General features: G+C 40.6%; 51 protein-coding genes (1 of these 51 only partly in view). 31 read left to right on the plus strand and 20 right to left on the minus strand.

Translation table 11 applies throughout. From position 1 onward, the window contains the following. On the minus strand, window positions 1–1,107 hold the beginning of the coding sequence (gltB, locus tag AACW90_RS18765) for a glutamate synthase large subunit (RefSeq protein ID WP_390237523.1). 3,441 nt of this gene lie to the left of the window's left edge; 1,107 of the gene's 4,548 nt are visible here — the first part of the coding sequence; its start codon is at window positions 1,105–1,107; the stop codon falls past the left edge of the window. Window positions 1,108–1,730: 623 nt separating this feature from the next. Between gltB and mnmL the strand changes: the two genes are divergently transcribed. The 3 genes from mnmL to arcB all read left to right on the plus strand — a co-directional run bounded on the left by mnmL (window position 1,731) and on the right by arcB (window position 6,899). After that, window positions 1,731–2,687: a tRNA modification radical SAM protein MnmL/YtqA gene (gene mnmL, locus AACW90_RS18770; RefSeq protein WP_390237525.1), complete on the plus strand. Its 957-nt coding sequence runs from the start codon at window positions 1,731–1,733 to the stop codon at window positions 2,685–2,687. A gap of 40 nt (window positions 2,688–2,727) precedes the next feature. Further along, window positions 2,728–4,467, plus strand: a complete 1,740-nt coding sequence (locus AACW90_RS18775; RefSeq protein ID WP_390237529.1) for a sensor domain-containing diguanylate cyclase — start codon at window positions 2,728–2,730, stop codon at window positions 4,465–4,467. 80 nt (window positions 4,468–4,547) lie between these two features. After that, window positions 4,548–6,899 (plus strand): aerobic respiration two-component sensor histidine kinase ArcB, encoded by a 2,352-nt coding sequence (arcB, locus tag AACW90_RS18780; RefSeq protein WP_390237532.1) that lies wholly within the window; start codon window positions 4,548–4,550, stop codon window positions 6,897–6,899. Window positions 6,900–6,978: 79 nt separating this feature from the next. Here the strand turns inward: arcB and arcA are convergent, their stop codons facing one another. Continuing rightward, the gene (gene arcA / locus AACW90_RS18785; RefSeq protein ID WP_195702206.1) at window positions 6,979–7,695 is read right to left on the minus strand and encodes a two-component system response regulator ArcA; all 717 of its coding nucleotides are present in this window, start codon (window positions 7,693–7,695) and stop codon (window positions 6,979–6,981) included. A gap of 831 nt (window positions 7,696–8,526) precedes the next feature. Between arcA and AACW90_RS18790 the strand changes: the two genes are divergently transcribed. Continuing rightward, on the plus strand, window positions 8,527–9,009 hold the full coding sequence (locus tag AACW90_RS18790) for a putative 4-hydroxy-4-methyl-2-oxoglutarate aldolase (protein ID WP_390237537.1): 483 nt from the start codon (window positions 8,527–8,529) through the stop codon (window positions 9,007–9,009). On the opposite strand, the gene AACW90_RS18795 is transcribed toward AACW90_RS18790, so the two are convergent. Beyond that, window positions 9,006–9,479 carry a ribonuclease regulator gene (locus AACW90_RS18795; RefSeq protein WP_390237539.1) on the minus strand — a complete coding sequence of 158 codons (474 nt, stop codon included), beginning with the start codon at window positions 9,477–9,479 and terminating at the stop codon, window positions 9,006–9,008. The genes AACW90_RS18790 and AACW90_RS18795 overlap by 4 nt on opposite strands. 486 nt (window positions 9,480–9,965) lie before the next feature. Between AACW90_RS18795 and thrA the strand changes: the two genes are divergently transcribed. The 3 genes from thrA to thrC are packed head-to-tail and all read left to right on the plus strand — an operon-like array spanning window position 9,966 to window position 14,680. Next, window positions 9,966–12,425, plus strand: a complete 2,460-nt coding sequence (gene thrA / locus AACW90_RS18800; protein WP_390237542.1) for a bifunctional aspartate kinase/homoserine dehydrogenase I — start codon at window positions 9,966–9,968, stop codon at window positions 12,423–12,425. Between the two features lie 18 nt (window positions 12,426–12,443). Next, the gene (thrB, locus tag AACW90_RS18805) at window positions 12,444–13,400 is read left to right on the plus strand and encodes a homoserine kinase (protein WP_390237693.1); all 957 of its coding nucleotides are present in this window, start codon (window positions 12,444–12,446) and stop codon (window positions 13,398–13,400) included. After that, complete coding sequence (gene thrC / locus AACW90_RS18810; protein ID WP_390237545.1) at window positions 13,397–14,680, plus strand: threonine synthase; 1,284 nt, start codon at window positions 13,397–13,399, stop codon at window positions 14,678–14,680. The genes thrB and thrC overlap by 4 nt, the downstream gene beginning before the upstream one ends. Before the next feature lie 146 nt (window positions 14,681–14,826). Here thrC and AACW90_RS18815 read toward each other — a convergent pair whose 3' ends face one another. The 5 genes from AACW90_RS18815 to AACW90_RS18835 form a co-directional block, all read right to left on the minus strand. Next, entirely contained in the window at window positions 14,827–15,222 is a 396-nt protein-coding gene (locus tag AACW90_RS18815) for a hypothetical protein (protein WP_390237548.1), read from the minus strand. Between the two features lie 222 nt (window positions 15,223–15,444). Further along, the gene (locus AACW90_RS18820; RefSeq protein ID WP_390237551.1) at window positions 15,445–15,837 is read right to left on the minus strand and encodes a hypothetical protein; all 393 of its coding nucleotides are present in this window, start codon (window positions 15,835–15,837) and stop codon (window positions 15,445–15,447) included. Window positions 15,838–16,082: 245 nt separating this feature from the next. Continuing rightward, a complete protein-coding gene (locus AACW90_RS18825) occupies window positions 16,083–16,655 on the minus strand; it encodes a hypothetical protein (RefSeq protein WP_390237553.1) in 573 nt (190 codons plus the stop codon). Window positions 16,656–16,809: 154 nt separating this feature from the next. Further along, a complete protein-coding gene (locus tag AACW90_RS18830; protein WP_390237555.1) occupies window positions 16,810–17,595 on the minus strand; it encodes a TcdA/TcdB catalytic glycosyltransferase domain-containing protein in 786 nt (261 codons plus the stop codon). Between the two features lie 5 nt (window positions 17,596–17,600). Continuing rightward, window positions 17,601–18,176: a TcdA/TcdB catalytic glycosyltransferase domain-containing protein gene (locus AACW90_RS18835; RefSeq protein WP_390237557.1), complete on the minus strand. Its 576-nt coding sequence runs from the start codon at window positions 18,174–18,176 to the stop codon at window positions 17,601–17,603. A 550-nt stretch (window positions 18,177–18,726) separates the two neighbouring features. Here AACW90_RS18835 and AACW90_RS18840 point away from each other — a divergent pair. Then, window positions 18,727–19,965, plus strand: a complete 1,239-nt coding sequence (locus AACW90_RS18840; RefSeq protein ID WP_390237560.1) for an HlyD family secretion protein — start codon at window positions 18,727–18,729, stop codon at window positions 19,963–19,965. Beyond that, the gene (locus AACW90_RS18845; RefSeq protein WP_390237564.1) at window positions 19,962–22,085 is read left to right on the plus strand and encodes a peptidase domain-containing ABC transporter; all 2,124 of its coding nucleotides are present in this window, start codon (window positions 19,962–19,964) and stop codon (window positions 22,083–22,085) included. The genes AACW90_RS18840 and AACW90_RS18845 overlap by 4 nt, the downstream gene beginning before the upstream one ends. A 51-nt stretch (window positions 22,086–22,136) precedes the next feature. Here the strand turns inward: AACW90_RS18845 and AACW90_RS18850 are convergent, their stop codons facing one another. The 5 genes from AACW90_RS18850 to grcA form a co-directional block, all read right to left on the minus strand. After that, window positions 22,137–22,427, minus strand: coding sequence for a hypothetical protein (locus tag AACW90_RS18850; protein WP_390237567.1), 291 nt, complete (start codon window positions 22,425–22,427; stop codon window positions 22,137–22,139). A 117-nt stretch (window positions 22,428–22,544) separates the two neighbouring features. Continuing rightward, window positions 22,545–23,738, minus strand: coding sequence for an MFS transporter (locus tag AACW90_RS18855; RefSeq protein WP_390237570.1), 1,194 nt, complete (start codon window positions 23,736–23,738; stop codon window positions 22,545–22,547). Between the two features lie 163 nt (window positions 23,739–23,901). Continuing rightward, on the minus strand, window positions 23,902–24,489 hold the full coding sequence (locus AACW90_RS18860; RefSeq protein WP_347997314.1) for a disulfide bond formation protein B: 588 nt from the start codon (window positions 24,487–24,489) through the stop codon (window positions 23,902–23,904). Between the two features lie 395 nt (window positions 24,490–24,884). Beyond that, entirely contained in the window at window positions 24,885–26,342 is a 1,458-nt protein-coding gene (locus AACW90_RS18865; protein WP_390237574.1) for a winged helix-turn-helix domain-containing protein, read from the minus strand. Window positions 26,343–26,768: 426 nt separating this feature from the next. After that, complete coding sequence (gene grcA / locus AACW90_RS18870; protein ID WP_390237576.1) at window positions 26,769–27,146, minus strand: autonomous glycyl radical cofactor GrcA; 378 nt, start codon at window positions 27,144–27,146, stop codon at window positions 26,769–26,771. A gap of 342 nt (window positions 27,147–27,488) precedes the next feature. Between grcA and nfo the strand changes: the two genes are divergently transcribed. From nfo to AACW90_RS18885, 3 genes are all read left to right on the plus strand, one after another. Beyond that, a complete protein-coding gene (gene nfo, locus AACW90_RS18875) occupies window positions 27,489–28,346 on the plus strand; it encodes a deoxyribonuclease IV (RefSeq protein ID WP_390237580.1) in 858 nt (285 codons plus the stop codon). 347 nt (window positions 28,347–28,693) lie between these two features. Continuing rightward, on the plus strand, window positions 28,694–29,371 hold the full coding sequence (gene ung / locus AACW90_RS18880; protein WP_390237583.1) for a uracil-DNA glycosylase: 678 nt from the start codon (window positions 28,694–28,696) through the stop codon (window positions 29,369–29,371). Window positions 29,372–29,510: 139 nt separating this feature from the next. Beyond that, window positions 29,511–30,056 (plus strand): hemerythrin domain-containing protein, encoded by a 546-nt coding sequence (locus AACW90_RS18885; RefSeq protein WP_390237586.1) that lies wholly within the window; start codon window positions 29,511–29,513, stop codon window positions 30,054–30,056. An 87-nt stretch (window positions 30,057–30,143) separates the two neighbouring features. On the opposite strand, the gene AACW90_RS18890 is transcribed toward AACW90_RS18885, so the two are convergent. Then, on the minus strand, window positions 30,144–30,332 hold the full coding sequence (locus tag AACW90_RS18890; protein WP_195702219.1) for a DUF3545 family protein: 189 nt from the start codon (window positions 30,330–30,332) through the stop codon (window positions 30,144–30,146). 278 nt (window positions 30,333–30,610) lie between these two features. Here AACW90_RS18890 and AACW90_RS18895 point away from each other — a divergent pair, with 278 nt between their 5' ends. Both AACW90_RS18895 and yaaA read left to right on the plus strand, forming a co-directional pair. Continuing rightward, entirely contained in the window at window positions 30,611–32,029 is a 1,419-nt protein-coding gene (locus tag AACW90_RS18895) for an alanine/glycine:cation symporter family protein (RefSeq protein WP_390237589.1), read from the plus strand. Between the two features lie 116 nt (window positions 32,030–32,145). After that, window positions 32,146–32,922: a peroxide stress protein YaaA gene (gene yaaA, locus AACW90_RS18900; protein ID WP_390237591.1), complete on the plus strand. Its 777-nt coding sequence runs from the start codon at window positions 32,146–32,148 to the stop codon at window positions 32,920–32,922. Between the two features lie 91 nt (window positions 32,923–33,013). Here the strand turns inward: yaaA and srmB are convergent, their stop codons facing one another. Beyond that, a complete protein-coding gene (gene srmB / locus AACW90_RS18905) occupies window positions 33,014–34,246 on the minus strand; it encodes an ATP-dependent RNA helicase SrmB (RefSeq protein WP_390237593.1) in 1,233 nt (410 codons plus the stop codon). A gap of 80 nt (window positions 34,247–34,326) precedes the next feature. Continuing rightward, window positions 34,327–35,046 (minus strand): tRNA1(Val) (adenine(37)-N6)-methyltransferase, encoded by a 720-nt coding sequence (locus AACW90_RS18910; protein WP_390237596.1) that lies wholly within the window; start codon window positions 35,044–35,046, stop codon window positions 34,327–34,329. A 291-nt stretch (window positions 35,047–35,337) separates the two neighbouring features. Here AACW90_RS18910 and brnQ point away from each other — a divergent pair, with 291 nt between their 5' ends. Beyond that, window positions 35,338–36,651 carry a branched-chain amino acid transport system II carrier protein gene (gene brnQ / locus AACW90_RS18915; protein ID WP_390237599.1) on the plus strand — a complete coding sequence of 438 codons (1,314 nt, stop codon included), beginning with the start codon at window positions 35,338–35,340 and terminating at the stop codon, window positions 36,649–36,651. Window positions 36,652–36,759: 108 nt separating this feature from the next. Here brnQ and fldB read toward each other — a convergent pair whose 3' ends face one another. After that, entirely contained in the window at window positions 36,760–37,278 is a 519-nt protein-coding gene (gene fldB / locus AACW90_RS18920; RefSeq protein ID WP_390237602.1) for a flavodoxin FldB, read from the minus strand. Window positions 37,279–37,428: 150 nt separating this feature from the next. On the opposite strand from fldB, the gene xerD reads away from it, so the two are divergent. The 7 genes from xerD (at window position 37,429) to AACW90_RS18955 (ending at window position 45,595) form a co-directional block, all read left to right on the plus strand. After that, on the plus strand, window positions 37,429–38,322 hold the full coding sequence (xerD, locus tag AACW90_RS18925; protein ID WP_390237604.1) for a site-specific tyrosine recombinase XerD: 894 nt from the start codon (window positions 37,429–37,431) through the stop codon (window positions 38,320–38,322). Between the two features lie 29 nt (window positions 38,323–38,351). Then, window positions 38,352–39,179 (plus strand): thioredoxin fold domain-containing protein, encoded by an 828-nt coding sequence (locus tag AACW90_RS18930; protein ID WP_390237607.1) that lies wholly within the window; start codon window positions 38,352–38,354, stop codon window positions 39,177–39,179. Between the two features lie 167 nt (window positions 39,180–39,346). After that, window positions 39,347–41,083, plus strand: a complete 1,737-nt coding sequence (gene recJ / locus AACW90_RS18935) for a single-stranded-DNA-specific exonuclease RecJ (RefSeq protein WP_390237611.1) — start codon at window positions 39,347–39,349, stop codon at window positions 41,081–41,083. Between the two features lie 150 nt (window positions 41,084–41,233). After that, a protein-coding gene (prfB, locus tag AACW90_RS18940) for a peptide chain release factor 2 (protein ID WP_347997301.1) occupies window positions 41,234–42,332 on the plus strand; the annotation gives its coding sequence in 2 pieces (ribosomal slippage) (window positions 41,234–41,308 and window positions 41,310–42,332; 1,098 coding nt in all). Between the two features lie 23 nt (window positions 42,333–42,355). Further along, on the plus strand, window positions 42,356–43,870 hold the full coding sequence (lysS, locus tag AACW90_RS18945) for a lysine--tRNA ligase (RefSeq protein WP_390237615.1): 1,515 nt from the start codon (window positions 42,356–42,358) through the stop codon (window positions 43,868–43,870). 92 nt (window positions 43,871–43,962) lie between these two features. Next, window positions 43,963–44,337: a YacL family protein gene (locus tag AACW90_RS18950; RefSeq protein ID WP_390237617.1), complete on the plus strand. Its 375-nt coding sequence runs from the start codon at window positions 43,963–43,965 to the stop codon at window positions 44,335–44,337. 43 nt (window positions 44,338–44,380) lie between these two features. Further along, a complete protein-coding gene (locus tag AACW90_RS18955) occupies window positions 44,381–45,595 on the plus strand; it encodes an MFS transporter (RefSeq protein ID WP_390237619.1) in 1,215 nt (404 codons plus the stop codon). Between the two features lie 53 nt (window positions 45,596–45,648). On the opposite strand, the gene AACW90_RS18960 is transcribed toward AACW90_RS18955, so the two are convergent. After that, complete coding sequence (locus AACW90_RS18960) at window positions 45,649–46,512, minus strand: AraC family transcriptional regulator (RefSeq protein ID WP_390237621.1); 864 nt, start codon at window positions 46,510–46,512, stop codon at window positions 45,649–45,651. 385 nt (window positions 46,513–46,897) lie between these two features. On the opposite strand from AACW90_RS18960, the gene glnK reads away from it, so the two are divergent. From glnK to AACW90_RS19000, 8 genes are all read left to right on the plus strand, one after another. After that, window positions 46,898–47,236, plus strand: coding sequence for a P-II family nitrogen regulator (glnK, locus tag AACW90_RS18965; protein ID WP_195702233.1), 339 nt, complete (start codon window positions 46,898–46,900; stop codon window positions 47,234–47,236). 18 nt (window positions 47,237–47,254) lie between these two features. Next, a complete protein-coding gene (locus AACW90_RS18970) occupies window positions 47,255–48,484 on the plus strand; it encodes an ammonium transporter (RefSeq protein WP_390237625.1) in 1,230 nt (409 codons plus the stop codon). Between the two features lie 167 nt (window positions 48,485–48,651). Then, complete coding sequence (locus AACW90_RS18975) at window positions 48,652–49,665, plus strand: Fe(3+) ABC transporter substrate-binding protein (protein ID WP_390237627.1); 1,014 nt, start codon at window positions 48,652–48,654, stop codon at window positions 49,663–49,665. 62 nt (window positions 49,666–49,727) lie between these two features. Next, window positions 49,728–51,353, plus strand: a complete 1,626-nt coding sequence (locus AACW90_RS18980) for an ABC transporter permease (protein WP_390237630.1) — start codon at window positions 49,728–49,730, stop codon at window positions 51,351–51,353. Continuing rightward, a complete protein-coding gene (locus tag AACW90_RS18985; protein WP_390237634.1) occupies window positions 51,353–52,384 on the plus strand; it encodes an ABC transporter ATP-binding protein in 1,032 nt (343 codons plus the stop codon). Before AACW90_RS18980 ends, AACW90_RS18985 begins: the two co-directional genes overlap by 1 nt. 158 nt (window positions 52,385–52,542) lie before the next feature. Next, on the plus strand, window positions 52,543–52,857 hold the full coding sequence (locus AACW90_RS18990) for a YbjQ family protein (RefSeq protein WP_390237637.1): 315 nt from the start codon (window positions 52,543–52,545) through the stop codon (window positions 52,855–52,857). An 8-nt stretch (window positions 52,858–52,865) separates the two neighbouring features. Continuing rightward, a complete protein-coding gene (locus AACW90_RS18995; RefSeq protein WP_390237640.1) occupies window positions 52,866–53,342 on the plus strand; it encodes a YbjQ family protein in 477 nt (158 codons plus the stop codon). A 9-nt stretch (window positions 53,343–53,351) separates the two neighbouring features. Further along, the gene (locus AACW90_RS19000) at window positions 53,352–54,164 is read left to right on the plus strand and encodes a M48 family metallopeptidase (protein ID WP_390237643.1); all 813 of its coding nucleotides are present in this window, start codon (window positions 53,352–53,354) and stop codon (window positions 54,162–54,164) included. Between the two features lie 134 nt (window positions 54,165–54,298). Here AACW90_RS19000 and AACW90_RS19005 read toward each other — a convergent pair whose 3' ends face one another. Continuing rightward, window positions 54,299–56,047 carry a glycoside hydrolase family 9 protein gene (locus AACW90_RS19005; RefSeq protein WP_390237646.1) on the minus strand — a complete coding sequence of 583 codons (1,749 nt, stop codon included), beginning with the start codon at window positions 56,045–56,047 and terminating at the stop codon, window positions 54,299–54,301. A 237-nt stretch (window positions 56,048–56,284) separates the two neighbouring features. On the opposite strand from AACW90_RS19005, the gene AACW90_RS19010 reads away from it, so the two are divergent. Then, window positions 56,285–56,557, plus strand: coding sequence for a D-fructose-6-phosphate amidotransferase (locus tag AACW90_RS19010; RefSeq protein WP_390237649.1), 273 nt, complete (start codon window positions 56,285–56,287; stop codon window positions 56,555–56,557). 50 nt (window positions 56,558–56,607) lie between these two features. Here the strand turns inward: AACW90_RS19010 and rsmC are convergent, their stop codons facing one another. Next, window positions 56,608–57,666 carry a 16S rRNA (guanine(1207)-N(2))-methyltransferase RsmC gene (rsmC, locus tag AACW90_RS19015; protein ID WP_390237652.1) on the minus strand — a complete coding sequence of 353 codons (1,059 nt, stop codon included), beginning with the start codon at window positions 57,664–57,666 and terminating at the stop codon, window positions 56,608–56,610. Window positions 57,667–57,671: the final 5 nt, after the last annotated feature.

Genomic DNA, 57,671 nt, shown 5'->3' on the forward strand with positions numbered 1-57,671 from the left:
TAGTGTCGCTCCTACTTGAACACCATCAGTGAAACAGACAGAAGCTGGGCCATCCCATGGTTCCATCAAGTTCGCGTGGTACTGATAAAATGCGCGGCGGGTCTTGTCCATGTTTTTGTTTTCTTGCCACGCTTCAGGAATCATCATCATGAGTGCATGTGGCAATGAGCGACCAGAAAGAACCAGCAGTTCTAGCGCCATATCAAAGTTAGATGAGTCCGACATCCCTTCCTGACAAATAGGAAGCAACATATCGATTTCAGCTTGAGTGAACAGGTCTGACTCAAGAATCGCTTCACGGGCCTTCATCCAGTTTAAGTTACCGCGTACGGTGTTAATTTCACCATTGTGTGCGATATAACGGAAAGGCTGCGCTAGACGCCATCTAGGGAATGTATTGGTAGAGAAACGAGAGTGAACTAAGGCTAAAGCGGTAACCATGGCTGGGTTGCCAAGATCTAAGAAGTATTGAGGTACTTGCTCAGTAGTTAACTGGCCTTTATAAACAAGCGTCTTATAAGACATTGAGTTGATATAAAACTCGTCTTTAATATTAGAGACACTTTCTAGGCAAACACGAACGGTGTAGTTACGTAATACATACAGTTTACGTTCAAGTTCTTCAGGTGTTGTTCCTGGGCTACCAGAAATAAAGACATGCTCGAATTGTGGCTCAGTAGATAGTGGATCATCACCAAGCATAGAGTTGTCTACAGGCAGAACTCGATAGCCTACGATCTCTAGATCTAATCGACGTGCGTTACGCTCTAAAATATCGCGACACTGCTGACGTTTGTACTTATCTTTAGGAAAAAGTAATACGCCCACACCATACTTTTCAAAAGACGGTAGCTTAATACCAAGTTTTACCGACTCTTCAAGTAAAAATTCATGAGGTTTTTGTAGCAAGATTCCAGCACCGTCTCCGCTGCATGGATCACAACCTTGACCGCCACGGTGTTCCATTCTCGCTAGCATATCTAGCGCCTGGGTTACAACGTCGTGCGATTTACGGTTTTTTAAGTGAGCAACAAAACCAATACCACAAGCGTCATGCTCCAATTCAGGAGTATAAAGACCTTGTTTTTTCTGCTCTCTATCTACCATAAGATACATCCTTCCAATTAAATTTCAGGCGTAACATGCCTAAGGCATTTCCACCCTGTCATTTTATTATTTGTATAATTCATAGCATCACCAAGTGTGATGAGCTTGAGTCCATTCCGTTCTTCACAGGAAATTTATTTGTGAAAAAAACATCTCCGTTAGTGTTATCCGTTATTATTAGGCCACTTTGTGGTGGTTTATGTTGGTGGGTTGGATATACACAGATTATTCTGCATTAAAATGCGGGCCCTTTCCCTAGGGTTCTAAATGCAGACATCCATCCATCCTACAATTTTGTGTAGCTTAATTCCATCAAAAAGTTGAGCTTGATTCTGTTTTTTTAATAAACACATGAATAATAAACAGTAAAAATGACCTAAAGATGTCGATTTCAAGCGAAGATAGTGCATTTTTATTGAAATCTGCATCGCTTTATTGATATGGGATAGTGAATCACTTTGTACCACTGCCTATAATTTCGCGGCGTTATTTTTCAATGATGTAATTTTCTTTCATATGCACTCAGTCCTTTTTTGTTGTTCATATGGAGATAACACATTAAAACAAGTTTCTAGGCCGTTAGTACATATAGGTCAATAGCAAGAAATAGGTAGTTCGAATCGATGCAATTACATGAATTAGTTAATACCCTTGGTCAAGACCTTCAACATAGATATGGAGAGAAAGTCCATAAACTAACGTTACATGGCGGTTTTAGCTGTCCTAATAGAGATGGAACGCTAGGACGAGGTGGCTGTACTTATTGTAATGTGGCTTCTTTTTCTGATGAGAAAACTCAGAAACAGAGCATCTTAGAACAGCTAGCAGAGCGAGCGGGTGAGGTAAAGAGAGCCAAAAGGTACCTCGCTTACTTTCAAGCTTATACAAGCACCTATGCGGAAGTTCAGACCCTCAAAAACATGTATGAAGAAGCGTTAAAACTCGCGGATATGGTTGGTTTGTGTGTGGGGACTCGGCCAGATTGCGTTCCTGATGTGGTATTAGATTTGCTGTCTGATTATGTTCAGCAAGGCTACGAGATTTGGCTCGAGTTGGGTTTACAAACAGCAAATAACGATACCTTGAAACGTATAAATAGAGGGCACGATTTCGAATGCTATGCAGATATCACTAAAAAAGCTCGGGCATTGGGTATAAAAGTGTGTACGCATCTCATCATCGGTTTACCAAAAGAGACCAAAATCGACTATCTAGACACGATGGAGAAGGTTTTGGAAGTGGGTACCGATGGTATAAAACTTCACCCACTGCATATCGTCGAGGGGAGTACAATGGCCAAAGCGTGGAAAGCAGGTCGGTTAGAAGCCCCAGAAATGGATGAATACGTTGCTGTTGCCAGTGAACTCATTCGAATGACGCCTCCAGAAGTGGTGTACCACAGAGTCTCTGCCGCCGCCCGCCGTCCGACCTTACTTGCTCCACTTTGGTGTGAAAATAGATGGTTAGGGATGACAGAAATCGGACGTGCATTGGATAAAGATGGTGCGCAAGGCTCTTCGATAAATGTTCCATTCGTGTACTCAACACCGATAGTTAAAGAACAGAGCAGAACAAACTGATATATTCGTAACAATTATTTATAAATGAACACGATACGAAATGGACAACCTGTTTTATCAGATAGCAAAATGGAATTACTTTGCAGGAATAGAAATGCTGGTAGCCGTAATAGCATTCTCTATCATCGTTATGCAGAGGCGAAAGTATCAAAATCAAATGAGCTCCTTTTATAAGAATACGCCAATTGCAATAATGGTGATTGATAGGGAGTCCGGTGTCATTTTGTTATCTAATCGAAGTGCCATGCAACAACTAGGCATAAGAAAAATTGGTGAAAAATACCTATATCCATCAGGGTTAGAACAGGCCTCTTTTTTAAAAACATTTAAACCGGTCAGTGGCAAGAGCTTTCAAAGCCTTGAACAGACGTGGACCACTTCAGATAGACCTCCAATCAATATTGATTTTTCTGGACGAAAAATTCGCTTCAATAACCGCTCGTCTTGGTTGCTGTATGCAACTTTGCATCAAAACTCTGGCTTAGAAAATGAACAAGTGAAAACGTCCTTAAGGATTGCTAGAACCTCTCTCGATACACTCTCTGAGCTAATTTATATTAAGAATAAAGACGGTCATATTGTCGATACCAACCACGCCTTTGATAAGTTTTGGAAAGGAAGAGTTGACGAATCCGATGTCGATATCGAGGGAATCCTTCAAGGAAGAAGTACACAAAGGCGTTGGACGACAGATCCAGAAGGTCGAGGTTGCTTGCTGGAAACTTCTCAATCGACACTATTATCGAGCGATGGTGAGGTTCTTGGTTCCCTAGGTATAAGCCATGATGTAACGGATTGGTTTAAAATGCAGCAGGATCTACGTGATGAAATGGAAAAGCGTAAGGGAACAGAGATTGCTCTGGCACAAAGAGATACGATTTTAGAATCCTTGTTAGAATCTTCACCCGACGGTATTGCATTGTTCAATGAAAACAAAGTGTATGAAGCATGTAACCAAGCCTTTGCTGATATGCTGGGCATTTCTGACTACACGACGTTAGTGGGAAAACGCATTGAAGATGTTTTGCCTCAGAATATGGACAAAGATGCCTCTCGCACCGATGAGCAAGTACTCAAAGATGGTAAACCATTGAGATATCGTGAGCAGACATTTGATGATAACGGCCACCCAAGATGGTTTGACGTTGTAAAATCGCCTTATAAAGATCCCAACTCTGGGGCGAATGGTGTATTGCTTATGACTCGAGATGTGACCGATAGTTGCCTAGTGGAAATACAGCTAGAAGAAATGAATCATGAATTAGAAAGGCTAAGCTTTTTGGATGGCTTAACGCAGATAGCGAATAGAAGAAGCTTTGACGAACAACTTGATACAATTTTGAATATCCATAAAAGACAAAAAATGTCACTCACAGTGATGTTGTGCGATATCGATTTCTTTAAAGACTTTAATGATAACTATGGGCATCAAAAAGGTGATGAAACGTTAAGGCTAGTAGCGCAATCATTTCAACAGGTCCTGACACGTTCATCGGATTGTGTAGCAAGGTATGGTGGCGAAGAATTTGGCTTCGTTATTCCCAATACCAATTACAACGGTGCGCAAGTATTGGCAAGAAAGATTCATGATGTAATTAAGGATCTAAACATTAAGCATGAGTTCTCGTCAGTGAGCGATCGAATTACATTGAGTATTGGTGTTGTATCAGTAACACCGACTAGCAACGATGAGCCCAAGAGATTAGTGGGCTATGCAGATCAAGCCCTTTATTCAGCGAAAAAACAGGGTCGAAACCAGACCCGATATCATCAAGATTAGTGGTAAAAAGTGATAGATAGTACTTACAAGTTGCTTTCTAATGGATAGAATAGCGTATCTTCTTTTTCTCGGAGTAATAAATGAAACCAATCAAAAGCTTAGCTCAGTATTATGTTGATCTTCTCGTTAAGCTGGGCATTCTTCGGTTTTCGATTCTTCTCGCCCTTGCGCTCGTTGCTCTTGCGGTTTTCGTTCAGGTTGGTATCACATTAGGCCTGCAAGGGAATGTTGATGATATTGATATTATTCGCTCTGTTTTCTTTGGTCTTCTTATTACCCCATGGGCTGTGTACTTTTTGTCTGTTGTGGTTGATCAGTTAGAAGAATCTCGACAGAGACTCTCTAAGTTGGTTTCTAAGTTAAAAGAAATGCGCTCACGAGACAAAGAACTGAACAATCAACTACAACTGAATATAATTAAGCTCAATCAAGAGATAGAAGAGAGACAAAAAGCGGAAGAAGCTCGACAAGATGCTATCAATGATCTTGAGAATGAAGTTTATCAGAGAGAGAAAACGCAATTAGAGCTTGCTGAACGGACAACATTACTTCGGTCCTTTATCGATACATCACCAGACCTTATTTATTACCGAAATGCAGATGGCATTTTTTCTGGATGTAACCGTGCGGTTGAAGAACTCACGGGCCGTTCAGAACAAGAGTTAGTTGGTTTGACTCCTTGGGATGTTTACAGCAAAGAAATTGCGCAGGAAGTCGTCACCACGGATGAGTTGGTTTTTCGTAATAATGAAGAGATCACTTATGAACAGTGGCTGGAATATCCAGATGGAAAAAAAGTATATTTTGAGCTTCGTAAGGTACCATTTTATAACAAAGAAGGCCGTCACCTAGGATTGGTTGGCTTTGGACGAGACATCACGGAGCGTAAGAAGTATCAAGATGCTTTAGAAAAGGCGAGTAGAGATAAAACCACCTTTGTCTCTACCGTGAGTCATGAATTAAGAACCCCTCTTAATGGCATTGTTGGCTTAAGTCGAATGCTGCTAGATACTTCACTTTCGGAAGAACAGCGCCAACATATGCAGACCATCAATGTCAGTGCTATTACCTTGGGCAATATTTTTAACGATATTATCGATATGGACAAATTTGATCGTCGAAAACTAGAATTATTGCCAAAGGCGATCAACCTAGAAGATTTTGTTTCAGAGATGGAGAGTATTTCGGCGTTGATGGCCGAACAAAAAGGTTTGCGATTCGATCTAGAGCGACTGACCAACTTTCCTAGTTTTATCGAAGCCGATGCGACCCGTCTACGTCAGGTGCTTTGGAATTTAATTGGAAACGCCACCAAGTTTACCAAAGAGGGTGGTGTGGTAATGAGTGTCGGCGTTGATGTTGAAGATGGCATGGCTGATATTGTATTTGAAGTAGAAGATACGGGCATTGGTATACCTGAAAAAGAACTCGATAAAATCTTTGCGATGTATTATCAAGTGAAATCGGGTAAGGATAATTTACATGCAGTAGGAACTGGGATTGGGCTCGCTGTCTCCAAGCAATTAGTCAAAATGATGGGCGGAGATATCCTTGTCAGTAGTGAAGAAGGGTTTGGAAGCACCTTTACCCTAAATATCCGCGTACCGGTTGTTAAAGCGGTCACTGAAGTGAAGAACAAGCCGAAGCAACAAAGAGCGATTCGTATTTTCATGATAGAAGATATTCAACTGAATATTACGGTTGCTAAATCTTTGTTGGAAAGTTTGGGTCACTCTGTTGATATCGCAATGGATGGGGAGGACGCCATCGCACAGTTCTCCCCGGACAAATATGATTTAGTTTTGCTGGATATTCAGTTGCCAGATATGACGGGTTTTGATGTCGCACAATATTATCGTGAACAATTTACAGAGTTGCCTCCGTTAGTCGCATTGACCGCGAATGTAATGAAAGACAAAAAAGACTATATCGAAAAAGGAATGGATGATGCACTTAGTAAACCCCTCTCTGTAAAAGCGATTCAAAGGGTCATTGAAAAATGGTGTATTGCAGATGAACCTAAAAAAAGTGGGGAGCAACTAAAAGAACAAGAAAAAATATCAAGTCCAGATGTTTCTTCGACGCTTTTAGATATTGAAATGCTCGAATCCTATGTGGATATCGTTGGTACGCAGCCAGTGTTAGACAGTATAAAAATGTTTGAAGAGATGTTGCCGGGCTACTTAGAGATCTTAGACTCTAATATGGTGGCGCAAGATCAAGACGGAATTGTATCGGAAGCACATAAAATAAAGGGTGCAGCAGGATCTATAGGATTAATGCATATTCAAAAGGTTGCACAAAAAGCTCAGTCACCAGAAATGCCAGCATGGTGGGAGAATATTGCAGACTGGGTTGATGAGATTAAAAATGAATACCAAAATGACATTAAGATCTTGAGAACATGGTTAGCGGGACAAGATAAGCAATAGCCGTTGAATCGGATTACCGTAATTAAGCTTAAGGTGATAGGCGACTAATTTATAGTGCCTATCGCCGAAAGCGAATTTTTTACTCTTCTAAGTCACCACAAAAACGATACCCTTCACCGTGGATCGTAGCGATGATTTCTGGTGTATCTGTGATTGATTCAAAATGTTTACGGATACGACGAATAGTGACATCAACCGTACGGTCATGTGGCTTAAGCTCGCGTCCAGTCATTTTCTTGAGAAGATCCGCTCGAGTCTGGATTTTCCCTGGATTCTCACAAAAATGAAGCAGTGCTCTAAACTCTGAACGAGGTAGCTTATAGCCGTCACCCAATGGGCTGACTAAAGAACGGCTATTTATATCTAATATCCAGCCATTAAATTCATACTTTTCAACACTTCTTTTCTCTTCAGAGACGGTATTATCGTTCATTGAGCGAGTCAAGAGGTTGCGAGCTCTAATAGTAAGTTCACGTGGGTTGAATGGTTTGGTGATGTAGTCATCGGCACCTATTTCTAAGCCCAAGATCTTATCAACTTCATTATCACGACCAGTTAAAAACATAAGAGCAACATTTGCTTGCTCTCTAAGTTCACGAGCTAAAAGTAGTCCATTCTTGCCAGGGAGGTTGATATCCATGATAACCAAATTAACTTGGTTATCAGCAAGTACATGATGCATTTCTTCACCATCACTTGCTTCGAATACGGTATATCCCTCAGCTTCAAAAATACTTTTTAGCGTGTTACGAGTAACTTGCTCATCTTCAACAATGAGTATTTGCGGGGTTTGCATTGGCGACACCTAAATTGTAAAGATTTTGTGTATATTTTAAATAATTCTAAGCAAAAAGTAACATATGGGTAAAATCTTTGCGACAACTTGCAACAAAAACCGTTAAAAAACACTTTAACTAGGTACGCCAGTCCCTGGAAATAACCTATTTTTAGAGGTAAACACATAATCGAGTATGCTTATTTACATTTTTGCTATATTTGCGATGGATTTTATTATCTTAAACGTATCGCAACAATAACAGTTTGTTAATTCTTTTCACTTTGTTGATTTACATCAATAGATATAACATAACATTTGCTCTATTTATTGAGTTTTATGTCAAGGAAGCAAGCGTGGGTAAAAATTCAAAATTGTAGAGTATTTATAAGGATGTTTATTTCTTTATTAACAGCGAGTTAAATCTGCCTCAGTTTTCCATCAATACCGCATGAAATCCGAACATTTGTGTAGGGTCAAAAGATGAAATTGATAGGGTAAATGAGGCTATCAAGAGAGATTTGGGTGATTTTAGTTATTGCAAAATGTTGGATGGTGATTTAAAAAGAGCATGGTTTGAAGAAATTTGTGCTGTAAAAATGCCTCAGAATTAATGATAGAGCTCGAAATGCTGTTCACCATAATGCCATATAGTTCGTGGAAAATGATCAGCTCTATTTCATATCCTGCTTAGAAAATAACGTCTCGAGATGATACGTGGCTCCTCTCAGAAGATCGTCTTACAAAAATATCAATAGCAGATATTCATTAGCAATGAATAAGTAGAACAGAATTTAAAATCAATCACAGTTGATCTGTGTTTCGAGAGACTGTGTAAATCAAGGAGGAAAAATGAACGATATACTTCCAGATATATGTGATAAGTACGAGGATCAAGTAACATTGCTTGACCTGCCACTACAAAACTTTGGTCAGCGCTATGCTTTCTTTGGTCAAGTTGTCACCGTACGCTGCTTCCATGACAACTCTAAAGTGAGAGAAGTTTTGGAACAAGATGGAAAAGGTAAAGTTCTTTTTGTCGATGGGAATGGTTCCCTTAAGAAAGCACTATTAGGTGACCAACTTGCTATTTTAGCTATTGAGAATGGTTGGGAGGGGGTCATTGTTAATGGAGCAATACGAGATGTTGCTGTTATGTCGGAACTTGACATCGGTATTAAAGCCTTAGCAGCATGTCCATTTAAAACGGAAAAGAAAGGCGCTGGTGAGGTAAATGTATGCCTAACCATGAACCGTCAGATGGTTCACCCTGGCGATTATGTTTACGCAGATTGGAATGGCACATTGTTGTCAAATAATTTGCTCGAATTCTAAAAGCGGAAACCTAAACCCACTTCAACACCTTGCTGCCACTGTTCATAATCGAAAGTGGCATGCAAGTCTACATTATCTGATATTTTCATTAGGCTGGTGACTTCGGCGGACACTGTACTTTCTTCAGTCCCATCTTCAAGAAACTCTTTTGTAGTATGAATTGTACTTTTAAGCGATAGTCTTTCGTTAAAGGTATAACTGACCCCACTTAGAAAACCATTCTCACTATGCAGCTCGGAAGAGTTGTCTAAACGTGCCCCTATATAAAGATCGACAGAGTCAAACAAAGAATAAGCATAACCACTATCTATCTTCCAAGAGTCGAATTCATTATTGGATTCTGTTTGACTAGACAAAAACAGTTTATGAGGAGAACCTTCACTTTGAGTTGGAAGGTTTGGTAATGTAACCGCAAAGGCGTGTGCCGAAAAAACAGAAAGGCCGACACATATGAATAGTGTTGTCTTCATTTTCGCCTCCCTGCTAATTGCTATTATTATTATGATTGATCGATTTTTGTTCTGACTTTGATTATCAGTAACTTTAATTAAAACACAAAATCAGAAAAGCGGATCCTTCCATTTTGTTCTTTATATAGCTGTTTTGGTTATTTAGATATTGGTATGCCGTGCTATTTATTTGAAAAACAATCAGTTAATAAGTGAGTCTCAAAAATGGTCTTTTGTCGAAAATAAGAGGCAGAGCGAAAAAAAATTGAACTTTAAATTGACTCTATGAGTGAAAATCGGTAAATGTATGGGTAAGAAGACACAAAACACGAATGTAAATACATAATTATGCAGACAGTACGCCACACAATAATGACCATAACCATTATTACCGACATTACCAACGTTGGGGCAGGCTGCTAAACGAAAGAAATTTCAAAAAAAGGCCTGTATCCAAGAAGATACAGGCCTTTTTTTATACAAGTTTTAAACATACTGGAGGTAGGGATGCGAGTTCTCAAGTTTGGTGGATCATCGTTAGCAGATGCTGACCGTTTTTTAAGAGCGGCAGACATTATTGCAAACAATGCTCAACAAGAAGAGGTAGCGGTGGTTTTATCCGCACCAGGGAAAACAACAAATAAATTGGTTGCTGTTATTGAAGGCGCACTTCGAAACGGTGATGCGGATCTGCAAATTGCAGAGTTAGAGAACTCTTTTGCTCAACTATTTACAGAGATAAAAGCGATATTGCCAAATGTAGACAGTGCAGCATTTGATGAGCAAGTTAATGTATCTATGCTACAACTACGCCAGTTCGTCCATGGTATTGCGTTGCTAGGTATGTGCCCAAATAACGCGAACGCTCGAATCATCAGTAAAGGAGAGAGGATCTCGATTAAACTGATGCAGGCCGTATTGGAAGCGAAAGGTCAAGCCGCAAGTCTTATCGATCCTGTCAAATTTTTGTTTGCTAAAGGTGATCACCTAGAAGCGATGGTTGATGTTGAAGTTTCAACGTTAAACTTCAAAAAAGAGCCATTACCAGTTGGTCACGTGAATATCATGCCTGGTTTTACCGCGGGTAATAAAAAAGGTGAACTTGTCACCCTTGGCCGTAATGGTTCGGATTACTCCGCTGCGGTTCTTGCTGCTTGTTTGAGAGCGGATTGCTGTGAAATCTGGACAGATGTTGACGGCGTTTACAATTGCGATCCACGCCTAGTTGACGATGCGAGGTTGCTTAAATCGCTTAGTTACCAAGAAGCGATGGAATTGTCTTACTTTGGTGCTTCAGTACTTCACCCTAAAACCATTGCCCCTATCGCTCAGTTCCATATTCCCTGCTTAATCAAGAACAGCTTTAACCCTCAAGGTGCCGGTACGTTAATTGGCCAAGACACTGGCGAAGATAACCTTGCAATTAAAGGTATTACAACACTAAACAAACTGACCATGGTAAATGTATCAGGCCCAGGAATGAAGGGCATGGTAGGAATGGCTAGTCGTGTATTCGGTGCGATGTCCTCATCAGGTGTTTCGATTGTATTGATTACTCAATCTTCATCGGAATACAGCATTAGTTTCTGTATTGAAGCGCTCGATAAGCAACGAGCTGAACAAGCCTTGCATGATGCCTTTGAACTTGAACTAAAAGATAGTCTATTAGAACCAGTCGAATTTATTGACGATGTAGCGATTGTTACCTTAGTTGGTGATGGTATGCGCACATCGAAAGGTGTGGCATCACAATTCTTCTCATCACTTGCAGAAGTGAACGTTAATATCGTTGCTATTGCTCAGGGCTCGTCTGAGAGAGCTATCTCTGCAGTGATTCCTGAAAACAAAGTGTCTGAATCTATCAAAGCTTGTCACGAGAACTTCTTCAACTCTAAGCATTTCCTCGATCTATTTATCGTTGGTGTGGGTGGTGTGGGTGCTGAACTGGTCGATCAGGTACAACGTCAACAAGCAAAATTGGCGCAAAAGGGTATTGTTATTCGCGTTTGTGGTCTTGCAAATAGCAAAGGTGTCTTACTTGATGCGAAAGGATTACCTTTAGGTGATTGGCGTGACCGTATGGAGCATGTTTCTGAAGAGTTCTCATTAGCTGCGCTTATCTCTACGGTACAACGAAATCATATTATTAATCCCGTGTTGGTGGACTGTACCTCTAGCGAAGGAATAGCAGAGCAGTATGCTGATTTTCTAGCGGCTGGATTTCACGTTGTTACTCCGAACAAAAAAGCCAATACGGCAAGCATGGCGTATTATCATCAGTTGCGTCAGGTTGCTCGCAGCTCTCGTCGTAAGCTATTGTATGAAACAACGGTAGGTGCAGGTCTTCCTGTTATTGAAAACCTTCAAAACTTGATCTCTGCGGGTGATGAGTTAGACAAGTTCAACGGTATTCTGTCCGGTTCTCTGTCTTTTATCTTTGGTAAATTGGATGAAGGTTTGACGCTTAGCCAAGCAACCAACATTGCAAAAGAGAATGGATTTACTGAGCCTGATCCTCGAGACGATCTATCGGGTATGGATGTCGCTAGAAAACTGCTTATTCTTGCTCGTGAAGCAGGAATGGAATTAGAACTGGACGATGTTGTTGTTGAACAGGCATTGCCACCGGGTTTTGATGACACAGGTTCTGTGGATGACTTTATGGCTCGTTTACCAGAAGCGGATGCTTATTTCGCTGGTTTAGTCGAGAAAGCGGCACAAGAAGGCAAAGTACTTCGTTATGTCGGTGAAATCGATGAAGGCAAATGTCGAGTACGAATTGTCGCTGTTGATGGAAATGACCCGATGAATAAGGTGAAAGACGGGGAGAATGCTCTGGCATTTTATAGCCGTTATTATCAACCTATTCCACTCGTACTACGTGGTTACGGTGCTGGCGCTGAAGTCACTGCAGCGGGCGTATTTGCAGATGTAATGCGTACATTAGGCTGGAAACTAGGAGTATAACTGATGAATTCAAGTGATATGGCTGTTGTCGTTTATGCGCCTGCCTCTATCGGTAATGTAAGCGTCGGTTTTGATGTTTTAGGGGCTGCAGTATCTCCAATTGATGGTACGCTTCTTGGTGACCGCGTGTTGGTGAAAGCGGGTAATTCTCCGTTTGAGTTAAAAACATCAGGTAGTTTTGTTGCAAAATTACCTGCCAATCCTAAAGAGAACATTGTTTATGATTGTTGGGTGGTTTTTGCTCGTGAATTAGATAAGAAAGAGATTGAACTTAAGCCTCTAGAGATGACGCTTGAGAAGAATATGCCTATTGGTTCGGGGTTAGGTTCAAGTGCTTGCTCTATCACTGCTGCTCTTGACGCACTTAATCGTTTCCACGGTCAGCCGTTGAATGAAACAGAACTACTTGCTCTAATGGGGGAGATGGAAGGCAAAATCTCTGGTGGTATCCATTACGATAACGTCGCGCCGTGCTACCTAGGTGGTTTGCAATTGATGCTAGAAGAGCTCGGCACTATCAGTCAAGAAGTGCCCTGTTTTGATGAATGGTATTGGGTTATGGCCTATCCAGGTATTACCGTGTCTACAGCAGACGCGCGAGAGATATTACCATCGCAATACCGCCGTCAAGATGTCATTGCTCACGGTCGTCATTTAGCTGGGTTTATTCATGCTTGTCATTCTGGGCAACCTGAACTCGCGGCGAAGATGATCAAAGACGTGATCGCAGAACCATATCGTGAGAAACTATTACCGGGTTTTTCTGATGCGCGTAAATATGCAATGTCTGCAGGTGCACTCGCGACTGGAATTTCGGGGTCAGGCCCGACACTATTTAGTATTTGCAAAGAAAAAGATGTCGCTGAGCGAGTTGCTCGCTGGTTAGAACAAAATTATATCCAAAATGAAGAAGGATTCGTTCACGTTTGTCGTTTAGATAAACAGGGTTCGAGCGTGACAGGAAGTGAGCTATGAAGCTGTATAACATCAAAGAAAATGACGAACAAGTATCCTTTGGGCAAGCTGTACGCCAAGGGTTAGGCCGCAATCAAGGTCTATTCTTCCCATCTGAACTGCCAAAGTTTGATGATGTGGATGCACTGCTAGCAGAAGACTTTATCTCCCGCAGTGGTAAGATTTTATCCGCACTTATTGGTGACGAACTGAGTGAAGAACAGGTGCTTGAACTCGTTGGAAATGCTTTTCAATTTCCGGCACCAATCAGAAGTGTTAAAGACGGCGTTTACGCGCTTGAGCTATTCCACGGACCAACCTTGGCGTTTAAAGACTTCGGTGGCCGCTTTATGGCTCAGTCACTCGTTGCCGTAACGGATGGTGGTAAAATTACTATCCTGACCGCAACATCTGGCGATACTGGCGCTGCTGTAGCCCATGCCTTTTATGGCATGGAAGATATCAACGTTGTGATTCTTTATCCGAAAGGAAAGATCAGCCGCCTACAAGAGCAGCTTTTCTGTACTTTAGGTAAAAATATTCACACGGTTTCAATCAACAGTGATTTCGATGCGTGTCAGTCCTTGGTTAAACAAGCATTTGATAATCAAGCCCTGCGTGAAGAGATTGGCCTAAATTCGGCTAACTCAATCAACATTAGCCGCTTAATGGCCCAGATCTGTTACTACTTTGAAGCGGCCGCTCAGATGACGAAAGCTGAACGAGAAAACCTCGTTATCTCTGTTCCTAGCGGTAACTTCGGTAACCTAACCGCTGGATTGCTAGCGAAAGCATTGGGTTTACCTGTTAAACGCTTTATTGCAACAACAAACGTGAATGATACGGTGCCTCGTTACCTAGAAACAGGTAAATGGGATCCTAAACCAACGATTGCCACCACGTCTAATGCAATGGATGTCAGCCAGCCCAATAACTGGCCTCGTATTGAAGAGCTATGCCGCATTAAAGGCTGGGGCTTGGATACACTAGGTAAAGGTGTGGTAACGGACGAGCAGAGCGCAGAATCCGTAAAAGAGTTGAACGATCTTGGTTACCTATGTGAACCACATGGTGCTATCGCTTACCGAAGCTTAAATGAACAGCTTCAAGAAGGTGAAACAGGCCTATTCTTGTGTACCGCTCACCCTGCTAAGTTCAAAGAAGTGGTGGACGATATTCTAGGAACCGATATTGACGTCCCCGCACCGCTTGCCAAGCATGCTGTGATGGAAAACCTATCGGAAGAGTTGGATGCTGATTTTGAAGCGCTGAAAGTGGTGTTGAGAAAGGTTCAGAAGTGATTCCTATAAAAACGTGTAGTTAGGCATCAACTGTCTACAACCGTTGATACTCAGTGTTAAGACTTACTTAAAGCGGGTGATTCAATAGAGTCACCCGCTTTTTTATGCCTATACCAAACTAAGTAAGTTTGTAATCAGCATGAATATTACAGTTTTTCTTTGTGTGTTTTAAGCCGATGGACTAATTGTAATTGAATGGATTTTATCACCAAAAATTTCTGTGAAGATTGATTGTGAGTTAGACTATCGCCATTTTCTTCCGCGGCGCTAACCATCGCTCGCAGCTTGTATTGACTGAAAAATAATAAACTAATAGCAAAAATGACAACAAAAGTAATGGAGTCAACCTGAGGAATAAATGCCAAAGTGGCAGATGAAAGCAGTAAAAATAAAGAGAATATATTAACGATATTGTGTTTTAGCCCTAGTTTTCTTGCGTCTCTTTGTACAATTTTATCTAAAAGGTAATTATTTTTTCTCGTTATTAAGGTGTTATCAGTAAGTTGAGAGTCTGTCGCTTGGTCGGGTTTTCGGAATATCATTGATTTACTATAGTGACGTTGCTCATAAATCCACTCCTAATGGTGTGTGGGTTAGGCATACTAGTAATAAATTGTGTACAAAGAGGATTCGTTTCTACTAGGGCATCGTCTTCATAAAGAATTCCGCGAACTTTTTGTCTACGCCATCTTAATGTATTTGCCGTATCGGTTTATCTACTCTCCTTCCAATATTCAAAACAATCTTTGTTGAGTGATTATTGACTAATTTAGATTTAACAGGTGAGTTAACTCTTCTCGTATGGACTTGATGACATCGAACTCTTGCGCTGTGCGGCAACTAGCAAGGCAAACCCAATAATCTCCCGCTTCATCTGTACCTCTAAACAACGCTCGTAGTTCGTAATTCCGCCATGAAAACAGACTAAAAAACAGCGCAACAATAAATGCGATGAAGCCAAACTGAGGCACAAACGCCCATGTGACTGCGGATAACACTAAGGCCAAGCAGATGACATTGATTAGGTTACCTCTTAAACCCAATTTTCGTGCCTCTACCTGAATAATTCTATGCAAAGTGTAGTTCTTTTTTCTGATGTTCAAGTCGGTGTCATTGATTTCAAAATCACCCGTTTTATAAGCTTTATGAAATATCATTTTTGGCACTCCTTTTATGTTTCAATAAAACGTGAAAAACAACAATTTTTCTACGAGAAAAGTATGTATTACAAAACGAATTCCTGAGTTTTATCTGAACCGATTTAAATTGAAATACATAGAATATATACTTATTTTTACTGGAATGTAAATTCAGGTTATGTCCGTAAAATTTGAAATTGAATTATATTTACGGACATAAAGACAATTACTTACCTATGTAATAATGAATACCATTGAAATTATTACTGTTTAATCCAAAGGGGCTCCCAGTTTTTTTGTTCACAAAATAGGCCTATAATATAACAACTAGGTTCAACGATTAACCTTATTAATTTTCCGCGTAGTGATCCTTTATCAATAACTTTCATTTGATATGCAAGTTCAATAGCTCGATATTTGGCTATAGGGAACATGATCTTTTCTAATAAGCTATTTTTACGCATCAATTCAACGTATGGAATTGCCCAGAAATGATATCCTCGAACAGTAATTGAAGATAAATGTTCCTGAGTATATTTTAGGTCTGCTTTCCATAATGCTCTGTCCATCATACCTTTTTTATAGAAATGGGTACAGATGACCCTACTACCACCTGAGCCACCTGAACCACCTGAACCACAACCACCTTTATAGTTATTGTTACCAGAGTACGGATTATTATCCTTATTTTTATGTTCGTCAGAAGCACCTGCACCACAACCTCGGTCACCACTGATTGCTGTTTGAATGCTATTAGATGTATTTCCACCGCCAATAACATGTTTAAGTTCATCTTCAGATAGCATTCTTACTTGCTTGCAAATTATTTTTTTCATACATATACCTTATTTAATGTTGAAGAATAAAAGGGCCATTAAAATGAAAATAAAGCCCACAAATAGCAAAGTATAAATGACACTAAGTACGTTATTATGACTGGTCGTGAAATTAAATATTCTTAATCCACATACAATGCATAATTTTAATTTCTCACATCCATGAAGATTTAATATGTTCTGGGGTGTAATTAGTATGTTCGGAAAAAGTTATAGACACACAATTCAGTCTTAATACGTATGATAAAGCACGTGCACTGGTATAGCGATCTATATTAAGTAATGCATATGTAACACTAAGTAATACTTCAAGTATGACAGAGGGGCCTGTTAAGAAAAGAGTTACATTATCTTTGTCATCAAACGTATCATATCTATAATTCGATAATCTATGTAGACTATGATATGACGATTCTTTATTTTTAATGCCTAAGTCATATTTGTTTTTTTGAACGAACCTATAACGATGTTTAATTTCTCTCAGTATTATTCTAACTAATCTGGAACCTTTGGCGGAAATTAAAACATTATTATTGTATTCATATGACCTCTCTAGACCAGCTATCGATATCAAATCTTTGATTACATATGTATTTTTCATTGAAAAATCAACACTTTGTATTTCTTTAGATTTGTTTTTTATATCTTGTAATGTTTTATTAGATGCAATGCTTAAATAATTTTCAAGTTGTGATAGGTCAATATTTCTTTCTTTCCCTAAACCATGGTGATCTCTCCAGTTTCTAAGAAAATATTCAGAACGAATGACGTTAATAATGTTTGGGTTGATTTCTTCACTTATCGGCCCATAAATGCATTGCATAGGAGGTAAAGTATCAACATCAATGTAAATACCACCTTTATTGTATAAAATAGAAAGCCTGAGTATATCTGATGCTGCTGCTGGGTTTCCTCTAAGGAGAAGCTCTTGAATGTACATTTTTTTTAAATAGTCATCAAAAAAATATTTTCACAATTAGAAATGTCAAATATACAATAGTGTTTTTTTAGAAATTTTATTTTTAACCTATAAAGGCGAAGTGTGTCTGTTAGCTTTTGTGATAAATTTTCAGATAAAGATTCAGATATCGATATTAAAGACTCGTCGAAACTTAACCCTGATTTCATTTTGTAACTCAATTTTTTATTGAAATAGTTTTGACATTCAATGATAAAATCAATGTCACTATCTTTTTTTATATTGTATATTTTTTTAAAAGTATCTGTTAAATGTTCGAATAACAAAAAATTCATGTCTATATATATTGATATTTCAAATCTAGATGCATATTTTTTCCATACATCAATATATTCTAGTGATTTGGATTTTAGACATCCAATCCAAATAAAAAAAATATTGTTGATTCTTATGTTTTTGTTGCATTCATATCCATTATCTTTTGAATTGTAATTATTGATAATGTAAGTTATATCCTTCTCTCTGCCCAAATCTAGTAGGTCGTCAAAAAGGAATGCGAATCTAGTTAGTGTTTCATTTTGTGTTAAAATATGTTCTTTCATATTTTCATGTCTCTGTTAAAAATTATTTGTAATATTTCAACTAACAAGTGACACTTTAAATTAAAACCTGAATTAATTATATATAATATTTTGCCAATTTAAGTTTAATGTAGATGAAAGCTACTAATTTACTGTAAACAGTATGTGTGACCTTATTTTTTTTGACTCTACCTCGAGTTTTGATGATATTAATTTAGTGATTATTATGTGGTTAGGTTACATTTTATGTTCAAGGTTGATAGGGGATTATTAATTAGAATTCAATCGTTCGTTGGTTTATAAAAGGTTGTACTTTGAATTTATGAGTCAACAATTAACGCGTCGGTTTTCACGTAAGTAGCACTGAAAGTGTGGGTGAAGAGTTCAATTTTCATATGTATAACTCAAAAATAGTCCACTTTAAGAATGAAGGTTCGACACTGGTTATTATTAAATCCTGAATCTTAAGTTGCGTGTATTAGTTGGTTTTAAACCAAAATGCAACAGATCTATCTAGTATGAAAAAGGGTGTGTGGAAATAATAGATACAATGCAAATAAAGGATGTAAATGTGTTCAGAAAAGAAGTAATAGAAGCTAAGAAACAACGATTACTGGGTGACGTTATAATCATTCAACCTGTCTCTATTTATCTAACGTGCTTTGCTATATTTGTTCTGTTTTTATTGCTCTCTTTATACTTAACCCAAGCTTACTATTCTAGAAAGGAGACGGTGAAAGGTTATCTGATTCCTGATAAAGGTGTTGTGAAGGTTTACTCGAATCGTACAGGAGTTATAGAGCACTTATACGTTAAAGAGGGTGATGAAGTTATTCAGGGAAATAACTTAGCAAAAATCAAAAATAGCCAAAGCTTATCTTCTGGGGTTGAATTATCCGTTGCGCTGGCCAAAGAACTAACGGTCCAAATTAATGCTCTTAATCGAGAGTATGACGCAACCACATTGATGTATGAAAAAGAGTTAGCTAGCACTAAAAGCCAACTTGCCCAACTGTATCAAAGCTTAAAGGTGATTAAGAACGCTCAAAAGACAAGATCTAAAAAGCTGGCACTTAAAAAACAACAGATAACCAATAACAAGCGTTTGTTTGATAAAGGGTTTCTTTCATCTAATCAGTTTGACTTATTGCAAGGCGAATATTTAGATGAACTCGAATCGAACGATCGATTAGAAAAAGAGTTGGTTACTATTCAAATTCAGATCTCGAAACTAGAGTCCGAACGCCTTGTTTTTCCAGAGCAAAAAATAGTAAAACAATCGGCCATTACACGGCATATCTCAGAACTCACAGCGCAGCTTACTGAAATGCAAAACCAGTATGAATTTGTCGAAAAAGCCCCCGAAAGTGGCATTGTAACCACTATCCAGCCTACATTAGGTATGCGTGTGGATACCAACACACCATTGCTTAGTATTATCCCCATTGATTCACCATTAGAAATAGAATTGCTATTACCGACACGCTCTGCTGGGTTTGTTCAGATAGGAGATACTGTCAATATTCGCTTCGATGCATTTCCCTACCAAAAATTTGGTTTAGTGGTTGGTAAAATATCAAGCATAGATAAATCCCTTATTCTTCCTAGCGAGAAAGCACTTCCAATATTGGTCAATCAAGCGATGTATCGCGTGCGAGCATCGCTTACTCAGCAGTCTATCCGAGCCTATGGGAAAGTATTTCCGCTTAAGGTCGGCATGATTGCCGATGCCGATATTGTTTTAGAAAGACGTAGCTTATTAGAGTGGTTGCTTGATCCTATTTACGCAGTGAAAGGTAAGTTGGGATGAGCGAGCATAGCCCGAAACCATCAATACAAGAGGCGTTAACGAATGCATCTGAATTGCTTGCCTATTCTGGTAAGAGAAAAGTACCTTTAGTTTTACAATCGGAAGTCGCGGAATGTGGCTTAGCTTGTATTGCAATGATTGCCTCATATTTTGGTCGGCGGATCAATTTATCTCCGTTAAGGCAACACTTGAATCTCGACACACAAGGTATGAACTTCAATCAGCTTATGGATGTTGCAAGTGATTTGAATTTTTCGTGCAGAGCAGTTCAATGCTCGTTACATGAGGTTGGTCAGCTTAAGCTTCCCTGTATTTTACATTGGAATATGGACCACTTTGTTGTTCTTACCGGGGTAACGAAAAAAGCTATTTTTATCAATGATCCTGCGTTTGGTAAACGAAAAATAAATCTAAAACAACTCAGTACATCCTACACTGGTGTGGCTTTAGAGCTTTGCCCTACCGCTGAGTTTAAAAAACAAGATCTTCGAGTAGTGATGAAAATCCAACAACTTTGGCATAAGGTCTCTGGCCTAAAGCGCTCTTTGTTAGCGCTATTTTCTCTTTCTATTATCTTGCAGGGCATAGCACTACTTTCGCCTTATTACATGCAATGGGTAATCGACAATGTTCTATTAAGTAAAGATAAGCCACTATTGATTGTATTGGCTTTTGGTTTCGCACTGTTGATGGTCTTAAAAATTGGGGTTGGGGTGTTTAGAAGCTGGTTGGTGTTGCGTTTCAGTAGTGCTTTGAATATTCAAATGGGTGCGAATTTGTTTCATCATCTATTAAGATTGCCGATGTCTTTTTTTGAGAAAAGACACATAGGGGATATTGTATCCCGATTTGGCTCATTAGGATCTATCAGAGAAATGCTGACAACAGGCTTAGTGGAAGCTTTGATTGATGGATTAATGGCCGTTGTCGTTCTTGTTGTAATGTATCTTTATCACCCTGTTTTAGCTACGCTGGTTCTCGGTGCGGTTTTTTCCTCATTTATTATTCAGTTGCTTTTTTATTATCCCAACAGACGAATTACCGAAGAATCGATTGTTGCTGAAGCAAAAGAAGATTCTACTTTTTTGGAATCGATAAGGGCGATTCAGACCATCAAGCTTTTTTCCCATGAAAGCAGCCGTCAAAACAGATGGTTAAATCGTTTTGCCGAGGTGATCAATACCAATATTAGACTTGGAAAGTTAAGCATTGCTGAAGATACCATCAATAGTTTGTTGTTTGGTTTGGAGTCTATTTTAGTTGTTTACCTTGGCGCATTAGCAGTGATGGAAGGAAGCCTTACGGTTGGTATGTTGTTGGCCTTTATCGCCTATAAAGGTCAGTTTATTGGTAGCGTAACCAGTTTTGTTGATAACTTGTTTGCTTTTAAGTTGCTTAGCTTACATTTAGAGCGTATTTCGGATATCGCATTGCAAGAGAAAGAGCAGCAAGTGAGTAATAGTGCGGTACTTTCTCGTGTAGTCAGAGGGCATCTTAGACTAGAGAAAATCTATTTTCGTTATGCAGATAATGCAAAATGGATCCTTGAGGATATTTCTTTTGAGGTTGCGGCAGGGGAGTCGGTCGCGATCACGGGTGTTTCTGGTTGTGGTAAAACAACCTTGTTTAAAATAATTTTAGGATTGCTGAAACCAACTTCCGGAATGGTATTTCTCGATGGGATTAATGTAAACAAATTATCAATAAACGATTATAGGCGTTGTTTTGGTGCCGTAATGCAAAATGACAGTCTTCTTTCCGGTACATTAGCGGAAAATATCACACTTTTTGACTCAAACTACGATGAAAGTAAACTAGAGCGATGTTGTGAGATAGCGTGTATCAAGCAGGATATTGAGGCACTACCGATGCAGTTCTATTCGTTGGTTGGTGACATGGACAGCCGCTTTTCTGGGGGGCAATTACAACGGCTATTTCTTGCTAGAGCTTTGTATAAAGAACCCCGAATATTGTGCTTAGACGAGTCGACTAGCCATTTGGATCATGGGAATGAGCAGGAAATAAATAGAAATATTAATGAATTAGAAATAACACGAATTTTAATTTCGCACAGCAAAGAAACGATTAGTTCGGTCGATAGGGTTATCTCTTTAACTTAGCGTTAAGTTTGTTAGGAACACCCATCGCTTACTATTTACCAGCTGTAAAAATCAGTTCTTCTTATCTTTCCCAAACAAGGCTTTATACCCTTCTATCGCGAGTTGGGCTACGACGTACATGGGAGATGATTTACTATACTCTTCAACTACTCCAGCAAAGCCAAAACGGTAGTCTTTTACTGCCTCTTCTGCATTGTCGGCTAGGATTGGTTCGCCATCTACTTCAAATTCAGCATTGAGTAACAGCTCTTTTTCGACTAAAAATGTTTCAGAATTCATATCTAAGTAAGTGAATGTTGAATTCTGGCGGTTAGGCACAATAAAAAATTGATACTTAGGCATAGAAACTCTCTTTTTAGTATTAATAATCAACTATCTATATATGCCACATAATCTACATCAGTCGACAAATGAAGGGTAAAGTTGGAAACCATACCCACTATTTTGTTTTCAATACACTTAACACATTACCTTTTTATCTCTTGCGGCTAGGGCGGCAAAGCAGGTACAAATTAATGCTACAGCAGCGATAAGCAGTAAAGGAATGGTCCATGAATCGCTTTGAGCATGGATCCGGCCAACAATCGTTGGGCCAGTTGCTGCTAGAGCATAGCCAATGCCTTGGGACATACCAGAGAGCGCTGCGGCTTGGCTGGCATTTTCGGTTCGCAAGCCAATAAATGACAAAGCAATGATAAACGTAGAGCAATTTGTAAGGCCAAACAATCCAACCCAAAATATGGCCAAATCGGGAAGGTAAAGTAAGCCAATTAAAGCGATAAAGACACTAAAAGCACAACCAGTAATAAGCCATCGCTGGTTGTTCTTTCTGCCCAACATTGGCAGTAGCAGTAACCCAGGGACCATCGTCGAGAACTGCAAGAAGCCGTAGATATAGCCGGCATCAATCTCACTGTAACCAAGGTCGCTTAATATTTTTGGCAGCCACCCTGCTAAAGAGTAAAAAGTGAATGAGTTTAACCCTAAGGCCAGTGTAACTTGCCATGCGACACTGCTTTTTAGCAAACTGCGTATTGAGGTCGAATTCTCGACAGTATGTTGGTTTTTTACTTCCGACGTTTTTTTTCTGATTTTTGGACACCAGATGGTGAGAGCGAGGATAGGAAATAATACGTTCATAAAGAGAGCTAACTGCCATCCAGTTGACCCAAAAAAAGTAAGCTCAGACAGAGGTACCATTAGGCTAGAGCTTAGTGTTGAGCCAATTCCCATCGTGAATATATAAATAGAGGTGACGACCGCGATGCGTGTCGGATAGTTGATTTTTACGACCACAGGCAAAAGTACATTCCCTATGGCAATACCAATACCGATGAGAATGGTGCCCAAGTACAATGTTGAAATGAATCCCCATGACCGTAAACCAATACCAAATGAGATGAGCAATAGCGCTAGCAACAAGCTCGGTTCTAAGCCCAGTTTGCGAGACAAATGGGTAACCATAGGGGAAAACAGAGCGAAAGTGAGCAAAGGTAATGCGGTTAGGAAGCCAGCAGCGGATGAGGCTAGGTCAAGATCATGCATTATCTGTGCAAGCACCGGGGCCAGACTTGTAAATGGACCTCTTAGATTGAGCGCTAAGAATAGTATGCTTAGCATAATTAGAATGCTTACTCGGGTAGGCGCTCTCATGTGTTGATTCGCTTCTGAGATAGATAGGGTGCTATAGCCTACAGAGCATTGGGTTGGGAAACAATTGTAGACAGTAATATATCGTTAAATTAGAGCATAAAAAAGAGATAAAAAAAGGCGCTAATGTAGCGCCTTTTCGCTAAGGCATTATTATATGGTAATATTACCAGTTCCAGCCGTTCTCAATCCAACTCCAGTATACCGCGGGATAAGGTGCTTTTAGAGGTGGAGGGCCGACTAAGGCAAATGAGAGTACCAAGTTCCCTATGATAAGGAACAATACCGCCCAAAATGTGAACTTTTGTAGATTATTTAAAACTCGGCCATTCGCTGGTATGGTTTTGCAAAAATCAAAGACTTTTGGCATCACGCACATGAGAAGACCAACCATGGCGACAACACCAGTTTGTAAGAAGTAGCCCCAAAGATACATGTGAACCCCCATGAAACGACCTTCTGTGCCTTCGAATTCAAACCAATGGAAGGTTGAATGGCGCATACTCATGTAGATATCTATGGCAGCAATAATCAGAATGAAACCAACAAACTGTGATCGTGGACCATACCTCAATACAAAGCAGGCAGCCATCATAACCAACAAGATTAACTGCCGAGTAATTAGACAACTGGCACACGGCATATCCCCTAGCCACAGTTGTTCGTAGAACGTTGCAACGAAGACACCAAAGCCTAATATAAGGGTTGCAATGGCAATGATGTTGTAGAAATTCTTTTCATTGATATTAATCATCTTAGCGCTCTCCTTATAGTGGCCCATATAAATATGGGTGTTTCCAAATGTATGCGACGATATAAAGTACTAGTGTCAATAATGAAATAACAAACCAGCGGATAGATCGGCCCTCTTTTTCTGGCGAGCGTATTAGCCACCAGACAACCATGGTCATAAATACGTAAACCAACGTGTTCATATAAATTCCTCGATGCTTATGTTGCTTTAATAATGAATATGAATGATTCGATGACGAGATTGTGGGGTATGAGGAAAGTGTTAGAGCTGATGCAAGACAATCAGAGAGTAAAGCAAACAAAAATCAAATAATTGATATAACGATGAACGGCTATTCGGTTAGTTCAGTAGTAAAGGGGGGAGCCTCTACTACCTAGATCGGTGAGCCATGAAGTTTAATGTTCAGATTTAGTTTTATCAAAAAGGTTTGGTTTTTGTAAATACTCATTAAGACCAAATAGTTGACCTGTATCACTCTTGTTTAATGCAGAAAATCGCTGATAGTTATATTCCGCCCCTCTCGGGTTATTGGATTGTTGATCTGCAATACTTAAAAGGTAATAACTCAGTGGGCTAGGGGAGTTTTCAGATGCATAAAATAGGTAAGGATAGGCTTGTTCACTTCGATCGTTTAGAAGCAGAGCTAACCCTAATGTCGTATTGGCGATGTTACAACGAGGGTTCTTTTCAAACGCCTGATTTGCCTGAGTCAAAGCGCGATGTTTGTCTTCTAGTTGGCCTTGATTTAAATATCGCATAGACGATATATACGAACCGAGAGAGTCGAGTAAATAGTAATCTCTGCCTTGTTCTCGTAGCTCAACAAGCTCTTTCTCAATGCCATCCAATTCTTGAAAACCTTTTCCTTGATAGAACAAAGAAATACCTTTGGCGATGATCCGCCAGTCGTCATAATTTTGAATGGACGTAATTCTATGGCTGGCAACGTTATAGCTAGATTCAACCGGCACGACACGCGTTTTAACATCTAAAATAAGATCACCAATAGGTGAGAAAAAATTGTCGATGGTAAAACGTTGTTCGAGTTGCAAACTAGATTCTGGATTTCTATGATTTTCCAACGACATCTTTATTACATAACCAGAATCTGTCTGTTTAATCCAACTTTTCAGTTCAATGCCTTCAGATTTAATCTGTTCAATGGCTTCTGGTGTTAATTGAGAATAACGATATCCGACGATATTTTTCGATGAGTTCAAGCCAAAGAAAATGTATTCATACACACTTCGTGCGACAGTGAAATCCTGGTTTTTATCCAAGACAATATCATGAAATACAACAGGAATAATTTGATTACCCATGACTGAAGGTTGATTGACATCGGGCTGAAGATCTTGCCAATATAGAGCCAAACTAGCAAGTGTAATGGCTAGGAAAAGCATCAATACTGCCGCCATTTTATGACGATAAGGTGTTTTTTCTTTCTTCTTGTTGGTTTCCAGTTCAGGGTTAGTCGCCTCATTATCAGAGAGGTTAACTTGTTCCGGTTTAGATATTGATGGTAAGACAATAACGTCTATATCAAACAGGTACCCTTGCTTAGGAATGGTTTTAATAATGGAATAAGGTCTGCTTTTGTCTTGCAATTGCGATCTTAATATACTGATAACTTGCCTGACCAAATTATCGGACACTTGGCTACGCTCCCAGACTTGAGAGGCAATATCTTTGGTATTTAGAACTTCACCTTGATGTTGAATAAAAAAGGTGAGCATACGTGACTGTAGAGGTTCGAGATGACAAATTTCTCCACCGACAACCAGAAGATGTTGTTCTGGAGTGAAAATAATTTCCGGAGAGAGGCCTAATTGATAGTGTAATGCGGATGACATAGAGCTCCGTGTTTGGTATTAGGCTAATAACTTAGTGGGAGCCTATCGATTTTATCTTGCGGTGACAAGGCAGAAGGCTGACCAACCTAGCAAGAATCAAAAAATCTGCAATTTATAACCCTAATACAGGTTGAACCAAATTACGTAGGCGCGAAGAGTATCAACTTTTGTCAACAGTCAGTCTATTCATCCATTGAATGTCACCAACCGTTGCCTACGGCAATATTGTCAAATAGATAAACTGGTCATTTTACGATGAGGTGATAAATGAGGGAGCGTTCGGTTGAAAGGTTACTTTCTTAAATTCTCAATTAAGGGGAAAAGCGTGAGATACAATGTAAGTAAGGATAATTAGTTAATTCAAAAAAAACCACAGGATATATTTGATTATCCTGCGGCTTCGTTATCGGTCTATAACGACGATGTTTACATAGTTTCTGTAAAAGTACGCGCAACAACGTCTGCTTGCTGCTCTGGCGTCAGCGAGTTAAAGCGTACTGCGTAACCAGATACACGAATCGTTAGCTGAGGGTATTTTTCAGGATTCTTGATAGCATCTTCTAGCGTTTCACGCTTAAGAACATTAACGTTAAGGTGTTGGCCACCTTCAACAAGTGGTGCTGTCTCTACTGCAACTTCACGGCTCTCGAATTGACCCAAAGCAGAGGCTGGAACAACTTGATCAGCTTCAAAGCCAGAAACAGCTGCTATGCAACGAGCTTCGTTTTTTTCTGAGTCTAGTAGCCAGATAGAGTTTAGTAGCTCATCGTTTGCTGCTTTAGTGATTTGAATACCTTGGATCATAAACTTCTCCTAGTTCACTTACGTGATTAAATTAATTAGCATATTTCGATAACTTGTTGCAGCCATAATAATATTGATTTAGGTCAAAATACAACTAAAAACCTTGTTTTTTTTGTGCTAATTTTATTGATGTAGGTCAAGAACCCTTTAGTTTCAGTGTTTTCCCGTAAAATGCTGTTCTATATGATAATTTTGTCACTTACGTATTGTAGTAAATTGACTACATTTCTATATCATACCGCTAACTGTATTGCTTAACTAAATTAACAATCTGAGTGTTTGTATTGTTCCCCTTATTACTATAACGTCGTTAAAAACTAACAAATGAAAGAAAGAGTTCTAATGGCGAGTAAAAAATTTATTGGTGCGCATGTATCTGCTGCGGGTGGAGTAGAGAATGCACCAATTAGAGCGAAAGAGATTGGTGCAAATGCGTTTGCCCTGTTTACTAAAAATCAAAGGCAATGGGTAGCTAAACCCCTAACAGAAGAGAGTATTAATCAGTTCAAAAAGAACTGTCTTGAATTAGGTTTTGGACCGGAAAAAATACTTCCTCACGATTCCTATCTGATTAATCTTGGCGCACCAGATCCAGAGAAGTTAGAAAAGTCGCGCGCCGCATTTATCGATGAGATGGAAAGGTGCCAGCAACTTGGTTTACATTTGCTTAATTTTCATCCTGGTAGCCATTTGAAACAAATCTCAGAACAGGCGTGCTTAGCGGCAATTGCAGAGTCGATTAACCTTGCCCACCAAGCGGTGCCAGATGTTGTGGCTGTTATTGAGAATACAGCAGGACAGGGAACGAACCTAGGTTGGCGATTTGAACATCTTGCTGAAATAATTGCGCAAGTAGAGGATAAAGAACGGGTAGGGGTTTGCCTTGATACCTGTCACACTTTTACTGCTGGGTATGATCTGCGTACGAAAGAAGCATGTGAAAAAACGTTTGCTGAGTTTGATAATGTTGTTGGTATGCACTATTTAAGAGCGATGCATCTAAATGATTCAAAAGTAGATTTTGATAGTCATGTCGATCGCCATCATTCTTTAGGTAAAGGAAAAATTGGCTGGGATTGTTTTGAATATATAGCTCAAGATAGCCGGTTTGATTCTATACCTTTGATTTTAGAAACAATTGAACCTGAAATATGGGGAGATGAAATTCAAGCTCTCCGCCATTTAGAGATGCAAAAGTAAGTTAAATTGAGGCGTTGAATGACGCGTTAACGATAAAATAAAAAGTTGGCATCCTTCTTTCATAGCTAGATTAAGTAAACGAAATTTAGATCGTTTGCTACACAAACCTAGCCACAAGAGGATGCCAATATGCGTTTTTCATCTTTGTTACACAGTCGACCTAGAACCCCAGTGCCATACCGTCATGTACAAGGTAGAGGCCATTTTAGAACCCCTCAAAGACACGCTTGATCACACTCGAATTTAGTTGTATCCACCTAAGTAGGGGTCATCGATTCAAAGAACCCCGCTTTCTGTTTCTCTTTTAGTTGTATATTATTCATCTCTTGTTTTAAAGGAGTGCAAGCATGAGTGATAGATTGACTTGGAACGATGTGATTGAACAAGAAAAAAAGAAAGACTATTTCAAACAAACTTTAGCATTTATACAGTCGGAACGAGAGGCTGGCAAGGTTATTTATCCGTCAGATGCGGATGTTTTTAATGCCTTTGTTCTGACTGAAATTAGCGATGTAAAAGTCGTGATTATAGGGCAAGATCCTTACCACGGCCCGAATCAAGCTCATGGTCTTTGCTTCTCTGTTTTACCTGATGTTAAGACACCTCCGTCGCTCGTCAATATCTATAAAGAATTGGCGCAAGATATTGCTAGCTTTGAAATACCCAAACATGGCTTCCTCCAAAGTTGGGCGAAACAAGGTGTCTTGTTGCTTAATACTGTGCTGACTGTGGAGCAAGGTAAAGCGCATACTCACTCCAAAGCGGGTTGGGAGGTGTTTACAGATAGGATAATTTCCGTGATTGATACGGAGTGCCAAGGCGTCGTTTTCTTATTGTGGGGGGCTCACGCACAGAGAAAAGGTAAAGTTATTGACCGTAATAAGCACCATGTTTTGATTGCTCCGCATCCCTCACCATTATCGGCTCATCGTGGTTTTTTTGGGTGTAAGCACTTCTCTTTAACCAATAAAATTCTGGTTGATACGGGTCGAATACCGATTGACTGGCAACCTAACTTTGATTGATATCCATATTGGTAGCCAGTAATTAATTGGTTGAATTTCGACCGCTATCAAAGCACGCTTCCCATTCTTTATATACACTTATTAAGGGTATGGATATAACTAACCTGAGTTCAGGTTAATTAAAAAGGGGAAGCAAGCAATGATGATGGAGCAGATCCACCGCGAACACGGGTATATGGTACGCTTGTTAGCTATTCTTAGGAGCAAATGGAATGCCCTTAAGGATGAGAAACCAATTAATTACAGTTTGATAAAAGAAATTGTTGATTACCTATCTAACCATTCTGAAACTGTACACCATCCAAAAGAAGATATACTTTATCGTTATTATATTGAAAAGTATCCAGTAAATTCTGGAATTAAAAATTTGGAACTTGAGCACCAAAAGCTGTCTGAGAAAACTCAAGATTTTATAATAATTGTGGATATGATTCTTCAAGATGCTGTGGTACCTCAGGATGTCTTTCTGGATCAGTTAGAAAGCTTTATACAAAACCAGAAGCGTCATTTAGATATTGAAGAGAAAGAGATACTACCGCTGATAAAAAGTACCTTTACGACAGAAGATTGGCAGGAAGTGGAAAGTCGCTGGGATTATAGCGATGATGATCCTGTCTTTGGTAATACTATTGCTGACCAATATAAGCAGCTTGCTGAACGTGTCAGGCAAGTGAAAGCTGAGTAAGAATGATGGTTTAGTTTAAAAGCTCATTGCCAATTTTAGATTTAGAAACAGTCACTTAAGTGCCTGTTTCTGTATTTTAATTGGTATCTAATACTGATCGTTCTCTTTTAAACCATAGCTATTACAGACGTCTAATTCCATCAACTCTCTTTGTAGGCGTTGACGATCTTTAATTGCTTCTATTTCACGCCATCGGCGTTTCGCTGGCTTGGCACGACCAGAACGAGTGGGGTTAGAGTCCGATTCCATAATGTCATCTAGTAGAAAGCCTTCCATGTTGACCTCTCTTATTTAATGTACTCCTAGCGGAGTCTTTTAAGTACCATAAGTGTGGTAAGGATAACTATGATGTGTTTCTCATTTGTTACCCTTTGATGAAGCTTTTATTAGGAAATCTACCTTAATTCACAGTTTTATACGACTGAACTGTTTAAAAATTAATCAGTTAGCGCCTTCTTCCCGAGTTCTGGTTTTGTAAGTTGACTTCTGAATGAGTTCAACCAAAATGTTGTAGGTAAAATATTCTATTCGCCATCATCCACGGAGAGGACCTTGTGGCAGAAACTATTCGTTTACTTAACGATCTTTTATGGGGGTCGATACTTGTCTATATACTTGTCGGTGTTGGATTTTTCTTTACTGTTAAATTAGGTTTTATTCAGTTTCGGCATTTCACCCATACATTTAAAGTGCTTAGAAATAGCCGAACCGTTGAAGGTTCAGGTATTTCTTCATTTCAAGCTTTGTGTACTAGCTTAGCCGCTCGAGTCGGAACCGGTAATATGGCAGGTGTGGCGATTGCGTTGACGGCTGGTGGACCGGGAGCCATATTCTGGATGTGGTTGATTGGTATGCTAGGTATGGCGACCTCTTTTGCGGAAAGTACCTTGGCACAGCTTTATAAAACCCGAGACGACGACGGTAATTTTCGTGGTGGTCCAGCTTACTATATGGAGAAAGGACTAGGGATGCGCTGGTTAGGCGCGCTTTTCTCTGTGTTTTTAATCATTACCTTTGGTTTGGTATTCAATGCTGTTCAAGCCAACGCTATCGCGAGTGCAATGGAAACCGCCTTTGGCTGGGATTCACTGTCCGTCGGTGCTTTCGTTGTGATCCTATCGGCATTCGTTATTTTTGGTGGTATTCGCAAGGTTGCGCGTACTGCAGAAATCGTTGTGCCCTTGATGGCACTTGCTTATTTAGCGTTGGCGGCCGTCGTGGTTGTCTTAAACGTAGATAAGGTGCCAGGGGCGCTGTTTCTCATTGTTAAGAGTGCTTTTGGGGTTCAGGAAGCCGTGGCTGGTGGGGTTGGGTATTCGATTTCTCAAGCTGTCATTAATGGAGTTGAGAGAGGTTTGTTCTCAAATGAAGCTGGTATGGGGTCTGCACCTAATGCCGCTGCGACGGCAACGCCCTATCCTCCGCATCCCGCATCCCAAGGCTATGTACAGATGCTTGGTGTATTTCTCGATACGATAGTGATATGTACGGCTACTGTAGCAATTATTCTTGTGTCTGGTGAATACGAATTTCACGGATCCGTTACTGGTATTGAACTGACTCAAAGGGCGTTGAGTTCTCAGGTAGGCGAGTGGGGAAGTTCATTCATTGCCATTGCCATTTTTCTTTTTGCTTTTACTTCCATTATTGCAAACTATTCCTATGCAGAAACGAATCTGACTTTTCTAGAGCATAATCATAAAACAAGCAGTATGGTTTTGCGTGTATTGGTCTTGTGCATGGTGATGTATGGGTCGGTCGAAGCATTACCAACGATATGGGCTCTGGCGAGTGTTTCTATGGGGATGATGTCTATCGTTAACTTGATGGCGATAATGTTGCTGTCTGGTATTGTGATTAAACTCGCCAAAGATTATAACCGCCAATTAATTATGGGGCGAGTGCCCAAATTTAAACCTAATGAGTTTCCAGAGTTAATGGCTCAACTAGAAAAAGATGTTTGGGATGATTGACCAAAACCATTCATTGCTAGGAACTATTAAATAAATAGAAAAAGCCGTGCTGACTGGGTGCGATTTTTTCTATAACCTAGTCGGATAACAAATAGAATCACCAGGGAAGAAAAACTATGCTCATTGTTGTTTCACCAGCTAAGACACTGGATTATGAATCCCCGTTAGCTATTGAAAAATATACTCAACCAGAACTGATCGATCACGCTAAATTACTTATCAAAGAGTGCCGGAAGCTGGCGCCTTTGGATATTTCTACCTTGATGAAGGTAAGCGATAAGATCGCTGGTTTAAATGTAGCGAGATTCGAACAGTGGAGTGAAACCTTTACCCCAGAGAATGCTCGTCAAGCTATCTTGGCCTTTAAAGGCGATGTTTACACGGGTTTAGATGCCCAAACGATGAGTGAAGATGATTTTGATTACGCGCAATCTCATTTACGTATGTTGTCTGGTCTTTATGGGGTATTAAGGCCGTTAGATCTTATGCAACCATATCGCCTAGAAATGGGTAGCAAATTAGCGAATGAACGTGGTTCAAATCTGTATCAATTCTGGGGGAGTGTGATTACCGATAAGCTTAATTATGCTTTAAACGAACAGGGCGATAATGTTCTGATTAACCTTGCGTCTAATGAATATTTTAAGTCGGTTAAAACCAAACAGATTGATGGCACGGTTGTTACGCCAATATTCAGAGATCGTAAGAACGGCCAGTATAAAGTGATCAGCTTTTTTGCCAAGAGAGCTCGTGGCATGATGGCTCGTTATATCATCGATAACCGTATCTCCTCAATTGAGGCATTAACTCAGTTTAATGTGGCAGGTTATTATTTTGTAAAAGAAGAGTCATCAGCGACAGAATTGGTATTTAAGAGAGAAGAGCAGAATTAGAGAACTAATCGAATAAAAAAGCGTCATTTCCAGGGTATGGATATGACGCTTTTTTGTACATAGAGTAATTAAATAGTCTATTTAGTGACGGCTATTTTTTCTTTTTATTTTTCTTCTTCTTTTTCACTGGTGTTGCAGTTTTCGCTTTTACTTTCTTCTTCTTGCCAACATTTGGTTTTTTATGCGTTGGGCGCATATCTTTTACAAAACGTTCTTTCACATCATCTTGGATATAACGAGCGATACGAGCCATCATTGATTGGTCGTGTGCTTCGATCAAAGATATCGCATTACCTTTTTTACCGGCGCGAGCAGTACGCCCAATGCGATGTATATAAACATCGGCAGTACGCGGTAGATCATAGTTAATCACATGGGACACATCCGGAAGGTCGATACCACGAGCGGCAACATCCGTCGCGATGAGTACGTTCACCTCGCCTTCTCGAAAACGACGAATCGCATTGTTACGGCGATCTTGTTGCATCTCACCTTGGATCCAGCTACACGGTATTTGCGCACTTTCTAGCAGTGATCTTACATCCGCTAGACGATCTCGGGTTTTTACAAATATGATAGACCGATCAGCCTGTTCTTTAAGGATATGCTTTAACAGGTCGTTTTTGTGTTTGAGTGTGTCGGCACGATGATACCATTGTGTTATCTTTTTACGCTCACGTCGAGAAGGATCCGCTTCAATTTCTGCTGGTTCCTTTAGAAGATCAGCAGTAAAGCCTTCCACCCCTTTGCCTTCTAATGTTGCAGAGAAAAGCAGCGTCTGCTTTCTCCATCGGCATTCGCCAGCAAGGCGGTCGACAACGGGAGCAAAGCCCATATCTAACATTCGATCCGCTTCATCAAGAATCAACCATTCGATAGCGCGGCAATCAAATTTTTCACCGTCGATGTATTCCATCAATCGACCTGGTGTTGCTACGACAATATCTTGTGTTTTTGCCAATATATCAGCGTGATCTTGATACATGACACCTCCTGTAATCGTAATGATTTTCAGGTTGGTATTTTTTGCTAGTGCACGAGCTTGATCGGCTACCTGCATTGCCAACTCTCTTGTTGGCGTTAAAATAAGAACACGAGCAGGTCCAGCTCTTCTGCGAGGAAAATCCTGCAAAAATTGCAAAGCAGGAAGAACAAAAGCAGCGGTTTTCCCTGTTCCTGTGGGTGCAGAAGCAAGAATATCTCGGCCATCTAATGCTAGTGGGATCGCCTCAGCCTGAATTTGAGTCGGGCGCTCAAAACCTAGTTCGGTAATAGCTTCAACAAGGTTTTCATCAAGCTCAAGGTCAGAAAAATTATTGATCACAGTAGGATCTCCACAAGCAGTAGTTAAAAGTTCGGTCGCGCATTATAGAGGAATAATGGTTATATCAACATCATTATATCTTACATCTTCAAATAAAAATCTTTCGTTAGAGCAATAAAGTCTGTCGAGTATTGCCCAGCTTGATGAATGACCAATTTTGATGCTTCGGTTTTGTGTTCTTTTAGGCTCAGTTCTATTAACAAACGACTGACTTGCTTGGCATCTGTTGGTGCCACTTGGCATAACCGAGAAACCGACCAGCCCAAAGATTTCGCGGCAGAGATAAACGCTATGCCCTCAACTCGCGGGAGAATAAAGTTCGCTTTACCCTCTGGTGCCAGTAGCTTTTTACACACAACCAATAATTGGGAGTGCGATAAAGAATCGGTATGTCGTGCGGTCGCTCTATGAGGTGAATGAGATTGTTCACCATCAGTGAAATAAGGTGGGTTACAAATAATCGTGTCGAATGGATTTACGGCTTCCCATTGTAAAATATCGCCATGAATAAGATTTATCTGATCACCCCAACCTGAATGTCGAAAATTGATTTTCGCAGCATCATAGGCCTCTAAGTCTATTTCAATCGCCGACATTTGTGCATGTGGAAAGCGTTGAGCACACATTAATGTAAGTAAGCCAGTTCCTGTGCCTATGTCTAAAATAGAGTTGCTTTGATCTGAGTCAATCCAAGCCCCCAACAGTACACCATCGGTACTGACAGGCATGCCAGAGAATCCACCATAAACGCTGAACCTTTTGAATTTAAAGTCTTTTGTTCTTTTTTTTAATTCTGTCATTATCTTCTGTATTCACTCTTATATGCGGAGTTTATAACTAGTTTGAATTAATTGAATGAAGTTATTAGCTATATTCTGTAGTGCAAATCGTTCACTATACGAGTCGTATAAGCTAGATTTTTCTATATTACTGGTCAATAAAACTGCTTTTCTGTTTGTATTGCGAAGTTAAATTCCGTATTTGTTCGCCTTATTGATTGTTTTTCTCTTTTTCTTCATTATCACCAACCTTAAAAAGTCAGATATTCTGACTGTTGTTGAATTTATGAAATATTATTATAAGGTTGACCTATGAGTCAGAACTTAAAATTAACGGATATTATTGCTGTAGGATTTATGCTCTTCGCCTTTTTCTTAGGGGCCGGAAATATCATTTTTCCTCCTTTGGCAGGGCAACTTGCTGGTGATAATGCGTTTTTAGCCATGATCGGTTTTCTGCTAACGGCTGTAGGGCTACCTTTGATAACTATCATAGCAATTGCTATTGCCGGTGGCACGTGGGAGTCACTGACTAAAGATCTCCCCAAACGAGCGGCAACAATAATGGCGATCTTAATCTTTGTCATCATTGGTCCTGCATTTGCCGCGCCACGTACCGGCCTTGTCGCCTATGAAATGGCAATTAAACCTTTCATTGCTAATGCGGCGCAACTTGATCTCACACTGTTCTCGATCTTATTTTTCTCCGTTGCTATGTTTTTTGCTTGGTTTCAAGGCAAGCTTATTGATGTGATTGGTAAGTTTTTAACTCCCGCGTTATTTGTCACACTCGTTGTTCTTGCGATTGCTGTATTTGTAAATCCTCAGGGCACTATTTTAGCCGCTCAAGGTGACTATATCTCTCAACCTTTGATCAAAGGGTTTCTTGAAGGTTATAACACCATGGATACCTTCGGTGCATTGATGTTTGGTATGCTGATAGTGGACTCGTTGCGCAGCAAGGGTATTACGGACAGAGTCGCGACGACAAAATACCTAACTATTGCAGCAATTATTGCTGCGTTAGGGCTAGCATTTGTTTATATCTCACTATTCTATTTAGGCGCAACAAGTGGTGGTGTGGTCGAAGGCGCGGATAATGGTGGGATTATTCTTAGTCAGTATGTGCAATCACTATTCGGTTCGTCCGGTCAACTTGTTCTATCTACGATCGTGTTACTGGCATGTTTAACCACGGCTATAGGGCTTGTATCAGCTTGCTCTGATTTCTTTAGTACGCTAACCCCGATTCCCTATAAAGCTTGGGTCATCATCATCGGCGTTATATGCGCTACGGTAGCAAATATTGGCTTAGCTCAACTTATTTCACTCTCAGTGCCTGTGCTATTTGCGCTGTATCCGGTGGCGATTGCGTTGGTTGCGTTAACGTTCTTTAGAAAGCGTTTACCAAACCCACAATTAGCCTATCGGAGTGTTATTACTGTTTCGCTGTTATTTGCCGTAATAGATGCCGCGAAAATTGCTGGGGTGGATGTTTCGGTATTTACGTTCTTACCATTATTTGAATATGGTATGGGTTGGTTGCTACCGACAGGGTTAGCATTGATTACTATGCTATTTGTTGGTCGCAAGAAACAAAAGTCTCTGGTGGAAGAAGCAGCCTAGTTTTTTACTAAAAAGTCGTCTCCTAATACAATGCCCCCGCGGTTTACGCAGGGGCATTGCTGTTTATAGCCAGCAGTATTGTACCGTTCTCTATTGAATACTAGAGGTTCAAAGTGTTTCTTGGTATTCAGTGAGGATTTGTTCACACCAATTTGCAATACGTACATCACTATGTTCGTACTGAGAATCTTCATCGAGTGCTAATCCTACAAACAATGAACCATCTTCAATAAGGGCTTTTGACGCCTCAAATTTGTAGCCATCTGTAGACCAATATCCAAGAAATTGTACACCTGTTGGTATTAGCTCATCATGAAGTAAACCCATAGCGTCCAAAAACCACTCACCATAACCTTCTTGATCACCCAAACCAAACAGCGCGACGTGCTTGTTCTTCAATGAAACCTCTGCGATTTCTTGCCAAATCGCACTCCAATCTTCCTGTATTTCACCAAAATCCCATGTTGAAATACCCAGAATCAATAGGTCATAATCGTTCATTACACTTAATGACGTCTCTTTGACGTTGTAAATGTCGACAAGTTCTTCTCCAATAATGGCACGTATTTTTTCCGCTGCCATTTCTGTATAGCAGGTGGTTGATCCGTAGAAGAGTCCAATTTTCATGTTAGATAGATTCGCATATTAGGTCTTTGCTAAGGATTTTACCTATAAACAGGGTATGATTGCAGTCCTTAGTTTCTGTTTTGATAAATTTCTAGTAATTTAGCTTTTGCTGAATTACTCTGAAAGCCAGTGTTTGAGTGATGAGAAAAGATGAATGACCAAGCTTTTGTAGAACAGTTCCTCGATGCATTATGGATGGAAAAAGGGCTTTCTGAAAATACCCTGTCTTCCTATCGAAATGATCTTTTTAAGCTGATTAAGTGGATGGAAGATAATAACTTAACGTTTACCACTATTACTATTTCTGATTTACAAGATTATCAAGCGTGGTTAACAGACAAAAGCTACAAACAGACGTCTAAAGCGAGAATGCTGTCAGCGATTCGCCGTTTATTTCAATATGCGTATAGAGAAAAAGTACGAACTGATGATCCTAGTGCATTGTTAATTAGCCCTAAGTTGCCAAAGCGATTACCTAAAGATCTTTCTGAACAACAAGTTGAGTCTTTGTTAGATGCACCAGACCCTAATGACCCTTTGGAACTAAGAGATAAAGCGATGTTAGAGCTTCTCTATGCAACAGGGTTACGAGTGACTGAACTGGTTAGTTTAACAATGGAGAACATGAGTCTGCGTCAAGGTGTCGTTCGTGTTATAGGCAAAGGTAATAAAGAACGTTTGGTCCCTATGGGAGAGAATGCAGTCGATTGGATTGAAAACTTTTTGCAGGATGGACGGTCTATTCTATTGGGTGAAAAGAGTTCGGATGTGGTTTTTCCTAGTAAAAGAGCCAAGCAGATGACAAGACAGACGTTTTGGCATCGAATTAAACACTATTCAGTGATCGCGGGAATAGATACAGACCTGTTGTCGCCCCATGTATTAAGACACGCATTTGCTACACATTTGCTTAACAACGGGGCTGATCTCCGTGTGGTGCAAATGTTATTAGGACATAGTGACTTATCAACAACGCAAATTTATACTCATGTTGCCACGGAAAGGTTAAAACAGATCCATTCGCAGCATCATCCAAGAGCATAAATAAGTAATAATTTTAAAAGGTGTTATTAATGAGCGTGTTACGCAATATATTGATTTTAGCTACTCCATTTCTCGTTGCGGCATGTGATGCCGCGGATACAAATACTTCGGATACAACAAGTGTCGCTGAAGTGACGGCCCCTATTCAAGAGACCGTAGACATTGCCGCTGAGGCTGGAAGTCAGTTTGATGAAGCCAAATTAAGGCGTCGATTTGAAGCGATGGGGGTGAGCATTGTTTCTATTGTACCCGCAAGCATCGATGGTCTATATGAAGTTGAGACATCGAGCGGGTTGGTTTTCTCTAATGCACAGGGTGATCAATTTATTGCGGGTACCTTGTATGCCCTTGGTGATAAAGGTGAATATGTTGACGTTCTTGCTGAACGACAAGCGCCACTTAATGCAGAGAAAATTGAACAATATAGAGATGACATGATTGTTTATCCGGCGGAAAATGAAAAATATGTGATTACCGTATTTACAGATACAACCTGTGGATACTGTGTACGATTGCATCGCCAGATGAAAGACTACAATGATCTAGGCATAACGGTTCGTTACCTTGCTTATCCTCGCCAAGGTCCAACGGGTGAAGTGGCTCAAGAAATGGCGAATGTATGGTGCGCAGAAGATCCAGCTAAAGCGATGACACTCTCTAAATCGGGCCAGCCGTTTAAAGCTGGAACCGCGAATATTGAACAGTGTGGGCAAAAAATCATGGAGCAATATGCATTGGGTCGAGATCTAGGTATCAGTGGTACGCCCGCAGTCTTTTTACCAAATGGTAAATTGTTGGCTGGATATATGCCACCAGCAGGTATGTTCCAACGTATTGAACAAGAGATGGCACAATAAATACGATGATCATATGAAAGTCGGGTAGTCACTAATTTTCCCTCTAATTCCTCCTTTTTGCATATAAGGGTGTTTTAGAGAGAAATATGATTCGGCTTTCACATGTCATTACAAGCTTGTCATTTTATCTAAAGATCTAATTCATTCATCGAGTAGCCTAATTCACCATGACAGAAATAAAACGCCGCCCTCAAGTAGACATCTCTAGCCTTCCTGATTCTATTCCTGAATTGCTCAGGCGTATCTATATCAGTCGAGGCATAGATAATGCTAGCCAGCTTGAAAAATCGGCCCAAGGGTTACATTCCTATAAAGCACTCGGTGGGATAGAAAAAGCGGTAGAGCTACTTTTTGCCGCTATTGAGCAGGGTAAGCGAATTATTGTTGTGGGCGACTTTGATGCTGATGGTGCAACCAGTTCAGCTTTGTCAGTACTCGCATTGCGAGCACTTGGTTGTCATAACGTTGATTATCTTGTTCCTAATCGCTTTGAAGATGGGTATGGATTGAGCCCTGAAGTGGTTGATCAGGCCATTGAATATAAAGCCGATGTTATCATGACAGTGGATAATGGCGTCTCTTCTATCGAAGGGGTGAAATACGCTAAACAGAACAAGATCCAAGTCATCGTTACCGATCATCACCTACCGGGAAAAGTTCTTCCCGATGTTGATGCTATGGTGAACCCGAATCTAGATACGTGCCAATTCCCATCCAAATCTTTGGCTGGTGTTGGTGTCGCTTTTTATCTTATGCTTGCGCTTCGTGCGTACATGAGAGAGCGAAACTGGTTCCAATTGAAAGGTATTCCGATACCTAATCTTGCCGAGTTTCTAGATCTGGTGGCGTTAGGGACGGTTGCTGATGTGGTTTCTCTTGATGAGAATAACCGTATATTGGTCCATCAAGGTGTTCAGCGAATTCGTGCAGGAAAAGGACGCCCCGGTATTCAGGCGTTGATTGAAGTATCAAAGCGCGATGCGCGTCGTTTGATTGCTGCAGACTTTGGCTTTGCTTTAGGCCCAAGGATTAATGCGGCTGGCCGTTTGGATGATATGTCATTTGGTGTTGAGTTGTTGATGAGCAATAACATACACGCAGCAAGAAGAATGGCGAGTGAGTTAGATGGATTAAATCAGACCAGACGTGAAATAGAACAAGGCATGAAACAAGAAGCGATGGCTTTTTGTGAGCAGCTGCAGTTTGGTGAAGACACAGAGCTTCCTTATGGGATAGTGTTGTTCCAGAGAGACTGGCATCAAGGGGTTATTGGAATTGTCGCCTCTCGAATTAAAGATGAATTTCATCGTCCAGTCATTGCTTTCGCTGACGGTGGCGATGGCGATATAAAAGGGTCATGTCGATCCATCCCCGGGTTGCATATGCGCGATGCTCTGGATCTTTTGGATACGACTCATCCGGGTTTAATTCTTAAGTTTGGTGGGCATGCTATGGCGGCCGGTCTAACCATTAAAGAAGAGAACTTCCAGACCTTCGCGTCACTATTTGATGAGATTGTACGTAACAAGCTTGATGAGTCCGCATTGCAAGGTATTGTTTTATCTGATGGTGAATTACAGCCAGAACAGTTCTCAATGAATACCGCTACGGAACTTCGAGAAGGTGGCCCTTGGGGACAAAATTTCCCTGAACCTATCTTTGATGGTGAGTTTAAACTACTGCACCAAAAATTGGTTGGTGAGAAGCATCTGAAAATGATGGTGGAACCACTTTTCAAAGGACAGCCTACCAATATAATGTTGGATGCTATCGCATTTAATGTGGATTTACGACGCTGGCCTGATGCCACTGCAAAAACAGTGAAGCTTGCTTTCAAGCTTGATATCAATGAGTTTAGAGGCAATCAGTCATTGCAATTGATGGTTGATTATATTGATTGTTAGATGAGTTTTATAAATGCTTGTCATTTTGAGCGCATTTTGTTCGAATCTATTATTCAAATGAATTAATAGTATTACAACTTTTTCTGTATCTTCATCACATTTTTGAGTAGAATTCTTCGGTTAAATTCTATTCATAAATGTTGAGCAAACATGTTTGAAATCAATCCTATTAAAAACCGCTTACAGGACGTGACACAGCGCACGAATATCCTGAGGGGGTATCTTTGACTATGACGCCAGAAAAGAGCGTCTAGAAGAAGTAAATGCAGAATTAGAACAACCAGATGTATGGAGCGAACCTCAACGAGCACAAGCGCTGGGCAAAGAACGTTCTTCTTTAGAAGCCGTGGTTGAGACCATTGATCTTCTTGATCAAGGTGTCGAAGATGTTGACGGTTTACTTGAGCTTGCGGTTGAAGCTGAAGACCAAGAAACCTTCGATGAAATAGAGCCTGAACTTGCCGAGCTTGAAGCCAAGTTAGAAAAACTTGAGTTCCGCCGTATGTTTTCCGGTGAGCACGACAGCTCAGATTGCTATATTGATCTTCAATCGGGCTCTGGTGGTACTGAAGCGCAAGATTGGACCGCTATGTTACTTCGTATGTATCTTCGTTGGGCTGAATCCAAAGGCTTTAAGACCGAAGTTATTGAAGTGTCTGGAGGGGAAGTCGCTGGATTGAAATCGGCTACTGTGCGGATATCAGGTGAATACACCTACGGTTGGTTACGCACAGAAACAGGTGTACATCGCTTGGTTCGTAAATCGCCGTTTGATTCTGGTGGTCGTCGGCATACTTCTTTTGCTTCTGCATTTATCTATCCAGAGATTGATGACAACATCGCTATCGACATTAACCCTGCTGAGCTTCGTATCGATGTATATCGTGCATCGGGTGCCGGTGGGCAGCACGTAAACACCACAGAGTCGGCGGTGCGTATTACTCACTTACCAACCAATACCGTGGTTCAATGTCAGAATGATCGTTCGCAGCATAAAAACAAAGATCAAGCGATGAAACAGTTAAAAGCAAAACTGTTTGAGCTTGAACTACAAAAACAAAATGCAGAAAAACAAGCGAATGAAGATTCGAAATCAGATATCGGTTGGGGCAGCCAAATTCGCTCTTACGTATTAGATGATTCTCGTATTAAAGATTTACGCACCGGAATTGAAAACCGCAATACACAAGCGGTTCTTGACGGTGATCTAGATAAATTTATCGAAGCCAGCCTGAAGTCAGGCTTGTAAGCGCATTATAAGGGCAAAATAAAATGACTGAACAGGTACAACAGCCAAACGTAGAAGAGAATAAGCTGATTGCTGAGCGTCGTGCTAAATTAGATAACATCCGCACTAACTGTAAAGCAAATGGTCACCCTAACGATTTTCGTCGCGATAGTTTAGCGGGCGATATTCAAGCGCAATTCGGTGAAAAAACGAAAGAAGAGCTAGAAGAGTTGAGTCTTACTGTTGCTATTGCTGGTCGTATTATGGCTAAGCGTGGTCCATTTTTAGTGATTCAAGAAACCTCTGGCCGCATTCAAGCTTACGCTGCGAAACCGGTTCAAAATGAATTAAAAGAGAAATATCAGGGCTTAGATATCGGAGATATCGTTGGCGTAAAAGGCGTTCTACATAAATCAGGTAAAGGTGATCTTTACGTGAATATGGAAGAGTACGTATTGCTGACAAAAGCATTACGTCCATTGCCTGAAAAATTCCACGGTTTAACCGACCAAGAGATGCGTTACCGTCAGCGTTACGTTGACCTTATTGTGAACGAAGACTCTCGTACCGCTTTCATTATCCGCTCTAAGCTGGTCACTGCAATTCGTAATTTCATGATTTCTAAGCAGTTCATGGAAGTAGAAACACCAATGATGCATGTTATCCCTGGTGGGGCAGTTGCACGTCCATTTATCACACATCACAATGCGTTAGACATCGATATGTATCTCCGTATTGCACCTGAGCTGTATTTGAAGCGCTTAGTCGTAGGTGGTTTTGATCGCGTATTTGAAATTAACCGTAGTTTCCGTAATGAAGGGCTTTCTCCACGACATAACCCAGAATTCACTATGATGGAATTCTACATGGCGTACGCGGATTACAATGACCTTATGGACCTGACCGAAGAGATGCTACGTACCGTGTCTTTAGAGGTGCTCGGTGCGACTTCAATGCCTTACGGGGAAGAATTGGTAGAGTTTGGCGGCACATATCCTCGAATGAGTATGTTAGAAGCGATTAAACAGTACAGCCCAGAACGCGCTGACATACAGTCTATGACTTATGATCACGTACAAGATCGTGATTTTATGGTGAATATTGCTAAGTCTTTACATATTAATGTTGAACCATTCTGGACATGTGGGCAACTGCTTGAAGAGATCTTTGGTGAAACGGCTGAACCACAACTGATGCAGCCAACGTTCATCACAGAGTATCCAGCAGATATCTCGCCACTTGCTCGTCGTAATGATGATAATACCTTTATTACCGATCGTTTTGAGTTCTTTATTGGTGGTCGTGAAGTGGCTAACGGCTTCTCTGAGCTTAATGATGCAGAAGATCAAGATGCTCGATTTAAAGCACAGTTAGACGCAAAAGATGCTGGTGATGATGAAGCGATGTACTACGACGCAGACTATATCACGGCTCTAGAACACGGTTTACCGCCAACAGCTGGTCAAGGTATCGGAATCGACCGTTTAGTGATGTTGTTTACTAATACGCATACTATTCGCGACGTTATCTTATTTCCAGCAATGAGACCGCAAGCGTAATCACTGCAGTGAATTGAAGACAAGACCACCGCCAATGCGGTGGTCTTGTCTTTTGTACCGATGTTAATGCCGAGTTATCGAGAATACAGTTCATGGAATATCAATTTGTTAAAGGTTTAACGGGTGAGTACCGCATTAAGTGCAGTATGGGTCACGAAGTGATTGGTCGTTGGTTAGAACAAGAAATATATACCGATAAAGTCCGTATTGCGTCACTACTCGTGGCAATAGAGCAGATAAAATCAGAAGATTCCCAAGAGTATTCACTGCTCGGTAAAGAAATCAGCATTGTAATTCGACGAGACGAAGTGACCGTTCAAGAAAACGCATTAGCGCATGAAGATGATACGTTGCATGACAGCGAATTCGATTTTTATGACTGTGAGAGCGACGCCGGTTGTGGTTTTGAAGACTTTGAGCAATTCATACAATCTTGGTGTGATTTTATTAGGTATAACGCTAAGTAATCGTCCTCAGTTCAAGCCAAATAACGTTTCGCTAAAGGGTATCATGAGCAGCTATTTCCATTTCATTCGCCAGCAATGGCCGTTATTGTCATTTGGTTTTTTGACCGTATTCATTGGAAATGTCGGACAGTCTTTCTTCCTAAGTTGGTTTGGCGCAGACATCCAAAAAGACCTAGCTTTGTCGGCGTCTGATTACGGAATGATATATGCCATCGCAACGCTTTGTAGCAGCATGACCATCATGTTTGTTGGCGGGTTAGTCGATAAGTGGAATGTTCGTCGTTTTGTTACGCTTGTCGCCGTCATATTAGTAATAGCTTGTGTCGTTATGTCTTACGTTATTTCTCCCATCATGCTATTTTTTGCCTTTTTTATGTTGAGATTAACGGGGCAAGGTTTACTTCCTCATACCGCACAGACCACTATGATTCGTTCATATTCCCATCAAAGAGGAAAAGCGATTAGCTTAGCGTCTAGTGGTGTCGCATTAGGTGAAGTGATTCTACCTATTGTTGTAGTGCTATTAATTAGCTGGCTAGGTTGGCGGTCAAGCTGGCTCGTCTTTGCAGTGATAGTGGCTTTTGCGTATTTACCGCTTGCACACATTCTGTTGGCTAAATCGCCTCACATTAAACCTAATGTTAAAAAAACCAATGTTCAGGGAAAAACGGATAATAAAAGTGGTCGGCGACACGTGTTATCAGATTGGCGATTTTGGGCGATTTTACCTGCGGTTATGGCTGCGCCTTTCGTCGTGACTGGCGTGTTTATACAGCAAAATTTTCTGTTAACACAAAAAGAGTGGGCACCGAGCTTATTGGCAAACAGTTTTATTGCTTACGGTACCATGCATTGGTTAAGCTCGATGGTGACAGGAAGTTTGGTAGACAAGTACAGTGCGAAGCATTTACTTCCTTTCATGATCATCCCTTTGTTTTTTGGATTATGCGTACTTTCCGTATTCAACCAAAGTTGGTCAGCCGTCGTGTTTATGACATTATTTGGTATGGGGATTGGGGTGTCGGGTCCGGTGATAAATGCACTGTGGGCAGAGGTTTATGGAACCGAAAACATCGGTGCAATCCGCTCGATGATGACCTCACTGATGATTTTTGCTACCGCCGCTGCGCCGTGGATCTTCGGTTTCTTCATCGAACTTGGTTGGAGTGAGCGCACGCTATTTGGTGCACTTTCAATGGTTATCCTCTTTATTGGATTGATGGTACTGCCTGCTTACCGAGCGTACCTAAAACGATAACGTTATCCAAACTTGGAAGGTTATCGCTTGCTAGGGTCTATATGTGGGCCCGCTTAGGCCAACGGTAGGTAGATCTTTGTGACTAATTCGTTTTCATTCACTTCATGAACAAAGTTCATATATTGGAAGAAACAAGGAAAATCTCTTAGATTTTGACCACTTTTTGGCAACCATTGTTGGTATAAATAATAGACCGTGTCGCTTATGGAGTCATGGCTGCCATGATGAATTGCCAAAGCACATCGACCGGATGGAATGATGCCTGCCTTTACGCCAAACTCATTCTCTGGGACGGCACCATTATGACTTCCACAGATCTCAAATCGAAAATCTTCTTCTACGGTATCATTTGGGTCACTGTAGGGAACACCAAAGGTTTCGCTGCTCTTAATAGGGGAAAGACCAGTGGATTTTCTCCATGCGATAAACTTACTCGCCGTTTCATAAACCTTTTGAGGGTTACCTTTGTGTTCAATAAGGGCTACAGGTCTTTCGTCAAAATCGATAACGTTAACGTCCATTATTTTATCTCCGTTAATAGGTGGACTAAAATCATATTTTGAGTGCCAAAATGGCCACTCAGGACGACGTCTAAATTGAGAAGGCGATTGCTCAAATATCCTGGAAAATGCACGTGAGAATGCTTCTGGGCTATCGAAATGAGCTTCGTAGGCGATATCTGTAATGCTTTGTTCAGGTTCAAATACTAACCGAAACGAAGCACGTTTCATTCTACTAAGCTGAGCAAATTGAATAACACTTAGCCCCATGTATGATTTAAAAATACGATGGAAATGAAATTTTGAACATGCCGCTACGCGGCTTAACATCTCAAGTGACATATCGTTATCCAAATTACTACTGATATAGTCGCAGACTCTTTTTATCTGTTTTTTATGGCATTCAGAAATATTCATTTTTTCTCTATGTGCCTTTATCGTCTCATTGACCTAAATGTGTAATAAACATTAGCGCATTCAGGTTAATTTAGAAGTCACGCAAATGATACTGTTAGATAATTGCAGATACCTGATTGAGATTGCGGTATTCCTTTTAATTTTCCTCGGCGCCCCCCCCTGTATTCATACGCCAGTTCAACGTTGAAATTATAACCTGCACAAATTTGGGGCTTGCTCTATTTCTGCCTTACTTTAGTGATCTTGGTGCACCAATACGGTGCGAAAATTAGAGGTTGTTTTAGTTTTTGACATTAAAGTCCAATAAAAACAATGGCATAGAAAAGTGGCACAGCTCTTGATTGTTATTTCACTGTTAAAGGAATATATGCTCAGAGAGGATGCAATGAAACTAATTAACGCCATTATTAAACCATTCAAATTAGACGACGTTCGTGAAGCTTTATCGGATGTTGGTATCGAAGGTATGACGGTCTCCGAAGTTAAAGGCTTTGGTCGTCAAAAAGGACACACAGAACTTTACCGTGGTGCCGAGTATCAAGTGGACTTTCTACCGAAAGTAAAACTGGAAATCGCCACTCAAGCTGAAAACGTAGATCGCGTAATTGAAGCGGTAAGCAAAGCTGCACACACGGGAAAAATTGGAGACGGTAAGATTTTCGTTTACGACTTAAGCCAAGTTGTACGTATTCGTACTGGTGAGATGGATAGTGAAGCACTTTAAGGGATTGGAGAATATATAATGGAACTATTAACAACAGTAACTGAACTTCGTTACGCACTGGACACTTTTTTCTTCTTAATTTCAGGTGCGTTGGTCATGTGGATGGCAGCCGGGTTTGCCATGTTAGAAGCGGGCCTTGTTCGTTCAAAGAACACCACTGAAATTTTAACTAAGAACTTCGTACTTTATGCTATCGCTTGTACCATGTTCTTGTTGATTGGCTACAACATCATGTATGTAGACAATACTGAAGGTGGCATCATTCCTTCGATTGGTGCACTCATCGGTTCACAAGGTGAAGGCGCAGATCACTCTCTAGAATCAGACTTCTTCTTCCAAGTTGTCTTCGTGGCGACATCAATGTCAGTGGTTTCTGGTGCGGTTGCTGAACGTATGAAACTATGGGCATTCTTAATATTCTCTGTTGTTCTTACGGGGGTTATCTATCCTGTTGAAGGATACTGGACTTGGGGTGGTGGTTTCCTTGCTGCGGCTGGTTTTAGTGACTTTGCTGGCTCTGGTATTGTACATATGGCCGGTGCGGCAGCGGCGTTAGCGGGTGTATTACTACTCGGTGCTCGTAAAGGAAAATATGGCAAGAACGGTGAAGTTCATCCTATACCAGGTTCAAATATGCCACTTGCGACACTCGGTACATTTATCCTTTGGTTCGGTTGGTTTGGCTTTAACGGTGGTTCTCAGTTAATGCTTTCTGACTTTGAAAACGCAACGGCGGTTGGTCAAATATTTCTAAACACAAACGCAGCCGCAGCCGCAGGTGCTATCGCTGCTTTACTAGTGTGTAAAACAACATGGGGTAAGGCCGATCTAACGATGATTTTGAATGGTGCCTTAGCTGGTCTTGTTGCGATTACTGCTGACCCTCTGTCCCCATCACCTGTTGCCGCAATTATTATCGGTGTAGTGGCGGGCGGGCTCGTTGTATTCTCTATCATCGCGTTTGATAAAATCAAGATTGATGATCCAGTAGGCGCCATCTCTGTACATGGTGTATGTGGTCTATTTGGTTTATTGGTTGTTCCTGTAAGTAATTCGGATGCAACATTTGGAGCCCAGCTTCTTGGTGCGGCAGTTATCTTTGCTTGGGTATTCGGAGCAAGCCTAGTGGTTTGGGCTGTATTGAAAGCGACGACAGGTATCCGAGTGACTGAAGACGAGGAGATGGAAGGTATGGACATGCACGATTGTGGTGTTGGTGCTTACCCAGAGTTTGTCTCTCTCAAGTAATCGTCATTAGGTCTTAGTTATAAGTAATAACAATTCGTAATAGTAAACCCGCCCTTGTGGCGGGTTTTTCTTTTGTTTATTGATATTTATCATTGCAGAAACTATTTTTTTAAATATAATAGCGAACGATAACTATTATCATTTGCATCTATGTTTAAGGAATTACAATGAAAAAAGTGCTATCTCTTTCTGTTCTAGTTTTGGTTTCTATTAGCTCACCTACTTTTGCTGCCGAAGAGGTAAATGTTTATTCTTATCGTCAACCATTCTTGGTTGAACCCATGTTTAACGAATTTACCAAAGAAACAGGCATCAAAGTTAATGTTAAATTTGCTAAGAAAGGTTTGGCAGAGAAGCTACAACAGGAAGGTGAGTATAGCCCTGCAGATGTAATTTTAACGACGGACATTAGCCGCTTAGCGGAATTAGTTGAAAAAGATGTCGTTCAGCCAGTACAAAATGATGTGATTGAACAAAACGTTCCAGCACAATACAGAGACAGCAAAGACGAGTGGTTTGCGCTAACGCTGCGCAGCCGTAATGTCTATTCTTCTCGCGATCGGGTGGGTAAGTTAGGTGCAGAATTCGATTATGCAGATCTAGCGAATCCAGAATATAAAGGTAAAATCTGTACACGTTCTGGTAAGCATGCTTACAATGTTTCCCTTGTTTCTGCGATGATAGCGCATAAGGGTGAAGCGGAAACCAAAACATGGTTAGAAGGTGTTAAAGCGAATCTAGCACGTAAACCTCAAGGTAACGATCGAGGCCAAGTAAAAGCGATCAAAGAAGGTCTATGTGATGTTTCATTAGGTAATAGCTATTACCTAGGTAAAATGGTTAACGATAAAGAGCAAAAAGCATGGGCTGATGCTGTCTATATTAACTACCCGAATCAAAATACCACCGGTACTCATGTCAATGTAAGCGGCATGGCAATGGCTAAGTATTCTCCAAACAAAGAGAATGCGGTAAAACTGATGGAATTCCTCACTGGCGATATTGCTCAAAAAATGTATGCTGAGGTGAACTTCGAATACCCAGTTAAAGAAGGTGTGAAGCGATCTGAACTTGTCGCATCTTGGGGTGATTTCAAAGCAGATGATCTTGCATTAGAAGAGATTGCTGCCAATCATAGTAAAGCGGTAAAATTATTGGACGAAGTGAAGTTTGACCTTTAATGGTCTTATGGAAATAGGCGACATTTTAAATCGAGTGCAGTAATTTTTATGTTGTTGTATAAATGAAAGAAAAAAATCGTATATGGAAAGCCAGTAGTGGGAGTTTGTCTCTGCTACTGGTTTTGCCGATCTTAGCTATCTTCTATTTATCGCTTGGTGACTCAGGTGATCTTTTTGCACATCTAATTTCCACGGTAATGCCTACCTATATCTACAATACTGTTGTTCTTGTTTTGGGTGTGCTTGTTTTAGCACTGTTATTTGGCGTGCCAAGTGCCTGGTTAATGGCGATGTGCCGATTACCGGGCGAAAGAATATTGCAGTGGGCACTTGTACTGCCGTTGGCAATGCCAGGGTACGTTGTGGGGTATATTTTTACTGACTGGTTTGATTATGCGGGTCCAATACAGATATTTATTCGGGAATTTTTTGGCTGGCAGGCTGGAGATTACTGGTTCCCTGATTTACGTTCGCTAGGTGGTGCGACGGCCATTTTAGCTCTGGTTTTTTATCCTTATGTTTATTTGATGGCTAGAGCCGCCTTCATGGAGCAGAGTGCCAGTTTACTGCAATCAGCAAGGCTACTTCGGTGCACGCCATTCGAAAGCTTTAGACGATTATCTCTTCCACTCGCGCGTCCTTCTATTGCGGTGGGTTTGTCTTTGGTGGCAATGGAAACGATTGGTGATTTTGGCACGGTTAGCTATTTTTCAGTTAATACTTTAACCACGGCCGTTTACGATACGTGGCTTGGTTATTCAAATCTCAATGCAGCGGCAAAAATCTCTGCCATTATGTTGCTTGTGGTTATCCTATTATTAAGCACTGAACGTTATAGCCGAAGAAAGCAAAAGCTGTTTCAGGCAAACTTTACTAGCCACGAAGAGTTGCGTTATACACTCCATGGTTGGAAGAAATGGTTAGCACTAACGTGGTGTTGGGGGTTGGTTTCCGTTGCGTTTATCTTGCCATTGGGCCAGTTACTTATCTACGCGTATAAATATTTTTCGCAAAGCTGGACGGAAGAATTCAGGCAGTATGCCGTTAATAGCTTGCAGGTCTCTATTATTGCGGCTCTCATCGCAATATTGGTAGCATTGGTGGTCAATTTTTCACATAGACTCAATGGTAACCGTTTAAGTGTGACATTTATGCGGTTGGCCTCTCTCGGCTATGCGGTGCCTGGCACTGTGTTAGCGATTGGTGTCATGGCTCCGGTGCTTACGATGGACCATTGGATAAACGATATCGCCAAACAGATGGAGTGGGGAAGGCCCGGTTTGGTTCTTTCTGGTTCAATGTTTGCCATGATATTTGCTATGGTGGTTCGCTTTTCTGCTGTTGCGATTGGTAGCGTGGAAAGTAGCTTAAATAAAATATCCCCGTCTATGGATATGGCAAGTAGAACGATGGGATGCAATCAGAATCAGATGTTAAAACGCGTTCATTTGCCTTTGGTTAGACGCGGTGTTTTAGTCGCAGGCTTGTTGGTATTTATTGAATCAATGAAAGAGCTCAATGCCGCTCTGTTGCTAAGACCATTTAACTTCGAAACCTTAGCGACGTATGTTTACAATTTTGTCTCAGATGAACACCTAGAGTTAGGCGCACTACCTGCCGTCTTGTTAATACTGGTAGGTTTAATCCCTCTTATTGTTATCAATCGATCTTTAGAACAGGCACATTAATGAGTAGCACCTTATCCATCAACAATTTGACTTGCCAATACGAGAATGAAAACGTTCTTGAGTCACTCTCTCTTGAGGTTGAGCAAGGCGAAATAGTCTGTCTGCTTGGTGCGAGTGGCTGTGGAAAAACAACACTATTAAAGGCAATTGCGGGGCTGCTTCCGTTAACGAGTGGTACTTTGAGTCTGAATGGCCAATTGCTGGATGATGGTGAAAGTTGGTTGCCACCTGAACAGCGTCATATTGGTATGATCTTTCAAGATTACGCACTTTTTCCTCATTTGACTGTTGCAGAAAATATCGCATTCGGGCTACGAGAAGCCTCCAACGCAGAGAAGCTGAAGGTAGTCGAAGAAATGTTGGCGCTGATCCATCTTCCCGGTTATCAAAATCGATATCCTCATCAGTTATCCGGTGGTCAGCAGCAACGAATTGCGATTGCCCGTTCTCTTGCTTATAAGCCAAACCTACTTTTGCTAGATGAACCTTTTTCCAATATCGATACCCAAGTACGGCACGATCTAATATTGCAGATCCGAAAAATTTTTAAGCAACAGGGTGTCACTGCAATCTTTGTGACTCATAGCCGTGAAGAGGCATTTGCCTTCGCGGATAAGATGGCGGTTATGAACAATGGAGTTATTGAACAATTTGGTGAAGCTTCCGATCTTTACCACCAACCGTCGAGTAAATTTGTTGCTAATTTTCTTGGTGGTGGCAGTTATTTAGCGGCAAAAAAAATCAGCGAAACAAAATTTGAGACGGTGCTTGGCATTATTACTGCTCAATCAAAAGGAAATATAGCAAATGGTGACCATTGCCAATTGCTGATACGACCGCAGTACGTGCAAGTTTCTCAGAATGTAGCAGGGGTTGCGAAGGTTGTGGAACAGTTGTTTATGGGGGATCAATGTCGCTATGTTATCGAGATAGATGATACTAAACTCGTTGCGACAGCCGCATCGGCAATATCGGTTGGTGATACGGTCAGTATTGCATTAGAAGAGCAATCTATATTGGCATTCTTATAAGTCATTACACCTGGATCCTCTGGCGATGTTAAGTTCGTGCTTCGAGGTCATACTTAATCTACTGCTATGTAATAAATCTTTGACATTACAATTAGATAGAATGTAATGTAGTTTCATATGTCTAAGATTGAATAATGTTTGTTTGCTAGGAGACGATAATGATCTATACGAATATTGAAACGGTACCCGGAAAGGAAATTGTTGAGCATTTTGGTCTTGTTCAAGGAAGTACTGTTCGCGCAAAACACGTCGGTAGAGATTTTATGGCGGGTCTTAAAAATCTCATTGGTGGTGAATTAAAAGGTTACACAGAATTACTACAAGACTCCCGGGAAGAAGCGATGAATAGAATGGGAGAGCAAGCGGAATTAATGGGCGCGAATGCTATCGTTAATATTCGTTTTGCAACATCATCGGTGGCTCAAGGCGCAGCTGAACTCTTCGCCTACGGTACAGCAGTTAAAGTGGTATAGGTGATCGTATGGAACTGATACTGCAGAATCTAAATATTGTTATCTTCCTCGTTTTGATTTGTGTTGGTTACGGAGCTGGTTCGTATTTTGAGCGAGCACACTATGTATCAATCGAAAAACGAGAGCGTGAACTCATCCATATCCCGGTTATTACCACCAAGTGGGAGCCTAAAGATGCCTCCAGCCAACGAGCAGAGCTTGTTACAGGTAATGTGGTTATTTCCATCGATTATTTTAAGCGACTGTTGGCCACGTTAAGAAACATATTTGGTGGCAATGTAACCTCGTATGAATCACTTGTAGATAGAGCGCGTAGAGAAGCGATTCTACGAATGAAAGAAGAAGCGCTGGCTAAAGGTGCGAATATGGTGGTTAACCTACGTTTAGAAACTGCTGCGATTGGTAATAGTGCTAATCAGAAAAGACAGGTAGGTAGTGTTGAAGTTGTCGCTTATGGGACAGCGTATATTCGCTCTAATCAATAACGAATCGTGATGATTAAATATACGCCGAAAGTTCTTTCAGAAAATCCCAATGTAACCCAAAAGCACCCATTGATAGAGCTTTTCTGGTTAGTGGGGGGATTGATATTTTTGACAGGCGTAATATTTATTTCTCTCGGTATGATGACTGACTGGGCGGTATCAAAAACATCACCAGAAATAGAGGCAATATTTGCCGATAATATTGTCGAAACATTTGATGCTAATCCTAATGCAGAATTAAGTTTACGACTAAATCAAATAATAGAAAAACTCCCCAGCGATTCGATTTTGAAGCAGTATGACTTTAAGGTTTATCTCGGAGATGATGATGAGGTGAATGCCATGGCGTTGCCGGGCGGAAATATTGTTGTCTATTCAGGTTTGCTTAATGTGATTGAATCAGAGAATGAACTCGACATGGTACTTAGCCATGAGCTTGGACATTTTGCCTCTCGAGATCATTTGCGTGGATTAGGCAGAGGTTTAGGTATTGCTGTTATCTCTACATTTTTATTTGGCGTTGATAGTGACGTAAATGAACTTATTTCAAATACGACAATGAGCTTTCAAGCCCAGTATTCTCAAGACCAAGAAGAAGTGGCGGATCTATTCGCGCTTGATCTACTGGTTCGAACCTATGGACATGCTGGTGGCGCAACCGACTTTTTTGAGAGGCTCTCTAAATATCCAGATCAAGACTATAATTTTCTTTCTACTCACCCAAATCCTACTTCTAGAGTAGAGAAACTGAATCGCCGAATTGAACAACTTAGTTACCCAATAGATGAGGTTAAACCGTATATATTGAGTACTAATCAGTAATCAAAGTGAATCCATTTTTGATCCAATATTGAAGGCTGAACGTTAAGTCGAGAGGTAAAACCTTTCCGTATTCTGTTTGGTGGCTGGTAGCAAGCTTCATTTATAATGGAAAAAGCCTTGGATCAACCATGTAATCAAGAGTGCCCCCTTTGGTAATAGGATGCCTGCGCCATGATAGCAAGCAGGTACCATGCTCCGTGTGGAATCCACTGCTCGCCCCAGCGCCAATTTTGCAACATGTCATTTTTTTGATTATCTGGATTGAATGCGATGTTATTTTCATCTTCAAAGCCGGAGGTGATGCCATTACAAATACCACCCTTGGCGTTAACGAAGCCATGTTCAGGCAGGTAATCAGGATTATTCTTACCGTGACCTTCTAACATACAAATATCAAATGGGTTTAGCCCCAAAATCCAATCCATGCAGCTGTGTCCGTATCGCCTGAGTTTCGGCTCTAAGGTGCTCCCATCAAGATAGGGAAGTGCTAAAAACGTAGCAACGCTTAATGACGCTAAACGGGCATTTTCGCCTTGCCACCAATAACCTGATTCATTGTTGTGCGGGATGAAGAAAGCCGCTTGTTTTACCCCATCAATGGCTTTGACATATTGGCGAGGATAGCTGAAGGGATTAACTTCTTTTTGGCTTATGGTGAGCTCAAAGATCATGGCTAACCTTACCGTTGATTTTATTGTATTTTTTATGCTTTCTTTAGGTTCGATCGATAAGTATTCGCATAAGGCAATGACAGGTAAGCCAGCTTCGCTAGCATGGAAATAAGGGCGAGAACCATCATCATTAGCTGACCAGAAGTTCTCAATATTGTCGTCAGTATGCTGCCTTTTTATTAGGCGTATGGCCCAGGATCTCGCTTCATGGAGATAAAATGGTGTATTGGTTGCACGATAAAGTTCTACGCAGGCCAGTAAGGCGCAGTATTCATCAATAATGTTCTCTTCGCCGTTGTCCAAATATTGCTTATTGTTTTCGAGTAGATGCAGATAACCTTTTTCAGCGCTCGTTAGGTAATCTGAATGCTTAAATTCCCCATGGTTTTCTAACCGTGATGCGGCCGCAAGAGCGGCAATGGCTATGCCGGCCCCTTGACGAAAACCTGCTTGATAATCGCTAGACTTGTGTCCATTTTGGGTAGCGTAAGAACAGATCTCTCTCTGATCTATATCTTTGCTCCATTTATCAAATACAGTGGTATAGAAGAATCCCTCTTCTGCTTGCATACGCACAAGGAAGTCAGCGCCATACAAGGCTTCTTCTGTCAGTCGAGTACGAGAAAGAGCAGGAAATAAAACGTTATTCTCAGATTGACCATTATCTGAATCAATTGAGTCCAAAATAGACAGCCCCTTGATCATATTCCAGACAACCATTGGTGTTTGCTGCGGATTCAAGTAATTAGCATAAGAAAGGTGGCTAAGGTATTTGCTGACATCACCTGATGCATCGTACCAACCACCATGAACATCGACGGTTACGTCGCTATTGAGTAGAGGGGCGTGCTTGTCTTTTTCGTCAAAAATACCGCTACAACGTTGTGATTTAAAGTAATGCAATACGTCAGAGAAGGTACATTGCATCAAGATACCTTCATTCAATTCAAATATCGGCGAGCACGTCGCTTTAACCTTAAGGTAGAACAGGCCTGCGTGAGTAAATGAACTGAAGTCTACGCTTGAATAGTAACCGGTATGCCAGTTCGCCACTTTACCGTGGCACTCCAATGGGTATGAAGCCAGTTCCTTCTTAGTTCTGGCGCAATGTAAGTGGACTGATTCGACATTGAGAATAGGCTCTTGATTCGAGATAATGGCCTGCTTAGGGCCATGAACCTCATAACCTACGTGATTGGTTAATATTTGCATACTTCTCTCCGAGGATTCATGACGGTTTTCAGCTGAGAACGAGGTTAACTGTGCGCTTAACTAACTTGTATCAGTTATTTTACTGGTTGGTAAACATCAAAAATAAATCATGCCAATATATTCTATGCGAGTAATCGATTTTTGAAATATTAATTTGCACAATAATTGCGAGATAAGGTTCTTTTTTTATCTATGTTTGAGGAGTACGTTATTAGAAAAGACTAGGAGGTCACGAATATGACGGCATCAAAAATTATTTTAAGAGATCTATTAGGGCTATTGTTAATACTTTCTTTTGTTTCAGTCGTTCTTGCTATCTTACTTGACGTACTCGCACTACTCACACATTTTTCCCATGAAGACGTCATTGCCAACCTCTTTTTCTATGAGTCGCTACCTTTGTATATTTTTGTTGTCCCAGTAGTGATTATAGGCCGATATATTAATCGACCTAATTGGGTTTCTGCGGTTCAAGATTATCAATTAAAGATGGCGAAAAAGTCTCAGTAACAATGCGTCGGTTAATCGCTTTTTAGTCAGTCAGTCGCCAAATAATGGTACTAAAAACTAAATTCGTCACGGTTCAAGGTTGATTTTCTTTGCTTTTTTGCATGATAAATAGCGAATTTTGAGGTCTTATTTATGGTCTCGCAATCTGTGAAATAATTATCAATGATAGGCGAATATTTTAGAAAACTATTTGCCACTATAAAAAGCTCGCCTCTTTTACTCAGTTTTTTTGGAGCATCGGTGAGCAGGGTTTCTGTCGCATTATAATTTGTTTCTAATCCTGAATGGAAAGGAGGGTTACTGATGATAAAGTCATAATCATTGCTGGTGTCTGAATAAACATCAGAAGCAAAGACTTTACCGGTCAATCCATTGGCTCTTAATGTTTCAATAGAAGAAGCAATAGCAAAAGCACTGATATCACACATTTCCAAAACGATGTCTGGGTTTTTGAGCGCGAGTGTTGCCCCTATAACGCCTGCACCACAACCGAAGTCGAGCACTTTACCTTTTAGTTTTGGTAGTGAATCGACTAATAGCTTGCTTCCTACATCAAATTGTCCATGGCTGAATACACCGGGTAAGCTTTTGACAACCAACTCTTGGCCTGAAAGTTCTAATGTATAACTCTTGTACCATTGCTCTAAATCAAATGGTTCTGGTTGAGTATCGCATTGTCCCCAGTAAAAAGAACATCGACGTGCCGAATCAAATTTTGTAACTCGACCGTATTTGGTAAACATTTTTTCTATGCTTTTGACACCAGAGCGATTTTCACCGACGACAACGATTTCAGTCTCGGTTCCTAAGTGTGCAAAAAGCATGGCAAGAAGGTATTCAGCCTCAGCCTTCGCTTTAGGCCAATAAAGTAAAACCATATCAGCTTGTGTGTCTTGATTAAACTGCGTACCAAAGTAACTCGTTATGGTGTCTTTACTCTTAATTAAGCGGTGATAACTATAATTTGAAGTGAATACAGAAACGGACTCGCAGTGTTTAGCCAACTCTACAGGAAATAGATCTTCTGCTTCTCCAGCAACCAAAACGTGCTTCCCTTCAAAGTAGGTGAGTTGACGTTCTGCTATCTGGCTAGGGGCGGTATAAGACATGTTTT

The sequence above is a fragment of the Vibrio frigidus genome, assembly GCF_042465995.1.
Lineage (GTDB): Bacteria > Pseudomonadota > Gammaproteobacteria > Enterobacterales > Vibrionaceae > Vibrio.

Bases quoted from the DNA above. Each gene is read 5' to 3' on its own strand.
- mnmL (WP_390237525.1), top strand. From the start codon at position 1,731: ATGCAATTACATGAATTAGTTAATACCCTTGGTCAAGACCTTCAACAT.
- AACW90_RS18775 (WP_390237529.1), top strand. From the start codon at position 2,728: ATGGACAACCTGTTTTATCAGATAGCAAAATGGAATTACTTTGCAGGA.
- arcB (WP_390237532.1), top strand. From the start codon at position 4,548: ATGAAACCAATCAAAAGCTTAGCTCAGTATTATGTTGATCTTCTCGTT.
- arcA (WP_195702206.1), bottom strand. From the start codon at position 7,695: ATGCAAACCCCGCAAATACTCATTGTTGAAGATGAGCAAGTTACTCGT.
- AACW90_RS18790 (WP_390237537.1), top strand. From the start codon at position 8,527: ATGAACGATATACTTCCAGATATATGTGATAAGTACGAGGATCAAGTA.
- AACW90_RS18795 (WP_390237539.1), bottom strand. From the start codon at position 9,479: ATGAAGACAACACTATTCATATGTGTCGGCCTTTCTGTTTTTTCGGCA.
- thrA (WP_390237542.1), top strand. From the start codon at position 9,966: ATGCGAGTTCTCAAGTTTGGTGGATCATCGTTAGCAGATGCTGACCGT.
- thrB (WP_390237693.1), top strand. From the start codon at position 12,444: ATGGCTGTTGTCGTTTATGCGCCTGCCTCTATCGGTAATGTAAGCGTC.
- thrC (WP_390237545.1), top strand. From the start codon at position 13,397: ATGAAGCTGTATAACATCAAAGAAAATGACGAACAAGTATCCTTTGGG.
- AACW90_RS18815 (WP_390237548.1), bottom strand. From the start codon at position 15,222: ATGATATTCCGAAAACCCGACCAAGCGACAGACTCTCAACTTACTGAT.
- AACW90_RS18820 (WP_390237551.1), bottom strand. From the start codon at position 15,837: ATGATATTTCATAAAGCTTATAAAACGGGTGATTTTGAAATCAATGAC.
- AACW90_RS18825 (WP_390237553.1), bottom strand. From the start codon at position 16,655: ATGAAAAAAATAATTTGCAAGCAAGTAAGAATGCTATCTGAAGATGAA.
- AACW90_RS18830 (WP_390237555.1), bottom strand. From the start codon at position 17,595: ATGTACATTCAAGAGCTTCTCCTTAGAGGAAACCCAGCAGCAGCATCA.
- AACW90_RS18835 (WP_390237557.1), bottom strand. From the start codon at position 18,176: ATGAAAGAACATATTTTAACACAAAATGAAACACTAACTAGATTCGCA.
- AACW90_RS18845 (WP_390237564.1), top strand. From the start codon at position 19,962: ATGAGCGAGCATAGCCCGAAACCATCAATACAAGAGGCGTTAACGAAT.
- AACW90_RS18850 (WP_390237567.1), bottom strand. From the start codon at position 22,427: ATGCCTAAGTATCAATTTTTTATTGTGCCTAACCGCCAGAATTCAACA.
- AACW90_RS18855 (WP_390237570.1), bottom strand. From the start codon at position 23,738: ATGAGAGCGCCTACCCGAGTAAGCATTCTAATTATGCTAAGCATACTA.
- AACW90_RS18860 (WP_347997314.1), bottom strand. From the start codon at position 24,489: ATGATTAATATCAATGAAAAGAATTTCTACAACATCATTGCCATTGCA.
- AACW90_RS18865 (WP_390237574.1), bottom strand. From the start codon at position 26,342: ATGTCATCCGCATTACACTATCAATTAGGCCTCTCTCCGGAAATTATT.
- grcA (WP_390237576.1), bottom strand. From the start codon at position 27,146: ATGATCCAAGGTATTCAAATCACTAAAGCAGCAAACGATGAGCTACTA.
- nfo (WP_390237580.1), top strand. From the start codon at position 27,489: ATGGCGAGTAAAAAATTTATTGGTGCGCATGTATCTGCTGCGGGTGGA.
- ung (WP_390237583.1), top strand. From the start codon at position 28,694: ATGAGTGATAGATTGACTTGGAACGATGTGATTGAACAAGAAAAAAAG.
- AACW90_RS18885 (WP_390237586.1), top strand. From the start codon at position 29,511: ATGATGATGGAGCAGATCCACCGCGAACACGGGTATATGGTACGCTTG.
- AACW90_RS18890 (WP_195702219.1), bottom strand. From the start codon at position 30,332: ATGGAAGGCTTTCTACTAGATGACATTATGGAATCGGACTCTAACCCC.
- yaaA (WP_390237591.1), top strand. From the start codon at position 32,146: ATGCTCATTGTTGTTTCACCAGCTAAGACACTGGATTATGAATCCCCG.
- AACW90_RS18910 (WP_390237596.1), bottom strand. From the start codon at position 35,046: ATGACAGAATTAAAAAAAAGAACAAAAGACTTTAAATTCAAAAGGTTC.
- brnQ (WP_390237599.1), top strand. From the start codon at position 35,338: ATGAGTCAGAACTTAAAATTAACGGATATTATTGCTGTAGGATTTATG.
- fldB (WP_390237602.1), bottom strand. From the start codon at position 37,278: ATGAAAATTGGACTCTTCTACGGATCAACCACCTGCTATACAGAAATG.
- xerD (WP_390237604.1), top strand. From the start codon at position 37,429: ATGAATGACCAAGCTTTTGTAGAACAGTTCCTCGATGCATTATGGATG.
- AACW90_RS18930 (WP_390237607.1), top strand. From the start codon at position 38,352: ATGAGCGTGTTACGCAATATATTGATTTTAGCTACTCCATTTCTCGTT.
- recJ (WP_390237611.1), top strand. From the start codon at position 39,347: ATGACAGAAATAAAACGCCGCCCTCAAGTAGACATCTCTAGCCTTCCT.
- lysS (WP_390237615.1), top strand. From the start codon at position 42,356: ATGACTGAACAGGTACAACAGCCAAACGTAGAAGAGAATAAGCTGATT.
- AACW90_RS18950 (WP_390237617.1), top strand. From the start codon at position 43,963: ATGGAATATCAATTTGTTAAAGGTTTAACGGGTGAGTACCGCATTAAG.
- AACW90_RS18955 (WP_390237619.1), top strand. From the start codon at position 44,381: ATGAGCAGCTATTTCCATTTCATTCGCCAGCAATGGCCGTTATTGTCA.
- AACW90_RS18960 (WP_390237621.1), bottom strand. From the start codon at position 46,512: ATGAATATTTCTGAATGCCATAAAAAACAGATAAAAAGAGTCTGCGAC.
- glnK (WP_195702233.1), top strand. From the start codon at position 46,898: ATGAAACTAATTAACGCCATTATTAAACCATTCAAATTAGACGACGTT.
- AACW90_RS18970 (WP_390237625.1), top strand. From the start codon at position 47,255: ATGGAACTATTAACAACAGTAACTGAACTTCGTTACGCACTGGACACT.
- AACW90_RS18975 (WP_390237627.1), top strand. From the start codon at position 48,652: ATGAAAAAAGTGCTATCTCTTTCTGTTCTAGTTTTGGTTTCTATTAGC.
- AACW90_RS18980 (WP_390237630.1), top strand. From the start codon at position 49,728: ATGAAAGAAAAAAATCGTATATGGAAAGCCAGTAGTGGGAGTTTGTCT.
- AACW90_RS18985 (WP_390237634.1), top strand. From the start codon at position 51,353: ATGAGTAGCACCTTATCCATCAACAATTTGACTTGCCAATACGAGAAT.
- AACW90_RS18990 (WP_390237637.1), top strand. From the start codon at position 52,543: ATGATCTATACGAATATTGAAACGGTACCCGGAAAGGAAATTGTTGAG.
- AACW90_RS18995 (WP_390237640.1), top strand. From the start codon at position 52,866: ATGGAACTGATACTGCAGAATCTAAATATTGTTATCTTCCTCGTTTTG.
- AACW90_RS19000 (WP_390237643.1), top strand. From the start codon at position 53,352: ATGATTAAATATACGCCGAAAGTTCTTTCAGAAAATCCCAATGTAACC.
- AACW90_RS19005 (WP_390237646.1), bottom strand. From the start codon at position 56,047: ATGCAAATATTAACCAATCACGTAGGTTATGAGGTTCATGGCCCTAAG.
- AACW90_RS19010 (WP_390237649.1), top strand. From the start codon at position 56,285: ATGACGGCATCAAAAATTATTTTAAGAGATCTATTAGGGCTATTGTTA.
- rsmC (WP_390237652.1), bottom strand. From the start codon at position 57,666: ATGTCTTATACCGCCCCTAGCCAGATAGCAGAACGTCAACTCACCTAC.